At 64.0% G+C, this 57,671-nt stretch carries 41 protein-coding genes and 4 pseudogenes (2 of these 45 cut by a window edge); 16 read left to right on the top strand and 29 right to left on the bottom strand.

Annotated features, from left to right (window positions below):
- The 3 genes from P9217_RS17635 to P9217_RS17625 form a co-directional block, all read right to left on the bottom strand.
- A protein-coding gene (locus P9217_RS17635; protein ID WP_278087371.1) for an ABC transporter substrate-binding protein crosses the window boundary here: on the bottom strand, window positions 1-72 show its beginning. The gene continues 1,587 nt to the left of window position 1, outside the view; the window shows 72 of its 1,659 coding nt (coding positions 1-72); the start codon lies at window positions 70-72; the stop codon falls past the left edge of the window.
- A 269-nt stretch (window positions 73-341) separates the two neighbouring features.
- Window positions 342-8,261, bottom strand: coding sequence for a translocation/assembly module TamB domain-containing protein (locus tag P9217_RS17630; protein WP_278087412.1), 7,920 nt, complete (start codon window positions 8,259-8,261; stop codon window positions 342-344).
- Between the two features lie 2 nt (window positions 8,262-8,263).
- Entirely contained in the window at window positions 8,264-10,192 is a 1,929-nt protein-coding gene (locus P9217_RS17625; protein WP_278087370.1) for an autotransporter assembly complex family protein, read from the bottom strand.
- Window positions 10,193-10,470: 278 nt separating this feature from the next.
- Between P9217_RS17625 and P9217_RS17620 the strand changes: the two genes are divergently transcribed.
- From P9217_RS17620 to P9217_RS17575, 10 genes are all read left to right on the top strand, one after another.
- A complete protein-coding gene (locus P9217_RS17620) occupies window positions 10,471-15,951 on the top strand; it encodes an alpha-2-macroglobulin family protein (RefSeq protein WP_278087369.1) in 5,481 nt (1,826 codons plus the stop codon).
- A 163-nt stretch (window positions 15,952-16,114) separates the two neighbouring features.
- Window positions 16,115-18,205 carry a penicillin-binding protein 1C gene (pbpC, locus tag P9217_RS17615; protein WP_095824961.1) on the top strand — a complete coding sequence of 697 codons (2,091 nt, stop codon included), beginning with the start codon at window positions 16,115-16,117 and terminating at the stop codon, window positions 18,203-18,205.
- Window positions 18,198-18,974 carry a M15 family metallopeptidase gene (locus P9217_RS17610; RefSeq protein WP_336618902.1) on the top strand — a complete coding sequence of 259 codons (777 nt, stop codon included), beginning with the start codon at window positions 18,198-18,200 and terminating at the stop codon, window positions 18,972-18,974. The genes pbpC and P9217_RS17610 overlap by 8 nt, the downstream gene beginning before the upstream one ends.
- Before the next feature lie 200 nt (window positions 18,975-19,174).
- Complete coding sequence (locus P9217_RS17605) at window positions 19,175-20,203, top strand: sulfate ABC transporter substrate-binding protein (protein WP_127214004.1); 1,029 nt, start codon at window positions 19,175-19,177, stop codon at window positions 20,201-20,203.
- A 109-nt stretch (window positions 20,204-20,312) separates the two neighbouring features.
- A complete protein-coding gene (gene cysT / locus P9217_RS17600) occupies window positions 20,313-21,164 on the top strand; it encodes a sulfate ABC transporter permease subunit CysT (RefSeq protein ID WP_278088298.1) in 852 nt (283 codons plus the stop codon).
- Window positions 21,157-22,041, top strand: a complete 885-nt coding sequence (gene cysW / locus P9217_RS17595; RefSeq protein WP_278087368.1) for a sulfate ABC transporter permease subunit CysW — start codon at window positions 21,157-21,159, stop codon at window positions 22,039-22,041. The genes cysT and cysW overlap by 8 nt, the downstream gene beginning before the upstream one ends.
- Window positions 22,042-22,093: 52 nt before the next feature.
- The gene (locus P9217_RS17590; RefSeq protein ID WP_095831663.1) at window positions 22,094-23,134 is read left to right on the top strand and encodes a sulfate/molybdate ABC transporter ATP-binding protein; all 1,041 of its coding nucleotides are present in this window, start codon (window positions 22,094-22,096) and stop codon (window positions 23,132-23,134) included.
- Between the two features lie 201 nt (window positions 23,135-23,335).
- Window positions 23,336-24,325: a sulfate ABC transporter substrate-binding protein gene (locus P9217_RS17585; RefSeq protein WP_278087367.1), complete on the top strand. Its 990-nt coding sequence runs from the start codon at window positions 23,336-23,338 to the stop codon at window positions 24,323-24,325.
- A gap of 255 nt (window positions 24,326-24,580) precedes the next feature.
- Complete coding sequence (locus tag P9217_RS17580; protein ID WP_013530871.1) at window positions 24,581-25,030, top strand: Rrf2 family transcriptional regulator; 450 nt, start codon at window positions 24,581-24,583, stop codon at window positions 25,028-25,030.
- Between the two features lie 95 nt (window positions 25,031-25,125).
- Window positions 25,126-26,277, top strand: coding sequence for a hypothetical protein (locus tag P9217_RS17575; protein ID WP_067328911.1), 1,152 nt, complete (start codon window positions 25,126-25,128; stop codon window positions 26,275-26,277).
- Between the two features lie 83 nt (window positions 26,278-26,360).
- Here P9217_RS17575 and P9217_RS17570 read toward each other — a convergent pair whose 3' ends face one another.
- From P9217_RS17570 to P9217_RS17525, 10 genes are all read right to left on the bottom strand, one after another.
- A complete protein-coding gene (locus tag P9217_RS17570; protein WP_278087366.1) occupies window positions 26,361-26,843 on the bottom strand; it encodes a gluconokinase in 483 nt (160 codons plus the stop codon).
- Between the two features lie 80 nt (window positions 26,844-26,923).
- The gene (locus P9217_RS17565) at window positions 26,924-27,910 is read right to left on the bottom strand and encodes an ABC transporter permease (protein WP_095802329.1); all 987 of its coding nucleotides are present in this window, start codon (window positions 27,908-27,910) and stop codon (window positions 26,924-26,926) included.
- On the bottom strand, window positions 27,907-28,887 hold the full coding sequence (locus P9217_RS17560) for an ABC transporter permease (RefSeq protein ID WP_066990536.1): 981 nt from the start codon (window positions 28,885-28,887) through the stop codon (window positions 27,907-27,909). The genes P9217_RS17565 and P9217_RS17560 overlap by 4 nt, the downstream gene beginning before the upstream one ends.
- The gene (locus P9217_RS17555) at window positions 28,884-30,431 is read right to left on the bottom strand and encodes a sugar ABC transporter ATP-binding protein (RefSeq protein WP_095802328.1); all 1,548 of its coding nucleotides are present in this window, start codon (window positions 30,429-30,431) and stop codon (window positions 28,884-28,886) included. Before P9217_RS17555 ends, P9217_RS17560 begins: the two co-directional genes overlap by 4 nt.
- A gap of 75 nt (window positions 30,432-30,506) precedes the next feature.
- Window positions 30,507-31,631 (bottom strand): sugar ABC transporter substrate-binding protein, encoded by a 1,125-nt coding sequence (locus tag P9217_RS17550; protein ID WP_066990529.1) that lies wholly within the window; start codon window positions 31,629-31,631, stop codon window positions 30,507-30,509.
- Window positions 31,632-31,926: 295 nt separating this feature from the next.
- Complete coding sequence (locus P9217_RS17545; protein ID WP_067328901.1) at window positions 31,927-32,955, bottom strand: LacI family DNA-binding transcriptional regulator; 1,029 nt, start codon at window positions 32,953-32,955, stop codon at window positions 31,927-31,929.
- Between the two features lie 192 nt (window positions 32,956-33,147).
- The gene (locus tag P9217_RS17540; protein ID WP_066990523.1) at window positions 33,148-33,930 is read right to left on the bottom strand and encodes an ATP-binding cassette domain-containing protein; all 783 of its coding nucleotides are present in this window, start codon (window positions 33,928-33,930) and stop codon (window positions 33,148-33,150) included.
- Complete coding sequence (locus P9217_RS17535; RefSeq protein ID WP_278087365.1) at window positions 33,923-36,172, bottom strand: ABC transporter permease; 2,250 nt, start codon at window positions 36,170-36,172, stop codon at window positions 33,923-33,925. Before P9217_RS17535 ends, P9217_RS17540 begins: the two co-directional genes overlap by 8 nt.
- Window positions 36,173-36,252: 80 nt before the next feature.
- Window positions 36,253-37,335, bottom strand: coding sequence for a substrate-binding domain-containing protein (locus P9217_RS17530; RefSeq protein WP_095802325.1), 1,083 nt, complete (start codon window positions 37,333-37,335; stop codon window positions 36,253-36,255).
- 236 nt (window positions 37,336-37,571) lie between these two features.
- Window positions 37,572-38,804 (bottom strand): MFS transporter, encoded by a 1,233-nt coding sequence (locus tag P9217_RS17525; RefSeq protein WP_278087364.1) that lies wholly within the window; start codon window positions 38,802-38,804, stop codon window positions 37,572-37,574.
- A 193-nt stretch (window positions 38,805-38,997) separates the two neighbouring features.
- Between P9217_RS17525 and P9217_RS17520 the strand changes: the two genes are divergently transcribed.
- Entirely contained in the window at window positions 38,998-39,285 is a 288-nt protein-coding gene (locus P9217_RS17520) for a DUF3175 domain-containing protein (protein ID WP_066992279.1), read from the top strand.
- A gap of 46 nt (window positions 39,286-39,331) precedes the next feature.
- Here the strand turns inward: P9217_RS17520 and P9217_RS17515 are convergent, their stop codons facing one another.
- Together P9217_RS17515 and P9217_RS17510 are read right to left on the bottom strand one after the other, a co-directional pair.
- Window positions 39,332-40,108: a FadR/GntR family transcriptional regulator gene (locus P9217_RS17515; RefSeq protein ID WP_095779401.1), complete on the bottom strand. Its 777-nt coding sequence runs from the start codon at window positions 40,106-40,108 to the stop codon at window positions 39,332-39,334.
- A 101-nt stretch (window positions 40,109-40,209) separates the two neighbouring features.
- Window positions 40,210-41,106: an NAD(P)-dependent oxidoreductase gene (locus P9217_RS17510; protein ID WP_278087363.1), complete on the bottom strand. Its 897-nt coding sequence runs from the start codon at window positions 41,104-41,106 to the stop codon at window positions 40,210-40,212.
- Between P9217_RS17510 and P9217_RS17505 the strand changes: the two genes are divergently transcribed.
- Window positions 41,032-42,201 (top strand): NAD(P)-dependent oxidoreductase, encoded by a 1,170-nt coding sequence (locus P9217_RS17505; protein ID WP_336618901.1) that lies wholly within the window; start codon window positions 41,032-41,034, stop codon window positions 42,199-42,201. The two genes, P9217_RS17510 and P9217_RS17505, sit on opposite strands and share 75 nt — an antisense overlap.
- 18 nt (window positions 42,202-42,219) lie before the next feature.
- On the opposite strand, the gene P9217_RS17500 is transcribed toward P9217_RS17505, so the two are convergent.
- Together P9217_RS17500 and P9217_RS17495 are read right to left on the bottom strand one after the other, a co-directional pair.
- Window positions 42,220-42,987, bottom strand: a complete 768-nt coding sequence (locus tag P9217_RS17500) for a FadR/GntR family transcriptional regulator (protein ID WP_067328889.1) — start codon at window positions 42,985-42,987, stop codon at window positions 42,220-42,222.
- 170 nt (window positions 42,988-43,157) lie between these two features.
- A complete protein-coding gene (locus P9217_RS17495; RefSeq protein ID WP_066992270.1) occupies window positions 43,158-44,147 on the bottom strand; it encodes a sugar-binding protein in 990 nt (329 codons plus the stop codon).
- 451 nt (window positions 44,148-44,598) lie between these two features.
- Here P9217_RS17495 and P9217_RS17490 point away from each other — a divergent pair, with 451 nt between their 5' ends.
- Window positions 44,599-45,342, top strand: a complete 744-nt coding sequence (locus P9217_RS17490) for an ATP-binding cassette domain-containing protein (RefSeq protein ID WP_066992363.1) — start codon at window positions 44,599-44,601, stop codon at window positions 45,340-45,342.
- A 41-nt stretch (window positions 45,343-45,383) separates the two neighbouring features.
- On the top strand, window positions 45,384-46,382 hold the full coding sequence (locus P9217_RS17485; RefSeq protein WP_278087361.1) for an ABC transporter permease: 999 nt from the start codon (window positions 45,384-45,386) through the stop codon (window positions 46,380-46,382).
- A gap of 123 nt (window positions 46,383-46,505) precedes the next feature.
- Here P9217_RS17485 and P9217_RS17480 read toward each other — a convergent pair.
- A pseudogene (locus P9217_RS17480) lies at window positions 46,506-46,607 on the bottom strand (amidohydrolase); the annotation flags it as partial.
- A 5-nt stretch (window positions 46,608-46,612) separates the two neighbouring features.
- A pseudogene (locus P9217_RS17475) lies at window positions 46,613-46,945 on the bottom strand (MFS transporter); the annotation flags it as partial.
- Between the two features lie 3 nt (window positions 46,946-46,948).
- On the opposite strand from P9217_RS17475, the pseudogene P9217_RS17470 reads away from it, so the two are divergent.
- Together P9217_RS17470 and P9217_RS17465 are read left to right on the top strand one after the other, a co-directional pair.
- Window positions 46,949-48,131, top strand: a pseudogene (locus P9217_RS17470) (aromatic amino acid lyase); the annotation flags it as partial.
- Window positions 48,132-48,334: 203 nt separating this feature from the next.
- The gene (locus P9217_RS17465; RefSeq protein WP_278087360.1) at window positions 48,335-49,315 is read left to right on the top strand and encodes a glycosyltransferase; all 981 of its coding nucleotides are present in this window, start codon (window positions 48,335-48,337) and stop codon (window positions 49,313-49,315) included.
- A gap of 101 nt (window positions 49,316-49,416) precedes the next feature.
- On the opposite strand, the pseudogene P9217_RS30430 reads toward P9217_RS17465, so the two are convergent.
- The 10 genes and pseudogenes from P9217_RS30430 to P9217_RS17420 form a co-directional block, all read right to left on the bottom strand.
- Window positions 49,417-49,554: pseudogene (locus P9217_RS30430) on the bottom strand (3-methyl-2-oxobutanoate hydroxymethyltransferase); the annotation flags it as partial.
- 3 nt (window positions 49,555-49,557) lie between these two features.
- Window positions 49,558-49,872 carry a MocE family 2Fe-2S type ferredoxin gene (locus P9217_RS17460; protein ID WP_067328880.1) on the bottom strand — a complete coding sequence of 105 codons (315 nt, stop codon included), beginning with the start codon at window positions 49,870-49,872 and terminating at the stop codon, window positions 49,558-49,560.
- A 47-nt stretch (window positions 49,873-49,919) separates the two neighbouring features.
- Complete coding sequence (locus tag P9217_RS17455; RefSeq protein WP_278087410.1) at window positions 49,920-51,014, bottom strand: fatty acid desaturase family protein; 1,095 nt, start codon at window positions 51,012-51,014, stop codon at window positions 49,920-49,922.
- A 5-nt stretch (window positions 51,015-51,019) separates the two neighbouring features.
- Entirely contained in the window at window positions 51,020-51,934 is a 915-nt protein-coding gene (locus P9217_RS17450) for a sugar phosphate isomerase/epimerase (RefSeq protein WP_278087359.1), read from the bottom strand.
- Between the two features lie 26 nt (window positions 51,935-51,960).
- Window positions 51,961-53,073: a Gfo/Idh/MocA family oxidoreductase gene (locus P9217_RS17445; RefSeq protein ID WP_278054268.1), complete on the bottom strand. Its 1,113-nt coding sequence runs from the start codon at window positions 53,071-53,073 to the stop codon at window positions 51,961-51,963.
- A gap of 95 nt (window positions 53,074-53,168) precedes the next feature.
- Window positions 53,169-54,233, bottom strand: a complete 1,065-nt coding sequence (locus tag P9217_RS17440; protein WP_278087358.1) for an ABC transporter ATP-binding protein — start codon at window positions 54,231-54,233, stop codon at window positions 53,169-53,171.
- A complete protein-coding gene (locus tag P9217_RS17435; RefSeq protein ID WP_278087357.1) occupies window positions 54,233-55,021 on the bottom strand; it encodes an ABC transporter permease in 789 nt (262 codons plus the stop codon). Before P9217_RS17435 ends, P9217_RS17440 begins: the two co-directional genes overlap by 1 nt.
- Complete coding sequence (locus P9217_RS17430) at window positions 55,021-55,890, bottom strand: ABC transporter permease (protein WP_278087356.1); 870 nt, start codon at window positions 55,888-55,890, stop codon at window positions 55,021-55,023. Before P9217_RS17430 ends, P9217_RS17435 begins: the two co-directional genes overlap by 1 nt.
- A gap of 28 nt (window positions 55,891-55,918) precedes the next feature.
- Window positions 55,919-56,983 carry an ABC transporter substrate-binding protein gene (locus P9217_RS17425; protein WP_278087355.1) on the bottom strand — a complete coding sequence of 355 codons (1,065 nt, stop codon included), beginning with the start codon at window positions 56,981-56,983 and terminating at the stop codon, window positions 55,919-55,921.
- Between the two features lie 40 nt (window positions 56,984-57,023).
- Window positions 57,024-57,671: the 3' portion of a PfkB family carbohydrate kinase gene (locus tag P9217_RS17420; protein ID WP_278087354.1), read on the bottom strand. It continues 327 nt past the right edge of the window; only the last 648 of its 975 coding nucleotides appear in the window; its start codon lies beyond the right edge, outside the window; it ends in the stop codon at window positions 57,024-57,026.

Raw genomic sequence — 57,671 nt, 5'->3', positions numbered from 1 at the left:
CGACTTGGCCGCTTCGGCCATCGCCACGATGTGGTCCGGAACGCGATCACCGTTACTTTTGTAGATTGCCATGACTGACTCCCATTGTTTGGCTTTCTGCCTTTTAACATTCCGCATCCAGACCGTGATGTCAAAAGCCGGTTTGGAATTGGAACATGGTGGGGAATGTGCAACTTTGGAATGGGGCCGGTTGGCGTGATAGCGACAGCCTTGACGCAAATTTGTTAGTCCACAGCACATTTCCAAAAATTAACAGGGCAATCAAATCAAGACATTGCCGGCGGACAGGCCTCGTGCGCGCGCCAAAAGTCCTCTTCAGCCCGCCGGGGCGGGCAACACCGTCAATATTCGCGTTCGTAAAAGACGCCGCCCTTGGCTTCGCCCGCGTCGTTGGCCTCGCCGCGCAGCTTCACGCCCCTCCCGACATTGAGATCGATCGTCGCCTTGCCGGAGCCCGGTTTGTCGCCCTTCTGGATTGTCACATAGGTACGGTCGTTGAGGTACTTGCCGGCCGAAACCGCGGTGCCCCCCTTCTCGTCGGTCGTCACGTCGAGATCGTCGATGCCGATCGCGCTGCGTAGATTGTCCAGCAGCGAGGTCGTGCCGCCGGCCCCTGCCAATTGCGCGGCCGCGTCGGCAAGCTGGGCGATCTGCAGCGGCGAGAGATTGGACATCGAGCGGCCGAAGATCAGTTGCGCCAGCACCTCGTCCTCAGGCAGCGCCGGTGCGGAGGAGAAGTTGAACTTCGGGTTGGTCGCTTCGCCCGAAACGACGATGGTGACGGTGGCGCTGCTGGTCGTCGTGGTCGCGGTCAGGTTGAGGTAAGGCACAAGCGAACCCTGGAACCCGACTGTGCCCTCGGTGAAGGTCAGCCGCTTGGCAAGGATCGTCAGCCGGCCGCGTTGCAAGGTGAAGGTTCCGACGGCCTGCGGCGAGGATGCCGGGCCGGTCAGCTTCAGCGAGCCGCCTAGCTCGGCGTCGACGCCCCTGCCCTGGATGAAGATCTGATTCGGTGCGTTGACCGTCACGTCGAGGACAAGGCCGCTGCCGCTGCTGCCGCCGCTGCTGGATGTCGGCGGGTTCAGCGCTCTGTCCTGCGCGCGCACCGCGCGCGGCGGGTTCTTATGCTTCACATCCAACTCCGAGAGCGAGCCGGGCAGCTTGTCCGGCACGGTGATGACCGTCCTCGCCAGATTGATGGTGCCGGCGATCACCGGCGCCGACACGAGCGGCCCCTTGATGGTCAGGTCGCCGGCGAGGTTGGCGGTCACCACCCTGCCGTCGGTGTAGCGGGCGTCGGTGAGTTTTATCGACAGGTCGGCCGGAAAACCTTGCGCCGGCATGATGCCGACGGTGCCGCTCGCCGAAAGGCTGCCGCGCGTCGACAACGTGCCCGTCAGGCGATTGATCCTGGCGACGCCGCCGCCGATCGAGACGTCGGCCCCGATGTCGTTGACCGCCAGCCCGGAGCGCGCGTCTATGAGACGGGCGCCCGACGTCGTGACTTTGCCGCTGATCACCGGCGCGGATACAGGACCGCGCACCTGCACGTCGACATTGGCGGTTCCGTTGAGCGCCAGGCCTTGCACGGCGAGTTTCGAGGCAAGGAAGGAAAACGGCACCTTGCCTTTGAAATCGAGCGCCAGGGTCGGCCCGCCTGCCGTCGTCACCGTGCCGCCGCCCTTGAGACCAAGGCCCGCGCCGTCGCTGATGTTGGCGTCGAAGGCAAGCTTGCTGCCGGCAAAGGTTCCCGACGAGGATACGTTCATGCCGCCGAGGCCTGCGCCCCGCGTCTGCGAAGTCTGCACGCCCGAGGCATCGACATTGAAGGCGACCGTCGGAGTGGCCGGCGCGCCGGAGACCTTGACCGTGCCCGAGATCGAGCCTGCCGCATCGAGGCCAGGCGAGAAACTGTTTGCGAGCGAGACCGGCACCCTGGCCAGATTGGCGTTGATGTCGAGCGTCTGCGTGACCTTGCCCGTCACCGTCGCCGTACCGCCGCCGAGATTGAGCACCAGCCGGTCGAGCGTCGTCGCGCCGTTGGCGATGGTCACGGTCGAGGCCTGCGCGATCGCCGCCTTGATGCCTTGCACCGTCGCTTGGCCCGACGCGAGCTCGACGGTCGTCGTGCCGTTCGCCACTTTCACCCGGCCGGCCGCTTTCGCCGGAATGTTCTTCACGGTGGCGCCGCCGGAAAAGCCGGTCCAGTCCCCGTCACGCTTCAGGTCGACATCGATCCTGGTAACGGCAGTGCCGCCGGAGGTCACGCTGTCGGCGCGGATCTTGCCGGAGATGACAGGTGCTGCAAGGTAATTGGCGATCTGGGCGTCGATGGCGACTTTTTTGGCCGAGAGGTCGCCGCGCCGGATCGCCGCCGTCGTTGCCTTGACGGCGACGTTCGGTGCGTTGCCGGCCTTCGAGAAGGCGATCGTGCCGCGGACGTCGCCTTCCGCCTTTTCCAGCGCAAGCGCCGCCAGCGGCCCGATGTCAGGAAGATCGAGCGACACGGTGCCCACCGGCACGAAAGCTTCATCAAGCGCGAGGTCGCCGGAGATCTTGTTCGGACCGAGCGACAGCAGAAGCCCGTTGATCGCGCTCTTGCCATTGGCGGTGGCAAGCACCGCATTGCCCTGCAGCGGCTGTCCGGCGACATTGCCGGTCAGTTGCACATCGGCCGCCGGATTGGCGGCATCGGCCTTGCCTGTCGCGGTGAGCTTCAGTCCGGTGATCTCGCGCGCCGCCACGGACAGCCTGTCGCTGTTCACCGTCAGCGAGAGGTCGGGCGCCATAATCGGACCTTGCGCATTCAGGCCAAAAGCGATGGCGCCCTTGGCGTCTTTCGACAGCAGCGAAACGTCGCTCAACGCCCCCCTGATGTCGGCGGCAAGCTTGTTGTCGGCAAGGCTCGCCTGCCCGTCGGCGCTCAGCGCGCCCGAGTTGAGCTTCAAGCCGGAGACATTGACATTGCCGTTGGCGTCGCGTTTCAGCGCGGCGCTCAATTGCGCGCTCTCGCCCAACATGCCGCGCACCGCCGCCGGCAAGGCGGAAGAAGCGACATTGGCGTTCACATTGAGGTCGACGGCGCCGTCGCGCAGCGACATGCGGCCGGCGACCTGGCTGTTGAGCGCATCGCTCTTGAGCGAGCCGCTGTTGACGGCAACGGCGTCGCTCGTCAAACGGCCATTGACCTCGGCCGTAACCTTGCCGGCAACCAACGGCGCGATCATCGGATTGTCCAGGCCGATCCTGTCGATCGACACCGTCCCGGAGACCGGGCCTGCCCGCCCCTTGAGATCGAACGCATCCGAATGCAGCGCAACGGCAAGGCCGTCCACATTCACCTGGCTGGCGGCAACCGAAGGCAGGATGGCGGAAGCCTCGAGGCGGGCCTGCGTGCTTTGGCCGGCTATCTTTGCCGACAATGACTGGACCTCGATCTTGACCGGGCTTTCGGCGCTGCCGATCGTCAACGGCAGGCTGGGTCCGGATGACGTCAGATCGAGCGAAAAATCGCTGACGCCGTTCGGATTCAAGCTGCCGGCGGCGTTGCCGGAAATCTTGTCGCCCGAAAGCGTTGCATGGTCCAGGGCCAGGCCGCTCGCCAGACCGTAGCTGCCGGCGGCATCCAGATTGAGCGGCCCAAGTCCGGCCTGGCGGGTCTGGCTGGTCTCGGCGCCGGCAAGCTTGGCGTCGAACTCGATATCGGGATTGGCCGACGGCCCCGTAACATGTGCCGTGCCTTCCAGCGTTCCGGCAGCATCGAGGCCCGGCACGAAATCATTGGCGAGCGCCGCAGGCAGGCCGGCGAAATTGGCCGTCAGGTCGAGGATCTGGCCGGCGCTGCCGGAAATGGTCGCCGAGCCGCCGCCGAGATTGAGCGCAAGCTTCTCGACGCTGGCGACGCCGTTGGCGATTGCAAGGCGCGACGGCTCGGCGATCGCCGCCTTGATGCCGCGCAGGGTCGCTTCGCCGGACGCGATCTCGACGCTGGTCTTGCCGTCGGCGATCTTCACGCGCCCGGTCGCGGTGGCCGGAATGCCGGATGCCGTCGCGCCGCCGGAAAAATTGGTCCAGTCGCCGTCGCGCCTCAGGTCGATGCCGATACCGCTGACCACCGTCTTGCCGGAAGTGACGCTGTCGGCCTTGATCGTGCCCGATATTGCCGGTCCCTTGAGATAATTGGCGATCAGCGCATTGACGGTGATCGCTTTCGCCGCCACTTCGCCGCGCGCGATCGATGTGCTGGCCGCATTGATGGTGAGGTTCGGAGCCGCGCCATCCTTGGCGAAGGCGATCGTGCCGTTGATATCGCCGGTCGCCGTCTGGCCGCCTAGCGCCGCCAGCGGGCCGACATCGGGAACGGCCAGCGTCAGCGTGCCAACCGGCAGGAACTGGTCGTCGAGCGCGAGGTCGCCGGAGATCTTGTTCGGTCCCAGCGACAGCAGAAGCCCGTTGATCGCGCTCTTGCCATTGGCGGTGGCAAGCACCGCATTGCCCTGCAGCGGCTGTCCGGCGACATTGCCGGTCAGTTGCACATCGGCCGCCGGATTGGCGGCATCGGCCTTGCCTGTCGCGGTGAGCTTCAGTCCGGTGATCTCGCGCGCCGCCACGGACAGCCTGTCGCTGTTCACCGTCAGCGAGAGGTCGGGCGCCATAATCGGACCTTGCGCATTCAGGCCAAAAGCGATGGCGCCCTTGGCGTCTTTCGACAGCAGCGAAACGTCGCTCAACGCCCCCCTGATGTCGGCGGCAAGCTTGTTGTCGGCAAGGCTCGCCTGCCCGTCGGCGCTCAGCGCGCCCGAGTTGAGCTTCAAGCCGGAGACATTGACATTGCCGTTGGCGTCGCGTTTCAGCGCGGCGCTCAATTGCGCGCTCTCGCCCAACATGCCGCGCACCGCCGCCGGCAAGGCGGAAGAAGCGACATTGGCGTTCACATTGAGGTCGACGGCGCCGTCGCGCAGCGACATGCGGCCGGCGACCTGGCTGTTGAGCGCATCGCTCTTGAGCGAGCCGCTGTTGACGGCAACGGCGTCGCTCGTCAAACGGCCATTGACCTCGGCCGTAACCTTGCCGGCAACCAACGGCGCGATCATCGGATTGTCCAGGCCGATCCTGTCGATCGACACCGTCCCGGAGACCGGGCCTGCCCGCCCCTTGAGATCGAACGCATCCGAATGCAGCGCAACGGCAAGGCCGTCCACATTCACCTGGCTGGCGGCAACCGAAGGCAGGATGGCGGAAGCCTCGAGGCGGGCCTGCGTGCTTTGGCCGGCTATCTTTGCCGACAATGACTGGACCTCGATCTTGACCGGGCTTTCGGCGCTGCCGATCGTCAACGGCAGGCTGGGTCCGGATGACGTCAGATCGAGCGAAAAATCGCTGACGCCGTTCGGATTCAAGCTGCCGGCGGCGTTGCCGGAAATCTTGTCGCCCGAAAGCGTTGCATGGTCCAGGGCCAGGCCGCTCGCCAGACCGTAGCTGCCGGCGGCATCCAGATTGAGCGGCCCAAGTCCGGCCTGGCGGGTCTGGCTGGTCTCGGCGCCGGCAAGCTTGGCGTCGAACTCGATATCGGGATTGGCCGACGGCCCCGTAACATGTGCCGTGCCTTCCAGCGTTCCGGCAGCATCGAGGCCCGGCACGAAATCATTGGCGAGCGCCGCAGGCAGGCCGGCGAAATTGGCCGTCAGGTCGAGGATCTGGCCGGCGCTGCCGGAAATGGTCGCCGAGCCGCCGCCGAGATTGAGCGCAAGCTTCTCGACGCTGGCGACGCCGTTGGCGATTGCAAGGCGCGACGGCTCGGCGATCGCCGCCTTGATGCCGCGCAGGGTCGCTTCGCCGGACGCGATCTCGACGCTGGTCTTGCCGTCGGCGATCTTCACGCGCCCGGTCGCGGTGGCCGGAATGCCGGATGCCGTCGCGCCGCCGGAAAAATTGGTCCAGTCGCCGTCGCGCCTCAGGTCGATGCCGATACCGCTGACCACCGTCTTGCCGGAAGTGACGCTGTCGGCCTTGATCGTGCCCGATATTGCCGGTCCCTTGAGATAATTGGCGATCAGCGCATTGACGGTGATCGCTTTCGCCGCCACTTCGCCGCGCGCGATCGATGTGCTGGCCGCATTGATGGTGAGGTTCGGAGCCGCGCCATCCTTGGCGAAGGCGATCGTGCCGTTGATATCGCCGGTCGCCGTCTGGCCGCCTAGCGCCGCCAGCGGGCCGACATCGGGAACGGCCAGCGTCAGCGTGCCAACCGGCAGGAACTGGTCGTCGAGCGCGAGGTCGCCCGAAACCTTGTTGTCGCCCAGTGCAAGGCTGAGGCCCTTGATCGCGCGCTTGCCGGCAGCGGTCACCAACGACGCCTCGATGTCGAGCGGCTGCTCCTCGACGCTGCCCGTCAGCGAGATATCGGCCGAGGGGTTGGCGATGTCGGCTTTGCCCTTCGCCGAGAGCTTGATGTCCTTCACCGTGCGGCCGGCCGCCGTCAGGCTGGCGCTGTCGGCCGACACCGAGAAATCCGGCGCCCAGCGCGGACCGCTGGCGGTCAGCGCGAAATTGACCCCGCCGGCAAGCGGCGTGCCCGCCAGCGACGACAGCGCCGATACATCGCCCAGCGTTCCCTTGACGTTTGCCTTGATATCCGAGCCTTGCGCGCTGGCGGTGCCGCTGGCGCTGAGCGAGCCGGAGGTGAGTTCCAGCTCGTTGGCCGCGAAAGCGCCTTCCGGATCGCGGGTCGCGGTAGCCGAGAATTTCACCCGTTCGCCAAGCAGCGAGCTGATCTGCGGCGGCAGCGCCTTCGATACGGCGTCGGCGTTCATCTTCAGCGTCATCGACAGGTCGGCGAGCGAGACGCCGGCGGTCAGCGCGGCATTGAGCGCATCGCTGCGCAACGTGCCCTGGTCGACGGTGACGGTGTCGCGGCTGATCGAACCGGCGAGATCAGCGGCTAGCTTGCCCGTCACCAGCGGCGCCAGGGTCGCCACGTCGGTCTTCAGGCCGGCGGCCGCGAGCTTGACATTGACCGGCCCGGTGCGGGTCGCGACGTCGAAGCCGTCGGAATGGACCTGTCCCGTCACATTGTTGAGCTGCGTGCCGCCGACGGCGATCGAGGCCAACGAGGTGCCGATGTCGACTATCGGCGCCTTGCCGTCGCCAAAGGCGCGTGCGGTCGCCTTCTCGACCGCGACCAGGATCGGCACCGCGCTGGTGCCGACGTCGATGGTGACGGGCTTGTCCTTGGCGGAGAGCTCGACGGCAAGATCGCTGGCGCCCTTCGGGTCGACATTGCCGGTGGCCGTTCCGTGCACGGCGCCGCTCTCTACAATTGCGCGCTCGATATCGATCCCGCCTGTCGTGGTCGCCGTCCCGGCCACGTCGAAATTCGTCTTGCCGGCAAACAGCGACTTGAACTTCTCCGGCAGGAAGCGCTCGAATTCGCCGTCGCCTTTGGCCTCGACATAGTGGCCCTTGTCGCTCAACTGATGGCGGCCGGTGAGCTGGGCGACGATCTGACGATCGACAACGAACGTGCCGATGCCGTTCCAATTGGCGAGCGGCCCCGTGCCGGAGACGACGATATCAACGGGGGGCGCATCGGGGAGCTTGAGCAAATTGGCGATGATGCCGCCGGCCGGCTCCGACGCCTTGAGATCGAGGTCGAGCTTGTTGTCGGCCGGCGCGAAACGGACCTTGGCGTCGACATTGCCCTGCTTGCCGTCGCGGCGGGCGACTTTGAGCACCGTGTCGATCGCCAGCGGCGATGGATCGGCCTTGAGCGAACCCTTGGCGGCAAGTTCGGCAATCCCGCTGCCGGCGAGCTCTTGCCCGAGCGCGATCTCCGGCAGCTCGATCTCTTTGACGTCGATCGAGACCGGCAGACTGTTCGATGCGCCTTGCGACGGCTGTTGGCCGGCTCGTGGCAGCCGCGCCAACTCGATGCGCTCGGCTTCGATGCGATCGGCGCTGAAGTTGCGCGACAAAAGCGCCGTCGGCGACCAGTCGAGCGCCACCTTGCGCGCCACCAGCCAGGGCCCCGTGCGATCCTCCAGCACGACATGATCGAGCCTGAGCTGACCGGACCAGATGCCTTCGATACCGCTGACGGTGATCTTGCGGTCCTCGGTCGAGGCCAGCTTCGAGATCAGACCGGCGAGATTCTGACGGCCGCCTTCGGTGCCGGTCAGCACGGCGAGCGCGCCGATCGCCACCACCAGCAACAGGAGCAGCGTGTAGAGGCAGATACGAAGGATGCGCCAGAATATCCTCATCATCAGAACGCCTGACCGATGCCGGCATAGAGGCCGAAATGCGGATCGCCCGGATCGCGGTTGAGCGGCACGGCGGCGTCGATGCGCAGCGGCCCGAATGGCGTAAGATAGCGCAGACCGACGCCGGCGCCGACCTTGACGTCGGAGAAATCGGGGAAGGATTTGGTCGAGACCGTGCCGGCATCGACGAACGGAACGATGCCGATCGTGTCGGTGACGGCCATGCGCATCTCGACCGAGGTCTCGAACAGGGACAGGCCGCCGATCGGCTGGCCGTCGATGTCCTTCGGGCCGATACCTTGATAGGCATAGCCGCGCACCGAGCCGCCGCCGCCGGAATAGAAGCGCCTGTCGGCCGGAACATTCTGCAGCCCGGTGCCAACGATCGAGCCGAGCGTAGCGCGTTCGGCGAGGACGAATCTGCTCGCCGTATCGAGCGACTGGTAAGCCGAGCCTTCGCCCTTCAACTTGAGGAAGGTCGCGCCGTTCAGAATGTCGTAGCTCGGCTCGGCATAGGCGAGCGCCCGGAAACCCCTGGTCGGGTTGAGCTTGTTGTCGCGGCTGTCATAGACATATTGCAGCGGAATGCTGGCGATCAGATAGGTGTGCTTGCCGAAGGCGTCGGTGATCCTCGAGTAGTCGAGGTCGAATTCGGCCGAGACCCGCTGCCTCTTGTCGAGGTCGTAGGAGACTCCAACGTCGCCCTTGACCGAGAAATGGTCATAGGCGTCGGGGTGCTCCAACACGGTCTTGACGCCGGTGAAGAACTTCGATGTCGGCCCGAGCACCCCCGGCTTCTCGAACATGATGCCGGCATTGTAGTTGAGCGCGGAAATGCTGTTGCTGCCGATGCCGCTGATGGAGCCGTCGATGCGCAGCTTCTCCGCCTGGCCGAACAGGTTGCGGTGGCCCCAATAGCCTTCGAGCCCCAGTCCTTCCGTGTTCGAAAACGTGCCGCCGACGCCGAAAAAGCGCGGCTTGCGCTCGCTCACCTGGACGTCGATCGGAATGTTGCCTTGAGCGTCGAGGCTCTCGCCCTCCTTGATGGTCACGCTGTTGAAGACTTCGAGCCCGAGCAGCCGATCGCGGGCATCGTCAATCTCTTGCGGCGAATATTGCTGGCCCCGCTTTAGGTCGGTCATGTATTCGGTGAAGTCGCGATCGACCTTTTCGGTACCCTCGACGGTGGTGTCGCCATAGCCGGCGACCGGGCCGGCCGCGACCGTCAGTGTCACGTCGAGCGTTGAGGTGTCATGGTCTGCGACGATCTCGCGATCCGTCACCTTGGCTAGCGGTCTGCCCTCTTCCTTGAGCGCTCGCACGATCGCCGCTTCGGCCTTGAGCACGGCACCCGAACTGGCGTCGCCGCCCGCGATCAGGCCGAAATCGGCGCTCGCCAGGCCGGCCGCGTCGCCTTTCAGTCTGATGTCCCCGAGGGTGAATTTCGGCCCGGCGGCGATGCTGACGACCACCGGAATGGGCTGCGGCCCCTTGAATTCGGCGTCCGGCGGCAGTTCGTCGATGGACTTGCCCTCTATGGTGATGGTGACCACGCCCTCGTAGCGGGCGTCGGCATAAAGGGCGGCAACCAGTTGCTCGCGGTCGCTGCGCGCCTTGGCCATCAAGCCGAGCGACCCCGATACCGGGTGCTCCTCGTCATTTTTGAGCGCCGAGGCATCTTCCAGCTTCTTGACCAGATCCTTGTCGGCATCGGGAGCGTCAATGGTCACCGAATAACGCAGCGGATCGACGATGTCGGCATCCTCGTCCTTGGACGAGCCCCAAAGCTTGATGCCGAAAATCTCGAAAGCAGCCGCCGGCCGGGCTTCGCCGGCGAGCATGGCCGCGCAGACGAGCGCCAAAAGCAGGGCGCGCGGAAGCCCGCGCCCTGGCGCGATCCCTCCTGACATCTGCGTTTCATACGCCGGCATTACGCTAACCTAGACGACAAAACTAAAATTGGAATGAAGTTCTGAAACGCTCGTAAAGGGGCCACAATCCAATTGTCTGAAATAGACCGGGCTTGGAATTCACACCTTTTGCGCCTTCGCAAGAAAGCGTGAACCCTTGTCCCATGGAGGTTCTGTCGAAATACCGGCCTGTGGCCGGCATGGAAACCGTTGGCGGGTTGAAAACCTGCCGCGTTCGGCGTTGACAAGCCTGTTTGATGCTTGATCATGGCCGGACGCTGCAATGTCGGGAGGGTGATATGGCAATGCGCGCGGCTCGTGGTCTCTCTTTCCTCGTTCTTCTGTTCTTTGCCTTGAGCGGGGCCGCGCAAGCGGCCGAAGCCCGGCGAATCGTGACGACCGACAACTCCGACTATTTCGGTTTCGACCTCAGGTCCGACCAGAATGTCAGCCTCGACCAATGCAAGACCACATGCCTCGGCGATCCCGCCTGCCGCGCCTTCACCTACAACACGAAGGCCAAATGGTGCTTTCTCAAATCCGACTACAATCAGCTGAAACCCTTCAGCGGCGCAGTCGCCGGCAAAGTCGCAAACATCGATGGCGACCCCGATATCGGCGCGCCGCCTCCACTTGCTTTCTTCCCCAACTGGATGGCCGATCAGGCCCAGCAGTTCCGCAACAAGCTGACCGATCCGGCGTATGACAAGCCGACCGAAGGGCTGGCCGCACTTCAGGCTGCGGCCGAGCAGGCAGCGCTGACCGGCGACCATCGCCTGGCCATGCAGAAATACCAGGCGGCGCTGTCCGTCCTGCCCGACGACGGCGCGCTCTGGCTGGCGCTGGCGCGCGAGACGCTCGGCGTGCAGCCGGCTTCCAACACTTCCGAACCCTCGACCCTGCCGGCAAACGTCACCTCGGCCGCTTTCAACGCCTATAAGCTGGTGCGCACGGCAAAAACCCGCGCCGAGGCGCTGGCGCTGCTTGCCGCCGGCCTCGACAAGCGCGACCTTTTCCGGCCGGCCATTCAGGCCTATGAGGCGAGCCTTGCGCTGGTGAACTCGCCAGCCGTGCAGGCCGACTACGCCGACCTCAAAGCACGCAAGGGTTTCCGCGTGATCGACCATTCCGTCGATGCCGATTCCTCTTCGCCGCGCATCTGCGCCCAGTTCTCCGAGGACTTGGTGAAGACCGGCGTCGACTATTCGCAGTTCGTCACCGTCGACAATGCCGCTCCCAAGGCTGTCGAAGCCAAGGACAAGCAGATCTGCGTCGAAGGGCTTGAACATGGCCAGCACTATGACGTGACCTTCCGCGCCGGTCTGCCGGCCGCGATCGGCGAGTCGATTGCCGCTCCGGTCGTGCTGTCGATCTATGTCCAGGACCGCGCCCCGTCGGCCCGCTTCACTGGCGACAGCTTCGTGCTGCCGGCCGGCGCCCGCCGCGGCATTCCGGTCGTCACCGTCAACATGAGCGCCGCCAAGATGAAGCTCTACCGCATCGGCGACCGATCGCTGGCGCAGCTTCTGTCCGGCTACCAGTTCCCGCATCAGCTCGACGGCTATGACATTTCCACCATTTCCGACCAGATGGGCGAGCCGGTCTGGGAAGGCACGCTCGACATCGCCAACGACCTCAACAAGGAGGTCACCACCTCCTTTCCGGTCGACGAGGCGATCCCGCAGCGCAAGCCCGGCGTCTATGTGCTGACCGCCCAGCCGGTCGACGACAAAAGCGACGATTATGGTTCGCGCGCCACCCAGTGGTTCGTCGTTTCCGACATCGGTCTGTCCACCTATACCGGCCAGGACGGTCTCAACGTCTTTGCCCGCTCGCTGGGCTCTGCCAAGCCGATTGCCGGCGCCGAACTGACGCTGCTTGCCAAGAACAATGAAATCCTCGGCACGGCGACGTCCGACGCCGAGGGCCATGCCGTTTTCAACCCGGGCCTGACGCGCGGCGAAGGCGGCATGGTGCCGGCGGTGCTGATGGCCAAGCAGGGCGACAACGACTTCGTCTTCCTCGACATGGGCCGCGCCGGTTTCGATCTGTCGGACCGCGGCGTTGCCGGGCGTGCCGCGCCCGGCGCGCTCGACGTCTATGCCTGGACCGAGCGCGGCATCTACCGCGCCGGCGAAGACGTCCATGTCGCCGCCCTTGCGCGCGACGGCGCCGCCAAGGCGGTCGAGAACCTGCCGCTGACCTTCATCTTCACCCGACCCGATGGCGTCGAGAACCGCCGTATCGTCAGCGACGGCGCTTCCGCCGGCGCCCATGCCGTCGATCTGTCGCTCGAGCCTAACGCCATGCGCGGCACCTGGTCGGTGTCGATCTACACCGATCCCAAGCAGGCACCGGTCGCCAGCCATATGTTCCTGGTCGAAGACTTCGTGCCGGATCGCATCGAGTTCGACTTGACGGCCGACAAGAAGGAAATCGCGCAGGGCGAGACAGCCAATGTCAGCGTCGACGGCCGCTTCCTCTATGGCACGCCGGCCGCCGGCCTCGCGCTTGAAGGCGAGATGACGCTGTCGACCACGGACAGCTGGGATCGGTTCAAGGACTTCACCTTCGGTCTCGCCGACGAGCAGTCGGCCGAACCTTCGGTGACGCCTTTGGCCAACCTTCCCCTCGTCGGCGACGACGGCAAGGCGACCTTCCCGGTCTCGATCGACCAACTGCCCTCCACGACCAAGCTGATCAACGCCAAGGTCACAGTCCGCATGCGCGAAGCCGGCGGCCGTGCCGTCGAGCGCTCGCTCGACATCGCCGTCCATCCGGAAAAGGAGATGATCGGCATCCGCCCGGATTTCGAAGGCGGCGAGGTGCCGCAAGGCGGAACGGCGAAATTCAGCATCATCGCCGTCGATCCGAACGGCAAACGCGAGGAGCTGAAGGGCGCGCAGTGGTCGCTGGTCAAGGTCGAGCGCAATTACCAGTGGTACCGTTCGAACAATTCCTGGAACTATGAAGCGGTGAACCTCACCAAGGCCGTCGCCAACGGCCAGATCGACCTGAAAGCCGACGGCGAGGCGACCGTGTCGCTTCCTGTCGACTGGGGCCGCTACCGGCTCGAGGTCGAGACGGCCGACCCCGATGGCCCGGCGACCAGCTATGAGTTCGACGCCGGCTGGTACGTCGCCTCGACCACCACCGAAACACCGGACGGCCTGGAGATCGCTCTCGACAAGGACACTTATGCCGCTGGCGAGGTGGCCAAGCTCAAGGTGTCGCCGCATTTTGCCGGCGAACTCCTGGTCACCATCGGCGCCGAGAAGCTGTTGAAGACCGTCACCGCTTCGGTGCCGACCGGCGGCAGCACCGTCGACATCCCGGTCGGCAACGACTGGGGAGCCGGCGCCTATGTCACGGCGACTTTGTTCCGGCCCGGCGATGCGCAGGAATCGCGCATGCCGGCCCGCGCAATCGGCGTCAAATGGCTGACCGTCGATCCGGGTTCGAAAAAGCTCACTGTTGCGCTTACGCCGCCTGGAAAGACGGCCCCGCGCCAGCAGCTGTCGATCCCGGTCGCCGTCAGCGGCGCGCAAGCCGGCAGCAAGGCCTATGTGATGGTCGCCGCCGTCGATGTCGGCATCCTCAATCTCACCAACTACAAGGCGCCCGATCCGGAGGACTGGTTCTTCGGCCAGCGCATGCTGGGTCTGGAAATCCGCGACCTTTATGGCCGCCTGATCGACGGTTCGCTCGGCACCACCGGCAAATTGCGGACCGGCGGCGACGGCGCCAACATGCGGTCGCAGGGCAGCCCGCCGACCGAGAAGCTGGTCGCCTTCTTCTCCGGCCCGGTCGAGCTCGATGCCAACGGCAAGGCGCGGATCGATTTCGACATCCCGCAGTTCAACGGCACCGCGCGCGTCATGGCCGTCGCCTGGACCAAAGAGGCCGTCGGCCATGCTCAAACCGACGTCATCGTGCGCGATCCGGTGGTGATCACCGCCGGCCTGCCGCGCTTCCTGGCGCCTGGCGATGCCGCGACCATGCGTCTCGACATCGCCGACACCGACGGCCCTGCCGGCGACTACAAGCTGTCGGTCACCACGACCGGCGATCTCTCGACCGGCGACAAGCCCCTGCCCGAGAAGCTGACGCTTAGCCAGGGCAAGCGGCAAGCGCTCTCATTTCCGCTGATCGCGCAGACGGCGGGCGACGCTTCGATCACCGTCAAGCTCGCGCATAACGGCGGAACGGAGGTCGAGCAGACGCTCTACCTGCCGGTGCGCCCGGCGCAGCTCCCGGTCACCAACCGCATAGTAGTCGACCTGAAGCCCAATGGCGGAGCCTTGCGCGTCGACAAGGAGCTGCTCGCCGCAAGCGTGCTCGACGGTGCTTCGGTCAGCATCGGCGTCTCGCAGGCAGCCGCCTTCGACATCCCTTCGCTTTTGATGACGCTCGATCGCTACCCCTATGGCTGCGCCGAACAGACAACCAGCCGCGCCTTGCCGCTGCTCTATGTCAACGACATGGCCAAAAGCATCGGCATGGAGAGCGATCCGGACCTGCATGGGCGCATCCAAGATGCCGTCTACAAGGTGCTGAGCTACCAGGCATCAAGCGGCAGCTTCGGCCTCTGGGGCCCGGGGTCCGGCGATCTCTGGCTCGATGCTTATGTCACGGAGTTCCTGACCCGGGCACGCGAGCAGAAATACGACGTGCCGGCTCAGGCGATGAACCAGGCGCTGAACAACCTGCAGAACTCGCTTGGTTATGACCAGGACGTCCAGGATCGCGGCAGCGAGATCGCCTACGCGCTCTATGTGCTCGCCCGCAACAAGAAGGCCTCGATCGGCGATCTGCGCTACTATTCGGACACGCAGCTCGAGTCCTTCTCCAGCCCGATGGCTGTCGCCCAACTGGCCGCGAGCCTGGCGCTCTATGGCGACACCCAGCGTTCGGAGGCGACTTTCCAGACGGCCTTGCGGCTGGCGCAGGCAAGCACCGAATACGACTATTATCGCTCCGATTATGGCTCGCCCCTGCGTGACGGCGCGGCGATGCTTGCGCTGGCCGCGGAATCGAAGCCGGTGCCGAGCATCGTGCCGCAGCTGATCAGGCTGGTGGCGCGTGAACGCGCCGACGCCCGCTGGACGAGCACGCAGGACGAATCCTGGATGCTTCTTGCGGCAAGGGCGCTGAAGGAAGGCAACAATTCGATCACGCTTTCCGTCAACGGCGCGCCGCATACCGGCGGCTATTCCGATCGGGTTGCCGGCAACGACCTTGTCGACAGCCCGCTCGCCATCGCCAACACCGGCACGACGGCGCTGCAGGCGGTGGTCACCGCGGTGGCCGCACCCGTCGAGCCGCTGCCGGCCGGCGGCGACGGCTTCACCATCGATCGTACCTACTACAGGCTCGATGGCACCGAGGCCAACATCACCGAGGCCAGGCAGAACGAACGCTATGTGGTCGTGCTCAAGGTCTATGAGCAGAACAAATGGCCCTCGCGCCTGCTGATCACCGATCTGTTGCCGGCCGGCTTCGAGATCGACAATCCGAGCCTGGTGTCCAGCGCTCAGTTGTCGAACTTCTCCTGGCTGGCGCAGACCGACGCCGCGCATCTGGAGTTCCGGGACGACCGCTTCGTCGCCGCCTTCAATCCCAACGAAGGCGACGGCGACCGCAACATCACGCTGGCCTATGTCGTGCGCGCCGTGACGCCCGGCACCTATGCCCATCCCGCGGCGACGGTGGAGGACATGTACCGGCCGCAATATTCGGCCCGCACCGCCTCCGGCATGATGGAGGTCAAGGCGGAGTAAGTATTCCGACGCTGGCGATCACAAACATGGCGATAGCGCTGCCCCTCATCCGCCTGCCGGCACCCTCTTCCCGTGAAAGACGGGGAGAAGGGACAAGCTCCAGCGCTGACGCCCCCCTCTCCCCGTCTTTCACGGGAAGAGGGTCAGGGTGAGGGGCAGCACCATGCTCTCCAAAAGATTTTTGCGCCGCGCTGCCATAACGGCAGCTTCCTCCGCCGCCTGTCTCGCCTTTTCCGTCGCCGCTCTCTGGGAGCTCGACCGCGCCTTCCCGCCGCCGCTCCCGGCGGCGCTGACGGTCTCCACCGAAGTGCAGGACCGCGACGGCGAACTCTTGCGCGCCTTCGCTACGCCGGACGGCTACTGGCGGCTTGGGACCCGGCTCGACCAGGTCGACAAGCAGTTCGTCGACATGCTGGTCGCTTATGAAGACAAGCGCTTCTGGGACCACCGCGGCGTCGACATGCTGGCGCTTTGTCGCGCCGCCGGGCAGTTCGCCACCAGCGGCCACATCGTTTCCGGCGGCTCGACGCTCTCGATGCAGCTTGCCCGTCTGATCGAGCCGCGCGACAGCCGCAGCCTCGCCTCCAAGGCCAGGCAAATCCTGCGCGCCATCCAGATCGAGCGGCGTTTGTCCAAGCGCGAAATCCTCGAGCGCTACCTGACGCTGGCGCCCTATGGCGGCAACCTGGAAGGTGTGCGCGCCGCCTCGCTCGCCTATTTCGGCAAGGAGCCGAAGCGGCTGACCGTATCGGAAGCAGCACTTTTGGTCGCGCTGCCGCAGTTGCCGGAAAAGCGCCGGCCAGACCGCAATCTCGACATCGCGCATGCGGCGCGCGACCGCGTGCTCACCCGCATGGTCTCGGCCGGTCTGCTCAACGAACGAGAGGCAGCGCGCGCCGCGCTCGACGACGTCTCCGGCCTGCGCCGCAAGCTGCCGGCATTGGCCGCGCATGCGTCCTACGCCATGCTGCCCAAGGCTCAACCCGGCAAGCCGCTGCAACTCACCATCCGCCGCAGTGTTCAGCAAGGGCTGGAACAGGTGGCGAAAGAGGCCGCCAGGAAGCTCGGCCCAAAGCTTTCCGTCGCCATGGTGATGGCCGATGCCCGCACCGGCGACATTCTTGGCGAAGTCGGTTCAGCCGATTTCTTCGACGCCAGCCGATCCGGCTGGATCGACATGACCAAAGTAGTGCGCTCGCCCGGCTCGACGCTGAAGCCGTTCATCTATGGGCTTGCCTTCGAGCAAGGCCTGGTGGCGCAGGAGACGATCATCGAGGACAGCCCCGCCGACTTTGGCGGCTACCGGCCGAAGAATTTCGACATGGGCTACCAAGGCGACGTCAGCATCAGGCAGGCGCTGCAGCTGTCGCTCAACGTGCCGGCGATCCGGGTGCTGGACGCAGTTGGTCCCGCGCGGCTCACGGCGCGCTTCCGCCAGGCCGGCGTCAACCTGGTCCTGCCGCTCAACGAGGCGCCCGGGCTGGCGATCGGCCTCGGCGGCGCCGGCGTGACTTTGCGCGACCTGGTGCAGCTGTATACCGGCCTCGCCAATGGCGGCAAGATGCACACGCTGCATGACGGCACCGAGCCGGCCAATGCCGGGCGCGTCACCGCCACCATCCTCGACGACCAGGCCGCCTGGCAGATCGACGACATCCTGTCCGGCGTGAAGCCGCCCGAAGGTGCGGCCCAGCGCGGCATCGCCTACAAGACCGGCACATCTTACGGCTATCGCGATGCCTGGTCGGTTGGCTTCGACGGCCGCTATGTGCTTGGCGTCTGGGTCGGCCGTGCCGACGCCGGCCCGGTACCTGGCCTCTCCGGCTATGTTTCGGCCGCGCCCATTCTGTTCGAAGGCTTTGTCCGCTCGGGTTTGGCCAGCGTGCCGCTGCCCGGCCGGCCGCCGGGTCTTTTCAATCCCAAACGCGAAGAATTGCCGGTGACGCTCGCCCGCTTCGGCGCCGGCTCCGACGGGCTGGTGCAGGCAACGCCGACTGAACCGGCGCCCACCATCGTCTTCCCGCCGGACGGGGCTCGCGTCGACCTCGGCACCAATTCGGCGGACGCTTCGCCGCTTGTGCTGAAGCTGCAGGGCGGCCGCGCGCCCTTCCGCTGGCTTGCCAACGGCAAGCCGCTCGCCGGCATCGACCGCCGCCGCATCGCGACCTGGCAGCCCGACGGCACCGGCTATTCGACGCTCACCGTTATCGACGCCGCCGGCCGCGCGGCCAGCGTGAAGGTTTTCGTTGAATAGAAGCGGGCAAGCGATTCGGCGCGTTGCGCCTTTCAAGGATCGAAAGGCACTTCTCTCGAGGCTTATTGCGAAGCACACCCGTCCTTCAGCGGGAGCAGCTATAATCCTCCCGGCACTGGCTCTCCTGGCTGCCTTCTCCGCCCACGCCGCCCCCCTGCCCGCCGGATTCGTCCGGCTCGCCGATGTCGATCCGACCATTCGCCAGGACATCCGCTATGCCGGGCTGGGAAACTTCCTGCAGCGCGAGGTCGACGGCTACGAAGCGCCGGTCTGCATCCTGACCGCGCCGGCGGCGAAGGCGCTGTCCGGCGTCCAGAAAGCAATGACGGCCGAGGGCCTCACGCTGATCGTCTTCGACTGTTACCGCCCGGCACGCGCCGTCGCCGACATGGTCAGATGGACAAGGCAAGGCGGCCCGCCCGATCCGCAATGGTATCCGAAGGTCGAGCGCGGCGACCTCATCGCCGAGGGCTATGTCGGCGAACTGTCCAGCCACTCGCGGGGCTCGACCGTTGACCTCGCCGTCGCTGAGCTTGACAAGACAAGCCCGGCTCATTCCGCTTGCGGCGCGACTGACGCCCGCACGCTCGACTTCGGCACCGGATTCGACTGTTTCGATTCGGCGAGCGAGACGGCCCACCGCACGATGCTGCTTTCGGCCATGCGCGCCGCCGGCTTCCGCAACTATGCGCGGGAATGGTGGCATTTCACCCTCGCCGACGAGCCGTTCCCAAAGCAGCGCTTCGATTTTCCGGTGACCGCCGACTAGGGCACAGGACTTGCCCGGATCGCGGCCGGTTCTAATTAGGCCCGCTGACGAGGAACCACGCTGCTGGCAAGTGAGGAAGATATTTCCTCGACTGGCCGCCCCTCGGCGAAAAATTGCTGCAAGGAGATGAAAAAGGCAACATTGAGTGCATCTAATTTCTATAAATTCGCTAGAGTTCGGGCCGTTCAACGGAGGCGGAAATGACCAACCCTCATTTCGGGAAACTGCTCGGCGCGCTGGTCGCCACATCTGTCCAGTTCGGCTCGCTCGGTTTCGCATTTGCCGATACGACCATTCTGAATGTGTCCTACGACCCGACACGTGAGCTCTACAAAGCCTATGACGAGGCCTTCACCGCGCACTGGAAGGCGGAGACCGGAGAAACCGTTACCATCCAACAGTCGCATGGCGGATCCGGCGCCCAAGCGCGAGCCGTCATCGACGGTCTCGACGCCGATGTCGTGACGCTGGCGCTCGAGGGCGACATCAACGCCATTGCCGCGAAGACGAAAAAGATCAATCCGGACTGGCGCACGAAGTTCGAGAACAACTCGGCTCCCTACACCTCGACCATCATCTTCCTGGTGCGCAAGGGCAATCCCAAGGGCATCCATGACTGGAGCGATCTGGTGAAGGACGGCGTCCAGGTAATCACGCCGAACCCCAAGACCTCGGGCGGCGCGCGCTGGAACTACCTCGCCGCCTGGGCTTATGCCAATGCCAATGACGGCAATGACGAAGCCAAGACCAAGGAGTTCGTCGGCAAGCTCTATGCGAATGTCCCCGTCCTCGATACCGGTGCCCGCGGCTCGACGGTGACCTTTGCGCAGAAGGGGCTGGGCGACGTGCTGATCGCCTGGGAGAACGAAGCCTATCTCGCGCTCGATGAATTCGGCGCCGACAATTTCGACATCGTCTACCCGCCGACCTCGATCCTGGCCGAGCCGCCGGTCGCCGTCGTCGACGGCAATGTCGACGCCAAGGGCACCCGCAAGGTCGCCGAGGCTTATCTGAGCTGGCTCTATTCGAAGGAAGCCCAGACCATCATCGCCAAGAACCACTATCGTCCGGCCAAGCCCGACCTGGTGCCTGCCGAGGATCTCGCCAAGCTACCGGCAATCAAGCTCGTCACCATCGACGATCCGCAATTCGGCGGTTGGAAGAAGGCGCAGCCTTATCATTTCGGCGACGGTGGTATATTCGACCAGATTTACAAGCCCGCCCAATGAAGCATGGCGGCCATAGGCCGGATGAAACCTGATTGGGTCTATTGTACGAGTGCCCCAGCCGAGGCGAAGGGCACTCTGGTCTGAGTAAGAAGGGACGATCCAGAACAGCATGAACACAGCACCCGCCAAGGCGGGGTGGCGGTTCAGACAGCCGAGTGTCATTCCGGGCTTCGGATTGACGCTCGGCTTCTCGCTTGCCTACCTCACGCTCATCATCCTCATTCCGCTTTCGGGGCTGGTCTGGCGTTCGGCCGCGCTCGGCTGGACCGACTTCTGGGCGATCGCCGTCGACCGGCGCACTCTCAATGCGCTGAAGATCAGCTTCGGCACCGCCTTCCTGGCCGCCGCGGTCAACGTCGTCTTCGGCACCATCGTCGCCTGGGTGCTGGTCCGCTACCGCTTCCCCGGCCGACGCATCGCCGATGCGATGGTCGACCTGCCCTTCGCCTTGCCCACCGCAGTCGCCGGTATCGCGCTCACCACACTCTATGCGCCGAATGGCTGGATCGGCCAGCTTCTAATGCCGCTCGGCATAGAGGTCGCCTACACCCCGCTCGGCATCGTCATCGCCTTGGTGTTCATCGGCCTACCCTTCGTGGTGCGCACCGTCCAGCCAATCATGGAGGAGCTCGACAGGGAGGTCGAGGAAGCCGCCGCCACGCTTGGCGCCAACCGCTTCCAGACCATCACTCGTGTGCTCTTCCCGGGACTGGCGCCGGCCATCGTCACCGGCTTCTCGCTCGCCTTCGCGCGCGGTGTCGGCGAATACGGCTCGGTCATCTTCATCGCCGGCAACCTGCCCTTCAAGTCGGAGATCGCGCCGCTCCTCATCGTCATCCGGCTCGAGGAATACAATTACGAGGCGGCGACCGCGATCGCCGCGATCATGCTGGCGCTGTCCTTCGTGATGCTTTTGGTCGTCAACCTCGTCCAGACATGGAGCCGCAAGCGCTATGGCTGATCCCGAGATCAAATCCTACGAACCGCATCACGAAAGCCAGTCGGCCGCGGTGACCGAAAGCAGGCCGGTGCGCTGGGTGGCGATGGGAATAGCCTTCACCTTCCTCGCCGTCTTCCTGCTTCTGCCGCTGATCGTTGTCTTCCACGAGGCGCTTAGCAAAGGCATCGGCGCCTACACGGAGGCGCTTGCCAGCCCCGACACGCGCTCGGCGATCCGCCTGACGCTGCTGGTGGCGGCGATCTCGGTGCCGCTCAACCTCATTTTCGGCATCTCGGCTGCCTGGGCGATCGCCAAGTTCGAGTTCAAGGGCAAGGCCTTTCTGACCACCCTCATCGACCTGCCGTTCTCGGTGTCGCCCGTCATTTCCGGCCTGGTTTATGTGCTCCTCTTCGGGGCGCAAGGCCTGCTCGGCGCGTGGCTGAAGGCGCATGGCATCGTCATCCTGTTCGCCGTGCCGGGCATTGTGCTCGCAACCATCTTCGTCACTTTCCCCTTTGTCGCCCGCGAGCTGATCCCGCTGATGCAGGAACAGGGCAATGGCGACGAGGAGGCGGCCCTGTCACTCGGCGCCAATGGCTGGCAGGCCTTCTGGTATGTGACGCTGCCCAACGTCAAATGGGGCCTGCTCTACGGCGTGCTACTCTGCAACGCGCGCGCCATGGGCGAGTTCGGCGCCGTGTCGGTGGTCTCAGGTCACATTCGCGGCCTCACCAACACCATGCCGCTGCATGTGGAAATTCTCTACAATGAGTATAACGCCGTCGGGGCCTTCGCGGTCGCCTCGCTGCTTGCCGGCCTGGCTTTGGTGACGCTGGTCTTGAAAACACTTCTGGAGATGCGCTACGGCGCCGAGATTGCCGCGACACGCGGACATTAGATGCATGCCGCCCGAAACCGCGTAGCATGCATCAACTGATTGAGGGATCTGTATGGAAGTTCGCGTTGTCAACGTGCGCAAGGAGTTCGAGCGGTTTCCGGCGCTCCACGACGTTTCGCTCGACATCAGGTCGGGCGAGCTTATCGCGCTGCTCGGGCCATCCGGTTCCGGCAAGACGACGCTGCTCCGCCTGATCGCCGGCCTGGAGCGGCCCACCAAGGGCGCCATCTTCTTCGGCGAAGAGGATGCTTCGCAGAAGTCGATCCAGGAGCGCAATGTCGGCTTCGTGTTCCAGCATTACGCTCTGTTCCGACACATGACGGTTGCCGACAATATCGGCTTCGGCCTCAAGGTCCGGCACGGCGCCGCGCGTCCCTCGGCGCAGGAGATCCGCCGCCGCGCTTCGGAACTCCTCGACCTCGTCCAGCTGTCGGGGCTGGAAAAGCGCTATCCGGCGCAGCTTTCCGGCGGCCAGCGCCAGCGCGTCGCGCTCGCCCGCGCCATGGCCATCGAGCCCAAGGTGCTTTTGCTCGACGAGCCATTCGGCGCCCTTGACGCGCAGGTGCGCCGCGAGTTGCGCCGCTGGCTGCGCGAAATCCACGACGCCACCGGCCACACCACGGTCTTCGTTACCCACGACCAGGAGGAGGCGCTCGAACTCGCCGACCGCGTTGTCGTCATGAGCCAAGGTCGCATCGAGCAGGTCGGCTCGGCCGACGAGATCTACGACACGCCGAACTCGCCTTTCGTCTACAGCTTCATCGGCGAATCGAGCTCGCTGCCGGTCAAGGTTGACAATGGCGAGATCTGGCTGGCCGACCGGCCGGTCGGTCTGCAGGCGCCGCATGCGCAGTCGGGAGAGGCCCTGCTCTACTTTCGTCCGCACGATGTCGAGCTGCTCGACGGCTGCAGCGGCTGCATTGCCGGGACGGTCGCCGCCAGCCGCCGCGTCGCCGGCACAAGGCGGGTCGAGCTCGAGATCGGCGGCGAGCGTCAGCGCGTCGAGATCGAGCTGCCGGTCGACCATCCGGCGGCACAGAAGAGCCGGGTGGCTTTCAGGCCGAGGCGCTGGAAGCTTTTCCCGGCCTCCTGACCTATTTGCCGCCTGCCACGTCCAGGCGCCCCGTAGAGGAGCCGCGATGAATCAGGTTGGAAGAAAATCCTACCAAGCGGCTGTTCGGGCGGGAGATTTTCCCGCTGCTCGTGCGTCCCCCGGACCGCGTGCCTCGCGCAGCCAGGCTTTCCTTTTTATGGTCACACCATAGTTCTGATTGTCTGGAGGAGGACCGTTTTCATGAAGCGCTTATTGCTGGGTATTGCCACGCTTGCCGGCTTCGTCGTCCTCGCGTCCTCCCAAGCCTGGTCGGCCGACAAGCTGCTCAATGCCTCCTACGACGTCGGCCGCGAATTGTTTGCCGACATCAACAAGGCTTTCATCGCTGAGCATCCCGGCGTGACCGTCGATCAGTCCCACGCCGGAACCTCGGCGCAGGCTCGTGCCATCGCGGAAGGTTTGGCAGCCGACGTCGTCACCTTCAACCAGGTCACCGACGTCGATTTCCTGGTCAAGAGGGGTCTGATCTCCGCGGACTGGCAGAAGGATTTCCCAGACAACGCATCGCCTTTCTATTCGCTGCCGTCCTTCCTTGTTCGTGCCGGCAATCCCAAGCACATCAAGGACTGGAACGATCTGGTGCGTGACGACGTGCAGGTGATCTTCCCCAACCCGAAGACATCAGGCAATGCCCGCTATACCTATCTCGCTGCCACCGCTTACGCGAAGGAAGCCTTCAAGGGCGACGACGCCAAGGTGAAGGAGTTCATCGCCAAGCTGTTTGCCAACGTGCCGATCTTCGACACCGGCGGCCGCGCCGCCACCACCACCTTCGTGCAGCGCGAGATCGGCGACGTGCTGATCACCTTCGAATCCGAAACGCGCGGCATCCGCAGGGAATATGGCGACGACAAGTTCGAGCAGGTCACGCCTTCAGTCAGCCTGCTGGCCGAATTCCCGGTGGCGATCGTCGATAAGATCGCTGACGAGCACGGTAGCCGCGATCTCGCCAAGACCTATCTCGAATCCCTCTATTCGCCCGAGGGCCAGGACATTGCCGCCCGCAACGGCCTGCGGGCCCGCGACGCAGCAGTGGCCGCCAAATACAAAGCCGAGTTTCCCGACGTGCGCCTGTTGACGGTAGACGAGGTCTTCGGCGGCTGGGACAGGGTGCAGAAAGAGCATTTCGCGGCAGGCGGCTTGCTCGATCAGGCCTATGGCAGCCGGTAGCGCTTACAATCAAAAGGAGTGAAAAGCCGTCATCGCCGTCGGCATCGCCGGCTTTTTCAATCTGGAGCCGGCATCACTTTGCCGGCGAAATCGACGCGGCCAATGTGAAAAACATTACGAAGAATCAACGCGTTTGTGCCTAACCTGTGTCGATGAATTGTTGTGCCAAGCCGCGTAGCGCGGCCAAACTGTCATGATTTGCACACAAACAACCGCCAGATGCAGGCGCTTGGGGTTTGATAAACTGAATCGGGCATGCTGACCAAAAAAGGCAAATATGGCCTCAAGGCCCTCGTGCATCTTTCCGGCCTGCCGGCTGGCCAGCTTGCATTCGTCAACGACATAGCGGTCGCAAACAACATCCCGAAGAAGTTCCTGGACGCCATTCTGGGCGAATTGCGCAATGCCGGCTTCGTCCAGAGCCGCAAGGGCAAGGAAGGCGGCTATCGCCTCGCCAGGCCCGCTTCCGAGATCAAGATCGGCCATGTCGTGCGCGTGCTCGACGGGCCGCTGGCGCCGATCCCTTGCGCCAGCCGCACGCAATATCAGCGCTGCGAGGACTGCGACGAGGCGACGTGCCAGGTCCGCCACATGATGCTGGAAGTGCGCCAGGCGATCGCCGAGGTGCTCGACAACCGCAGCCTCGCCGCCATGCGCGACGCCGACAACGACGATTTCCCGGTCGAACTCACGTCGCAGATCTGACCGCTCAGCCGCGCCGTCTCGCCGTTGGTTGTCTGTCCGCGACAGACGCTGTAAATCGGCTGACGGATGGATCAAGGTTTGGGGGTATCTAACGCATGAGGCTGCCTCGGCTTGGCAAGTCCCGCAGGGCCAACCGGCAACCGTCATCCGCCAGCATCTATCATACCGAGATCATCGCCGACGTTGCAGTGCCGGAGCGCGGCGAGACCGTCCGCTTCTTCAGCCGCAAGCTCCTCCGCCCCGGCAAGTTGCGCAGCGTCTCCAACAAGGATCTGCGCGAAAGCCTGCTATCCATGTTCTATCTCGGGGTGGCGGCGGTGCTGCCGGTGGCCTGGTGGGCGCCGATCTGCGATTGGGTTTCGACGCTTCGACGCAAGCGTCATTTTCGCAAGGATTTCGCGCGGTATGACGTGGCGATCAAAGCGGTGCTTGGCGATGATGCCGACACGCGAAGCCTTTTTAGGGGACATCTCGCCGCCGCGCATCGCCGCCGTCTGATGCTTGCCGCTCATCTGGCGCCTGGCAGGCGCTGGTCGCCGGCGATCCGGCTGGAAGGCATCGACGGCTTGCGCGAGGCCTTGCAGCGCGGCCGCGGCGCCATCGTCTGGTGCGATCAGTTCGTCGCCCAGACCATCATGGGCAAGCGCGCCCTCTTCGAAGCCGGCATCGAAGCGCACCAGGTGAGCGTCAACTTCCACGGCTTTTCGGAAAGCAAATTCGGCCTGCATGTGATCAACAAGCCGCTGGTCGAGGTCGAAAACCGGTTTCTGAAGAGCCGCATCGTCTTTGAGCGCGCCGAAGCCTACCAGGTTACGGCGCGCATCCAGAAGACGCTGAAGGAGAACGGAGTCGTGCTGATGACCAACACCATCCACGCGGGATCTACCTTCACCGAGAGCGCCATGGGCGAGCGTGGCTGGACCCACCTCGCCTCGGCGCCGGCGAATTTTGCGGCGCGCGCCGGCGCTGCGCTGTTTGGCATGTCGACCCTGGAGACAGTGCCCTTTCGCGAATACCGGGCGATCGTCAGTCCCGAACTGAAGCCCAACGCTGTCCAGCCTGCATCCCGGCCGGCAAAGGACGTGGCGGCAAAGAACCTCGTTCTGCAAGCGGCCTATATCCTGCTCAAGCGCGACCGACTGCTGGAAGCGGTCAAACTGCATCCCGAGCAGATGATGGCCTGGTCCAGCGCCAACCGGCTCACCGGACAGCAGGATCAAGCCGCGATCGGCGCCGACGCCGCATAATGCATTTCCCCCAGACGCGCAGCGGTTTTGGGTCAACGACATGCATCAGAACGAAGACTGAAAAGTGCGTCGCCTGAACCTGGTCAGCTCAAGGGGCTTGAGCTCAGTGCTTGCTTAAGGATGGCCGCGACGCTCCGCGCGCCATCCGCCGTCACCGCCGGTTCGTCCGGCTCCGGTTCTTCCAGGGTCGCGAACTGGCTGTCGACCAGACTCGCCGGCATGAAATGGCCTTTGCGCCCCGACACCCGTCGCCGGGCAGTCTCGCGATCGATCTTCAGATAGAGGAAGACGATGCCCGGGCAAAAGCTGAGCAGCCGGTTCCGGTAGCTGCGCTTCAGCGCCGAACAGGCCGCCACCGGCTTGTGTCCCTCGCCGACCGAGGCTGCGATGCGCTCGCCGATGGCATCGAGCCAACCCTCGCGCAACGCATCCGTCAGCGGCTCGCCGCGCGCCATGCGCGCCACGTTTTTCGGCGGATGCAACCGGTCGCCCTCGATGAAGACCGCGCCCAGCGCCTCGGCCAGCGCTTCGCCCATCACCGTCTTGCCGCAGCCGGCGACCCCCATCACGACTATGGCCGGCGCTGACCGGATGTCGTTCAATGGAAACCTCCGACGGCTGTGACCTTACGATCCTTCATCCACAGTCAGCGGCTTGCCGGCGCACGGCCATAGAGCAAAAGCATGGCCACGATCACGACGCCGTAAATGATCTGCCGCCCCGCCTCCGGCATCTGCATGACCGACAGGATCGATTGCAGCAGCGTGATCAGGATCACGCCGGCGACGGTGCCAAGATATGAGCCGCGGCCGCCGAGGATCGAAGTGCCGCCCAGCACCACGGCGGCGATCGACGGCAACAGATAGGCGTCGCCCATCGACTGCGCCGCCTTCGATGCGTAGCCCGCGAGCAGGACGCCCCCGAAGGCCGAGAGCCCGCCGGAGACGGCAAAGGCAATCAGCACCACGCGGCGCGTGTCGATTCCGGAAAGATAGGCGGCGCGCTCACGGTTACCGATGCCGTAAACGACGCGGCCGAAGGAGGTGCGGGTCAGCACGAAAACCATTGCCGCCCCTATCAGCGCCCAGATGATCACCGCGTTCGGCACCCCCGGAATGGTGAAGCCGGTCGCAAGGTAGCGCATCGCCGCTGTCGCCGAATCCTGCGGCGAGAACCCGCCCGTATAGACCACCATCAGCCCTTGCGCGACGGCGTTGGTGGCTAGAGTGATGATCATCGAGGGAATGCGCAAATAAGCCACGCCGACGCCGTTGACGATGCCGATCGCGACCCCGCACAGGACGCCGAACGGGATGGCGAGCGCGACGCCGACCGGACCGTAGGCTGCAGCGGCACAGGCCATCATCGCGCCGGTCGCCACCGACCACGGCACGGAAAGGTCGATCTGGCCGAGCAGGATTACCAGCATCATGCCGGTGGCGATCACGCCGAGGAATGACGCGACCTTCAGCTGCTGCAGGAGATATTCCGGCGAGAGAAAACTGCGCGAATAGAGGCTACCTAGCAGAAGCAGGATAACGATGCAGGCAAAGGCGGTCGCCACCGCCGGATCGGCGCGGCGGATGAATTTCGGCATGCGGCTGGCGATGCCGCCAAGCGTCGTTTCGCTCACAGGAACCACTCCAGCCGGTTGCGCACCCGAAACAGCGCGAAGGCGCCGAGGCTGACCGCGATCAACAGGATGATGCCCTGGAACAGCGGCTGCCAGAGCGGGTCGAAATCGAAGACGAACAGCAGGTCGCCGATGGTGCGGAAGGCGAGCGCTCCGAAGATCGCGCCAATAGCGCTGCCTTTGCCCCCGAACAGCGAGACGCCGCCGAGCACAACTGCCGCGATCGAGAACAACGTGTAGGCATTGCCGCTCGCATAGGCAGCCTCGCCCGTATAGGTAAAGAAGGTGAGGAACAGGCCGCCAATCGCGGCAAGCAGCCCGGCCAGCGTATAGGCAAGGAACTTGCCCCTGCGGATCGGCACACCCGACATATAGGCTGCCGTTTCGGACGAGCCCGCAGCGTAAGCGGCGCGGCCGAGCTCGGAGCGGCGGAACGGCACCCACACGACAAGCACGACGACGAACAGCGCCATCAGGCTTGCCGGCACGACGCCGAAGAAGCGCCCTGTCAGGAAATCGGCGACGTCCTCGTTGACCGATCCGCCGGGAACCGGTCGCAAAAGCAGCGCGAGACCGAAATAGACGGCGCCCGTGGCTATCGTAGCGACGATCGGCTGCAGGCGCCCGTAGATCACGATGGCGCCGTTGATTGCCCCGCAGACGAGCCCGGTGCCAAGCACAGCCACCAATCCGAACGCCGTCTCGAGACCCGTGCCGATGACGAGCCAGGAAGCCATGCAATTGGTCAGCGTGAAGATCATGCCGACCGAGAGATCGATGCCGGCGGTGATCACAACCAGCGTTTGCGCCATCGCCACGAAGGCAAGCAGAACGCCCTTGTTCGCCGCCGTCTGCACGACATTGGCCGTGAAGCCGGCTGGATGATTGCCGCTGTAGATCGCGAACATGACGATGAAGATGGCGAACGCCAGCAGCGTTCCGCGCTGTTCGGCCAGCCAATAGCGCCAATCCTTCACGCGCCCTCTCCTTGTTCTGCCCGCCCGCTGCCGCCGTGGATATTCAGCGCGCTGGCGATCAGCGCGTGCTCGGTGATATCGGCGCCAACCAGCTCGCGCTTGATGGCGCCGTCATAAAGCACGAGCACGCGGTCGCAGCAGCCGATCAGCTCGTCATAGTCGGTCGAATAAAACAATATCGCGGCGCCGGCGTCGGCGAGCTTACGCATCAGCTGATAGAGCTCCTGCTTGGTGCCGACATCGATGCCGCGCGTCGGATCGTTGAGCAGAATGATGCGCGGCTGCCGCATCAGCCATTTGGCGATCACCACCTTCTGCTGGTTGCCGCCGGACAGCGCCCCGACAGGGATATCGAGCCCCGCCGTCTTGATGGCCAGTAATTCAACCATGTCATCGATCAGCCGCTGCTCGGCGGCACGGTCGATGACGCTGGCCTTGGACAGCCTGTCTAGTGCTGCGAAGGAAAGGTTCTCGCGCACCGTCATGGGCAGCATCAGCCCTTCCGTCTTGCGGTCTTCCGGGATCAGCGCCATGCCGATACGGTCATCGCTGGCGGCTGCCGGGCTGGCAATCGAAACCTTCTTGCCGTCGACCAGGATCTGCCCGGAAAGACCTCGCAGAACGCCGAAGAACGCCAGCAGCAGCTCACGCTGACCCTGCCCGTCGAGCCCGCCCAATCCTACGACCTCGCCGGCCGCAACCGAGAGCGAGATATTGTCCAGCCTATCGCTCCAGGACAGGTTGCGCGCCTCCAGCACAGGAGCCGCAACCGTCTGGGGCCTGGTCGGCTTCGGCGGAAAGATGTGGCTGTATTCTCGGCCGATCATCAGCTCGACGACTTCGTTGTCGCTCTTCGATCCAGCCCGATAGCTGGCAACATTGCGGCCGTTGCGAAACACCGTGCACTGGTCGGCAAGCTCGGAGATCTCGTTCATTCGGTGGGAGATATAGAGCAGCGCCAGCCCTTCCTGGCGCAACCGCTTCAGCACCTCGAAGACCTTCGCGACATCGGCGGCGGTCAGCGCCGACGTCGCTTCGTCGAGGATCAGGATGCGCGGCTTCCTGGCCAACGCCTTGGCGATCTCGACCATCTGTCGTCGCGAGAGCGGCAGGTCCTTGATCAGCGCCAGGGGGTGAATATCGGCGGCACCCGCGCGGGCAAGCGCCTGTTCCGCGAGGCGCCGTTGCGCCTTGCGGTCGATCATGCCGAAGCGTTTCGGCGGATCGGATATGACGATGTTGTCGGCGACGCTCAGCTCCGGAATGAGCGACAGCTCCTGAAAGATGCAGACGATGCCGGCCTGGTTTGCCGCGGCGGGCGAAGCAAATGTCACCTCGCGGCCGTCCAGGGTCATGGTACCTTCATCCGGCGCAACGACACCGGCCATGACCTTGATCAAAGTCGATTTGCCGGCGCCGTTCTCACCGAGAATGGCGTGGATACTGCCGGCCGTGACGGTGAGATCGGCCTTTTCCAGGGCGCGCACGCCGCCATAGCGCTTGGATATGCCTTCCATGCGGAAGAGCGGAGCCGCGCCGTTCATCAGCCCTCCCCAGGCCAGTTCGTGATTGGCATCAAGCGGCCGGCGTCGCGGCTTCCGCGACGCCGGTCCGTCAGACTATTTGTTTTCCTTGGTCTGGCCCATGATTTCCTGCGCGGTGAAATTGATGCCGCAGGTCGGGAAGGAATTGCCGACGAAGAAATTGTCGGACTGATCGGGGAAGTAGTCCTGCCCTGCCTTGAAGTTCGGATCCTCGACGATGGCCAAAGGCAGCTTGACCGACTGCGGCACGACATTGCCTTCGAGCGCGGCAATCGCCGTCTTGATGGCAACGGCAACCTGCGCCGGGCCGGTACCGGCCGACGAACATTTCAGCCCGTCCGCCGCATGCGCCGCGCAGAATTTGCGGAAGCCGTTTTCCGTCTCGCCGCCGAACGGCACGAACGGATGCTTGGCGTCGATCATAGCCTGCACGATGCCGGTATCGCCGCCTTGCCCTGTGATGCCGTCGAACGGTCCGCTGGTGGCGATCGCGTCGGCCGTGGCTTTCTGCGCCACGCCGTCGTCCCACTTGCCGACGACCTCGGTGACGTCCCATTTCTTGCCCGACGCGTTGAGAACCTCGTGAATGCCATTGTGCCGGTCGGTATCGACGGAGGTACCCGCGACGCCGCGCACCTCAAGCACTTTGCCGCCGTTCGGAACGTGCGAGACCAGCCATTTGCCCCACAATTCGCCGAGCCCCTTCTGGTCGACATTGACGTTGATGGCGTCCTTGGTGTCGAGGATGTTGTCGAAGGCAACCAGGATGACACCGGCTTCCTTGGCGCGCTTGATCACAGGCCCGAACGCGGTCGGGTTCTGGGCGTTGACGACGATCGCGTCGAAGCCGGAATCGATGAAGTTATTGATCGCCGAGATCTGCGCCGGCACATCCTCGCCGGTCGATACCACCTTGAATTCCTTCAGCTTCTTGGCGACGTCCGGCTGCGCGGCATAGGCTTTGGCCGTCTGGATCATCTGGATGCGCCAGGTATTGGCGATGTAGCCGTTCGCGAGCGCGATACGATAGGGCCCTTCCTTCTTCGGATATTTGAAGAATTGTGTGTCGGCCGCCCAGGGCGCGAAGCAGTCGGGCTCGGCCGAGGGCCCTTTGACGATTTCCGGATCGGCGATCGCCGACGAGCTCAGCATGACAAATGCAGTGGCGGCAACCACACCGCCAACAAGTGACTTGATCATCAGTATTCCTCCCAGTTGCAGTTCTGCTTGTTGATTAAGTCCTGGCGTTTTGGCCGGCACCTCCTGCCGCATCCAATCGCCTGCCGGCCGACCTTTGCCGCCCGCTGCCTCCTCTTGCCTCGCCTGAGGGCAATTCAGCAAACTATCATATTATACATAATAAACAAGTACGGACTGTTTGCTTATGTATAATAAACAGCGCCTCGCGTCTGCCATCTTATTGCTCGACGCAGAAGATGGTAGCGCTACCATGCAAGGTAGTAAACCGGCATTTGCACAGTCGTCTTTGCGTGTTTCAACGTGCGGTGCTCTCGCGGCGAATGAGCTCGAAACCGAGATCGACAACCCTCTGCTGGGGCCTCCGGCCCGCAATCGCCGCCAGCGCCATCGCCACTGCCTGCCGTCCGATTTCATAACGATGCGTGCGAACGCTGGTGACCGACGGGAACGCCGCCTGCATCATGTCGAGGTCGTTGAAGCCGACGATGCCGATGGCCTTCGGTACCGCGATGGCGGCGCGGCGACATTCGAACAAGACCCCCAGCGCGATATCGTCATTGTTGCAGAAGACGCCGTCGAGCGACGGCATCTTGGCCAGAGCATCGCGCAAAAGCTCGCGCCCGAGCGTCACGCTGGACAGTAGCGGCGTGGTGGTGACCAGGCGGGGATCGAACAGGCCGGCCGACTCCATGGCCGCGCGATAGCCGGCAAGGCGCCGCTGCGAGCGCGGGTCCATGCGCGCGCCGATGAAACCGATGCGCCGATAACCTGCCTCGATCAGGTGCTCGGTGGCAGCGCGGCCACCGTCGAAATGCGAGAAGCCGACCAGCATATCGACCGGATCGTGTCCGGTTTCCATCACTTGCACCACCGGGCAGCCGGCCGTCTCCAGCAGCTTTCGCGACTGCGGCGTCTGGTCGATGCCGGCGACGATAAGCGCCGCCGGGCGCTGCGAGGCGAACAGCTGCAGCAGCCGCTCCTCTTCCAGGCCCGAATAGTGGGTATTGCCCATCTGGATGCGGAAAGGGCTGTCCGAAAGACTGTCATAGATGCCGCGCACCACTTCGGCAAAGACATTGTTGGTGAGCGACGGCACCAGCACGCCGAAGACCTCCGCGCGCGCCGAAGCCAATGCGCGCGCATTGGGGTCCGGGATGTAACCGAGCTCGTCGACGGCGACCTGTATCTGCCGGCGCAGATCTTCCGAGACCCGCCCAGGCTCGCGCAGCGCACGCGACACGGTGATCGCGCCGACGCCCGCCTTGCGCGCCACGTCGGCGATGGTCGGGCGGCCGCCGCCGCGCCGCGAGCGCGGCCTTGTCACCGCCTTGTCCTTTTTGCACGAAAGGAGCGCAGCGGCGAGTTGACGATCAACAGTTTAGCCACAGCAACCATGTTTCGCAGCCCGTCCCATTCCGGTTGGGTCGCGCAGGCCATGGCCGTTGTCAAGCCGACGAATTTTGGTTCAGCCGACCCCCGGCAGAGGCGATAAACCCCGGGGTCAATGCCTCGGTGGTCAGACCGCCCTCGCTTGATCGGCCGTAAGCGCCTGCTCCCGCGTGCCGGAGACGATGATCTCAAGGACCTCGTGCTCGTCGGTGTTCCTGACATGACGGTCGCCGACATTCTCGCCGCGCTTGAGCACCATGACACGGTCGCCTACGGCGAAAATGTCGACCAGCCGATGCGAGATGATGATCTGGGCAACACCCTGCCTTTTCAGTTCCAGCATGGTCTCGAGGAGCCGCGCGGTCGCCATCACCGAGAGATTGGCGGTCGGTTCGTCGAGGATCACGACGCGTGGCTCGAACGAAATCGCGCGGGCAATCGCCACGGATTGCTGGCGACCGCCCGACAGGCTCTCGACCTTCTGGAAAACGGAGTTCACGTCCACCTTGAGCCGCTTCAGCACGCTATCGGCTTCCGCGTACATCTTGCGGCGATTGACGAAAGGGCCTTTGCGCGGCCAGCGGCCGAGAAAGATGTTCTGGCCGACATCCATGTTTCCGCAAAGAGCGAAATCCTGGTAGATCATCTCGATGCCCGCATCGCGGCTCTCATGCGGACTCTTGAAGTGCACCGGTTGACCGGCGACGAGGATTTCGCCGGCGTCGCGCTGATAGGCGCCGGTCAGGATCTTCATGAGCGTCGACTTGCCGGCCGAGTTGTCGCCGACCAGTCCAAGGATCTCTCCGGGATAGAGCACTAGATCGACTTTCCGAAGCGCCTGAACGGCACCGAAGGCTTTTTCGATGCTTCGCATTTCCACGATCGGTTGAGGCAACGCAGCATCAGGCATGAATGGTTTCCCGGGTTCGTGCGCCTCGCGCGAGGCGGGCTCGCAGGCGACCGAAGATATTGGCCTGGCGCACCCAGATGTCGATCAGCACCGCGACAATGAGGATGACGCCGATGAAGACATTGATCCAATGCTGCGGCATGCTGAAGCCCTGGACATTGAGCTGCAGGAGGGCCCTAACGAGTGTGATCACGGCTGCACCGGCCAGAGAACCCAGCATGGTGCCGTAGCCGCCGAAGATCGACCCGCCGCCGATTATCACCGACGCGATGGCGTCGAGTTCGCGGAACTGGCCTGCAACGGGGTTGAAGCTTCGGAAATAGGCGACGTTGATGATCCCGGCCATCGTCGCGCAGAACGCCGCCAGCATGAGCGAGATGAAGCGCGCCCGGTTGGTGTTGATGCCGGCATAGGCGGCGGCGCGGATGTTGCCGCCGGTTGCATAGACCTTTTGCCCGAACGGCGTGTAGGCGAGCACGACACCGGCAATCCCGGCGACGAAGATCATCCAGACCGTCTGCACGCTGACCACCTCGGCCAGTGTTCTGAGGATGCCATCCGGAAGCACGATGCTGAAGTAAAGGAGGATGTCATTCACCTTGCGGCCGAGCAAATTGTAGCCCTCCGGCCAGCCGGTAAGCTGCTGCCCGGCGACGAACCAGGCCGCGAGGCCGCGGGCGATGTAGAACATGCCAAGCGTTGCGATGAAGGCCGGCAGTTTCAAGCCAACGGCGACGACAGCGTTGACGAGGCCGGCAAGCATTCCCGCAAGGAGGCCCATCGCGACAGCGGTGACGGGGTCGGCGCCCAGGACCTTCAGGAAATAGGCCGCCGCGCTGCCGGCGAGCGCCAGGACGGCTCCGACGGAGAGGTCGATATCGCCGGCCGCGATGACGTAGGTAAGCCCGACCGTGATCAGCGCCAGTTCCGTATAGTTGAGCAGGATCGCGAAAGTGTTGGACAGGTTCCACCAGTAATCCGGCCTGAGGAAAAGGCCCGTGAGCCACAGCACCACTGTCACGATGACGGCGAGGGCATCGCGCCGGGCGAGGAACTTGCCGAACCCCGTTGCCGACAGTGCGATGTCGGTCGCCATCGCGCCCTTGGTCACCACGCCCTCGAGCGCGACCCCGCCGATCTCGAAGGCCGGGGGCGGCGGCCTGCCGCGCAGCCATGCCCAGAGGCGCGCCGCGACCTGGCGGCGGATGAGATAGGGTTCGATCAGCACGGCGATGACAAGCAGCAGTCCGAGGAAGACCGGAACCGCGCCCACTGGCAGGGAGTAGACGGCGTTGACCGTCACCTCCTCCTCGCCGATCTTGATGGTGCGCGTGATCGGCAAACCCTCGCGCAGCACCTTGTCGAGCAGAACGACCAGCATGGCGCCGAGGCAGGACCCGGCGACGCGGCCGCGACCGCCTAGAATGGAAGCGCCGCCGATGATCACCGCGGCGATGACGGTCAGTTCGCCGCTGACGCCGTAAAGCGGGGTCACGCCCTTGTCCTGAGCGGCCGACAGGAGGCCGGCAACGGCGGCACAGAGCGACGAGAGCAGATAGGCACGGATGCGCACCCAGTTCGTCGGTATGCCAGCATAGACTGCTGCCTGCTCGTTGCCGCCCGTCGCAAAGGTTTCGTAGCCCCAGCGAGTGTTGGCGAGCACGTAGGCGCCGATCACGGCAACGACCGCGAAGATTGCGATCTGGTTGTTGAAGCCGAAGACGTTCGTCTCGCCGAGATGGAAGAAGAGCGGGGCCTCCTTCGCTTTTCCTGGATAGTAGATCGCCTGACCGTGCGTCAGGGCGAGGACGAAGCCGCGGCCGATCAGAAGCGTGGTCAAGGTGGCGATGAACGCCGGCACTTTTAGGATGGTAACGAGCACGCCGTTGACGAGGCCGATCAACATCCCAAGAAGGACGCAGACGGTCACCGACATGACGATGCCGAGATCGGCGAAGCTTGGCGCGAACAGCCTCGCAAAAACGACGGCCACAAGGCCGTAGATGGAACCGACCGAAAGGTCGAGGTCCTTGTTGATGATGACGAAGGTCATTCCGACGGCGATGATGGCGACCCGCGAGGTATCGCGAAGCAGTGCATGGAACGCCTCCGGCGAGCCGAAAAACGCCGGATTGACGGCAGCCCCGCCGAGATAGATCAGCGCCAGCAGGGCAAGCAATCCCATTTCCCAGCCGCCGATGAGCTGGGGTGGAAGGCGACGAGCGAGAGCTTCAGCGGGCATTCTTTGATAAAAGGTTCCGAAGGCCAAAATGCGCGGGAGGACACCAGCCCTCCCGCGCCGGTTCAGTGTCGCTTTGACATTCAGTTCTCGAAACGCTTGCCGACCTTTCCAACGGTCTCCTGCGTCACGAGTTGGGCGCGCGTGTCGAGATTGGCGGCCGCGATGCCGCGATCGATCTGCAGATAGAGTTGCATGACCGGATAGAAGCCCTGCAGGAAGGGCTGCTGCCCGAGCGCGCCGGTCAGGTCGCCGCTCTTCAACGCGTCCTGCTGCGCCGGACCGAGGTCGAACCCATAGGCGCAGATCTTGCCGGTCTTTCCGGTTTGGGCGACGGCCTTGGCCAGCGCTGGCGTGAACACGTTGTTGCCGGCGAAGGCGCCGACAACGTCACCGCGCGACTCGAACAGCGTCACTATACCGTTCACCGGATCGTTCGGATTGGTGTCGATGCCGGTGTTCTCGGGACCTGCGTCGACCTTGAAGGCCTCGAGCTTGCCGGCGTCCTTCAGGCCTTTGACGATCGCGTTGAAGGCCGCGGTGACGCGATTGTTCACCTCGATGTTGCCCATCGCGGTCGATGACGGCAGAACGATCGAGCCCTTCTCGATACCCTTGTCCGCCAGGCACTTGACGAGTGCCTCGCCGGCGATCGCCGCGGCGGAGGCGTCCTGACCGGTGTGGCTGATGCCGCTGCGGTCGAGGATCGTGCCGTCGAAGGAATTGGTCGTTGCTACCGGTATGCCCTTGGCCGCGGCAGCCTTGACGATGTCGTTATAGGCGCCGACCTGGGGCGTTGTCATGATCAGCCCGTCGATCGTCGGATCCTGCACGATCTGATTCAGGATTTCGATCTCGCGGGCCGGGTCGTCGGTCGGAGATTCCGAGCCGAGCAGCAGTATCTTGGCGCCGATCAGATTGCCGGCGGCGGTTGCGCCGACATAGACCGGATCGAAGAAGCCGTTGCCGGCCGTATGTGTGACGATGGCGAAGGTGAGATGGCCATCGGCCGAATGGAAATCCTTGGTGGTGGGGGCTTCCTTTGCGGCTTCCTCGAAGCTGTAGCCGCCGACTGCTTTCTCGACGCCGCCGGACTGCGCGAAGGCGGAGGGCACGCCGAGCAACAACGCCGCGGCGGATGCCGCGAGCGGGAAAGTACGTCTCATGATTATCCTCCCTTGCATTCAACGGGCGGAAGCCGTTCGAGCGCATTTATTCAGGAGATTTTCCGACTGCTTCCTCCCACTTTCGCAATATTCCGCCCAAAGCCTTTCCAAGTAAATAGCCTGCTGCACCCAGTATTCGGGCGCGACGCCACACGAAAGAGCACGGACGAGTATCACCTGACCCCTACCTTTGCGCCGGTAGACAAGCTTGCAATGGCCAGGGTTGCCGGCGGAAATCAGGCCGGCGCTTCCGCGCCTCGCCTCGCCTTCCACATAAGCAGCAAAATCGCCGCGAGATTGACCAGGTTCCAGGCGATGCCGTTGAGGAAGGCGGCGGCATAGGAGCCGGTTAGATCGTAGATCCAGCCCGACATCCAGCCGCCGACGGCCATGCCGAAGATCGTCGCCATCAGGACGATGCCGACGCGCTGGCCGGCTTCCTTGGCCGGCATGTAGTCGCGCACGATGATCGCATAGCAGGGAACGATGCCGCCTTGCGAGAGGCCGAACACCAGCGACACTACATAGAGCGAAGCCAGCCCGTCGAAGGGAATATAGAACAGCAGTGACAGGCACTGCAGCGCCGAGCCGATGATCAAGGTTTTCACCGCGCCGATGCGATCGGCGAGGAAACCTGAGCCAATGCGGCTGACAACGCCCGCCGCCAGCATGATCGACAACATGTCGGCGCCGCGCGCGACGCCGTAGCCGAGATCCATGCAATAGGCGACGATATGCACTTGCGGCATCGACATCGCCATGCAGCAGCCGAAGCCGGCAATCACCAGCAGCATCTGCAACGCCGCCGGCGACAGCGAGATTGGCTGCGTCGGCCGGCTTCCCGGCGAGCCATGGGTAGCTTCGCGCGGCGCGCCGCGGCGCAGCATCAGCACCAGCGGCACCATGGTGGCGAGGCAGAAGATGCCGATCGCGGCATAGGTGAACCGCCAGCCTTCGCCTTGCATGACATAGGGCATCACCGTCGGCCAGACTGCTCCGGCAAGATAGCTGCCGGATGCGGCCGCGGTCACCGCGACGCCGCGGCGCCGGTTGAACCAGTGCGAGATGTCGGCGATCAACGGGCCGAAGATCGCCGATGTGCCGAGTCCGATCAGAAGCCCCTGGACAAGGGTGAACGCAAGGATCGAGCTGGTCAGCGAGGCGAGCAGGAAGCCCGCGCCGAGCGCAATCGCAGAGACGAGCGCCGGGATCCAGTAACCCATGCGGTCGATGGCGCGTCCGACCAGCATATTGCCGGCGGCGAAGCCGACCATGGTCGCGGTATAAGGCATTGAAGCCGCGGCCCTGTCGACGCCGAATTCGGCCTGCACGGCGGGCAGAACGACGACCACCGCCCACATGCCGGCGCCGCCGATCGTCGACAAAAGCATCGAGACGCCGAGCCGTATCCATGCATAGGCGCTGTCGATGCTGGGGCCATCTGCCCGGCTGGAGACGGTTGTCGTCACACCTTTCCTGTCCGCGCTTGTTGGTGATCGGGCGGTTTCCACGCCAAGTATCGGCGCATTCCCGGTGCCGAGCAGCGCCACAAGGGACAAATCCGTGGCTCCAGAAATCGGGAACCGGCCATGCCGCCCAGAGTTTTTGCCCCAAGAGAGCGTTGTGCCCAAGGGGAGTTGTGCCCCAGGAAGGAGGTTCGCCATGACCGCCAGGAAAAAATGGTCGGCCGAAGTGACCGCGCACAGCGATGCGCTGGATCTCGAGGAGCACATTTTCGAATCCGACGATGCCAAGAGGATCGCCACCTCGCTGAAGCGCTCGGCTGAGCACAGCCATCGCCGCAAGGCTGAGCCGTTCCGATCCGCGATGTCGATGCTGAATTTCTACATCAACCGCGCCGGCAGGAACCTGCCGGAGAAGCGCAAGCGAGTTCTGGAAAAGGCCAAGGACGAGTTGCGCGTCGCTTTCGGGCGCGAGAAGGAAGACTAAGGACTTGTCGAGGTCGGACCGGGCCTCACCCGGGTATCGGTAGGCCTTAGCGCGAGCGGATGACGTCGTCGGTATTCGCGAGCAGCTTGCGCACGGCGTTGCGCGCAGCATCCGGCCGCTGCAGCCGGATGTTCCTCTCGATCGCTTCGTGCAGTTTCTGGGCGTGCTGCAGGTCGTCCAGCTCGCGTGTCGTATAGGCGAAGAGATGATTGAAGGCGGATTCGATCAGGACGCCCAGGGGCACCAGGAGATCGTTGCCGGAGGCCCTGAGAATGGCCAGGTGGAAGCGGGTGTCGGCGCGCGTCCGCTCCTGCAAATTGGTCGCCTCGCCCATCTCGCGGCAGGCCTGGCTGATCTCGGCCATCTGCTCATCGGTGCGCCGCATTGCGGCAAAAGCCGTCGCCTCGGGCTCGATGATGTGGCGGAATTCCTGCACCGTCTTCAGGAAGACTTCACGGTCCGGCGACGTCGCGTACCAGGAGAGCACGTCGCGGTCGAGCAGGTTCCAGCGCTCCTTCGGCTCAACCCAGCTGCCGATTTTCGGACGTGATGCCAGAAGGCTCTTGGCCATCAGCATCTTGATCGCCTCGCGCACCGCCGAGCGGCTGACGTCGAAAGTCTCCGACCATTTGGCCTCGTTGGGCAGGATGGTGCCCGGCGGGTAGTCGCCGCGCACGATCCGAAGGCCGATTTCGCTGGCCAGCGAGGTGTGCACGCTGGCACCAGGGATGCGCGGCGCGTCCGGCCGGCGAACGCCAGCCATACGCTCGGCGGATGCCGCTTTCGTCGGCCTCTTTTCGTTGTTCGGCTTTGCGTCCCGCATACGCCCAGAAAGTCCGGTTTTCAGAAGCTGTCAAGCGCGGCAAGGCCGCCTTTGCCGCTAGACGCCGCGCTGTGCACAGCTCAACCTATGTTTGTCGGCCCTCACGCTGTTTTGACGTATTTGCGCCAGCTGTGTTCGGGGCGGAAGCCGAGCACGTCCCGCGCCTTGCGGTTGGACAGTAGCGTCTCGAATTCACCGAGCTCGGCTTTCACCGGCACGCCTGGATAGAAACGCTTCAGCAACTCGGCCGTCGGCAGATCGGACGAGGTCTCGTCATTGGCGGCGTTGAACACCTGATAGCCCAGCCCATCCTTCTCGATGGCGCGCAAGGCGATCTGGCCGAGATCGCGGGCGTCGATATAGCTCCAGGCAATGCGCTTGCGGAAACCGGGATCGGCAAACCATTTCGGGAACAGCGCATATTCATGCGGCTCGATGACGTTGCCGATGCGCAGCGCATAGATGTCGAAACCGCTGCGCAGCGCGAAGGCGCGCGCCGTCTTTTCGTTGACGAGCTTGGACAGGGCGTAGCTGTCCATCGGATCGACGTCATAGTCCTCGTCGAGCGGGAAATGGGTCGGGTTGCGCGGCTCGTTGGCGAAGACCAGGCCGTAGGTCGTCTCGCTGGAGGCGATGATCACCTTGCGGATGCCGAGTTTCACCGCCGCTTCGATGACGTTGTAGGTGCCCATCGCGTTGATGCGGAACACCTCGTTGTCCGGGGTGATCATGATCCGCGGGATGGCGGCAAAATGCACCACGGCGTCGACCGGCTGTGCGCGCAGCGATGGATCGAATTCATGCAGCCCGGCATAGCTCGACAGCGCGTTGAACACCTGGCCGCTGTCGGTAATGTCGGTGATCAGCGTGCGCACCTTCGGGTTGTCGAGCGGCTTGGTGTCGATGTTGAGCACCTGGCAGCCATGCTCGACCAGATACTGCACGACATGGCGGCCGGCCTTGCCGCTGCCGCCGGTGAACATGATGCGCTTCGTCATTTTGCTCTCCACATTTCTCAAGGATTGTGTGTATTGTCAGACAATATGGCATTCAGCAACGGCCTGCCAACCGCGATCCGCGAAAACCTTCTCCAGCAATGCTCGCCGGCCGGTCGCGCCGGCGCCGACCATCAGGAAAGACAGGGACGAAACGACATGACCACCACCGCTGCCCGCGAAAACATCGGTTTCATCGGCCTCGGCCTGATGGGGCATAGCATCGCCAAGAACATCGTCGACAAGGGCTATCCGCTCACCTTCCTCGGCCGCAAGAACCGTAAGCCGGCGGATGACCTGCTCGGCCGCGGCGCAAAGGAAGTGGCCACGTCCAAAGAAGTGGCAGCGGCCTCCGACATCGTCTTCATCTGCGTCACCGGCTCGCGTGAGGTCGAGGCGATCATCCGCGGCCCCGGCGGGCTGAAGGAAGGTCTGAAGCAAGGCTGCGTGGTCGTGGATTGCTCGACATCCGACCCCGTCTCCACCGTCGCGCTGGCAGCCGAACTCAGGGCGCTCGGCGTCGACTATGTCGACGCGCCGCTCAGTCGCACGCCGAAGGAGGCCTGGGAAGGCACGCTCGACGCCATGGTCGGCGCGCCCGACGCGGTGTTCGCACGGTTGAAGCCGGTGATCGAAACCTGGGCCGGCCGCATCGTCCATATCGGTGACACCGGCGACGGCCACCGCATGAAGCTGCTCAACAACTTCATCTCGCTCGGCTACGCGGCGATCTATTCGGAAGCCTTGGCGCTGGCGCAGAAGGTCGGCATCTCGCCGCCCCGCTTCGACAGCGTGATCCGCAACGGCCGCATGGATTGCGGCTTCTACCAGACCTTCATGCGCTGGACGCTGGAAGGCGACCGCGACGCCCACAAATTCTCCATCGCCAATGCCTTCAAGGATTTGACCTATCTGGAATCGATGGCCGGCGCTGCCGGCATCGCCAATCCGCTTGGCAACGCCACCAAGAATTCGTTCGCGACCGCCTTCGCGGCGGGGCCGGCCGAGCAGTATGTGCCGATGCTGGCCACCCATATCGGCAAGCTCAACGGCGTCGACCTGATGCCGTCGAAGGACGGCAAAAAGCAGACGATCTGAAAGCCGCGGCCAAGCCTGTCAGCGTCTCGAGAGCTCGATCACCTCGTCGGTATTGGCGAGAAGCCTGTGCACCGCGCTTCTCGCCGCGGCCGGGCGCTGCAGGCGGATGTTTCGCTCGATCGCCTCGTGCAGGGACTGGGCCCGCCGCTGGTCGCTGTGCTCGCGCGTGACGAAGATGAAGAGATGATCGAGCGCCGATTCGATCAGTACGCCTAGCGGCACCAGCAGCTCATTGCCCGAGGCGCGCAGGATGGCGAGATGGAACCGCGTATCGGCGCGCGTGCGCTCCTGGATATGCGCCGCCTCCCCCATTTCGCGGCACGCTTGGCTGATTTCGACCATCTGCTCGTCGGAGCGCCGCAGCGCCGCGAAGGCGGCCGCCTCAGGCTCGATGATATGGCGGAACTCCTGCACCGTTCTGAGAAACACCTCGCGGTCAGGCGAGGTCGCGTACCAGGCGAGCACGTCGCGGTCGAGCAGGTTCCAGCGCTCCCTCGGCTCGACCCAACTGCCGATCTTGGGGCGGGACGCGAGCAGGCTCTTGGCCATCAGCATCTTGATGGCCTCGCGCACCGCCGAGCGGCTGACATTGAAGGTTTCCGACCATTTGGCTTCGTTGGGCAGGACAGTTCCGGGCGGATAGTCGCCGCGCACGATCCTGAGGCCGATCTCGCCGGCGAGCGATGCGTGCACGCTGAGGCCGGCGATCCGCGTCGCCTCGGGTCGTCGTATCGTGGCCGGCTGTGCAGGCTCGGCTAAGCGCTTTCCAGACTTTTCCCGTGGCATCCGCCTTCCGGTGCCTCCTGTCGCGGGCTCCAAGACGCCCGCAAAAACTCTGCCGGATAAGAAAATTCTGGCGCAAAAACTCTTGGCTCCGCCGCCCCGGCAAGGCCGCGCCCATAGTCCTGGCGAAAGATGGAGGGGCGCCCTTCGAAGGGCGCCCCGGGGATCGAAGCCTACTTCTGGATGCAGGTGTCGACCGTATCCTTGGTGCATTCGTCGAGGCCGGTGAAGACCGGATCGTCAACCTTCTTGCCCTGGATGAGGTCGAGCATTACCGACGGCGCCTTGTAGCCCATTTCGAACGGCCGCTGGCCGACCAGTGCGGTCACAAGGCCCTCCCTGGCGATAGCCACCTCGTCGCCGATCGTGTCGGCGGCGCCGATGACGAACTCGTTCTTGGCGATCTTGTCGGCCATCGGCTTGAACAGGTCGCGATAGGGCTGCGGAGCGCCGAACAGCGGCCAGCCGCCCATGATGCCGAAAGCGTCGAGCTTCGGATTGGCGGCCAGGATGTCTGTCATCGCCTGCACGCCCTTGGCGCCGTCGTCATTGGTGAACACCGGGCAACCCGCCACTTCCGTCCAGCCGCCTTCGCCGGCGAGCGCCGGCAGGCCTTCCTTGCCCGACAGCGCATCGCGCATGCCCTGCGCGCGGCGCAGGATGTTGTCGGCGGCCGGATTGCCCTCGATCGTGCAGATCGTGCCGCCATTCGGCTTGGCCTTCTTGATGTATTCGCCGATCCGCTTGCCCATCAGATAGTTGTCGGTGCCGAGATAGGTCTTGCGAAGCGCGGCGTCTTCCTTGGCAAGATCGGCATCGACCGTCATGATCGGGATCGACGGATTGGCGCTCTTGATCGTCTGCGCGATCAGCGGCGCGTTGGACGGCGAGATCGCCATCGCGGCCGTGTCCGGCTTGCTCAGCATGTCCTGCACGATCTGGGCTTCGCCGGCCTCGTCCGAGGTCGATGCCGGGCCGGTGTAGAAGCATTCATATTCGGAGCTGGCGTTCTCCTTGTTCCACTTCTCGCAGCCCTGATGGATGGCTTCGAAGAAAGGGTTGTCGAGGCCCTTTACGACAATGACGAGCTGTTTCTTGGCCAAAGCCGGCCCGGCGCCCAGCGCCATTGCGGCGACGGCGGCGAGCAAAAGTGATTTCCTCATATCAGTCCTCCCTTGAAAACAGACGGACACGACGTGCCCGCCACACCGATCGGCCCGGATGCAAGCAACACGCGGAATAGGCTCGAAAGTTCGTGTCTCAAGCCGGGCCGACAAGCATTTGCCGATCCGTTCCAGCTCGAATGGGCGCCGGCCGGATCCTGAATCTCGCCCACCGCGTCACGCCGAGCAGCGATTTCGCGACGGAAAAATTCTTCCTCCAATGCTAGCTAATAACGGCTCGCTGCCAACGTCAATTGCTATTTGTCCTACAAAACCGATTTTTCAACGGGACTCGAAATTAATCGCCCGACAATTGATTGACGCCCATGGCCGCATTTGCCTAAATGAGTCTATCGCACCTGCTCGGGAGGAGTTGGAGGCGCGAGGCCCCTGCGGCGCCGGCAATTATGGCAAGGCAGTCGAGGGACGAAAACGGGGAGGCTTAAGGCTGGTGTCGGTTCTCGAACTCGCCAACATCTCGAAGCACTTCGGCGCCATCCAGGCGGTGAACGACGTCTCGTTCACGCTCGAGGCCGGCGAGGTCGTCGGCCTGATGGGCGACAACGGCGCCGGCAAGTCGACGCTGGTCAAGATGATCGCCGGCAATTTCCGCCCCAGTCACGGCACGATGCACATGGACGGCAAGGAGCTGATCCTGCACAAGCCGGCCGAGGCCCGCCAGCACGGCATCGAGATCGTCCATCAGGACCTGGCGCTTTGCAACAATCTGACGGCTGCCGCCAATGTCTATCTCGGCCGGGAACTGCGCCGCGGCATCGGCCCCTTCCGCATTCTCGACTACGCCGCGATGTACAAGCGCGCCGGCCAGCTCTTTGCCGAACTGAAATCCGAGACGCGGCCGCGCGACCTCGTCAAGCAGATGTCTGGCGGCCAGCGCCAGGCGGTGGCGATCGCCCGCACCATGCTGTCGCAAGCCAAGATCGTGCTGATGGACGAGCCGACGGCGGCGATCTCGGTGAGACAGGTCGCGGAGGTGCTGAACCTGATCCGCCATCTGCGTGACCAGGGCATCGCCGTGGTGCTGATCAGCCACCGCATGCCCGACGTCTTCGATGTCGCCGACCGCGTCATCGTCATGCGGCGCGGCAGGAAAGTCGCCGACAAGAAGATCGCCTCGAGCTCGCCCGAGGAAGTCACCGGGCTGATCACCGGCGCCATCGAACAGGTTGCGTAATCGCGTGGATCAGGCGTCCAACGCCTCAGGAAAGGTCGATAATGGCAGTCACCCTTGACCAGACGATCGCGCAGAAGCAGCACACATTCTTCTCACGGCTCTTTGCCAACCAGACCTTCTGGGTGGTGATCGCGGTTATCCTCGCCTGCCTGTTCCTGTCCTTCGCGACCGACGCTTTCGCCACGCAGAAGAACCTCTTCAACATCACCCGCAACATCACCTTCGTCGCCATCGTGGCGCTCGGCATGACCTTCGTCATCATCACCGGCGGCATCGACCTGTCGGTCGGCTCGGTGCTGTGCCTGTGCTCGATGGTGCTGGCCGTCACCATGCATGCCGGTTATTCGATCGAAATCGGCATCCTGGCCTCGATCATCACCGCTTTAGCCATCGGCGCCTTCAACGGGGTGCTCATCGCCTATCTCGGTTTCCCACCCTTCGTGGTGACGCTCGGCATGCTGTCGGTGGCGCGCAGCCTCGCCATGGTCGCCTCCAACAACACCGTCGTCTTCCAGTTCGGGCCGGACCACGACAAGCTGCTGGCGCTGGGCGGCGGCGCCTGGGTGTTCGGCATCGCCAATCCGGTGCTTTATATGATCCTTTTGGCGTTGATCACCGGCTTCATCCTGCGCTGGACCAAGTTCGGCCGGCATATCTTCGCCATCGGCGGCAATGAGCATGCGGCCACACTGACCGGTGTTCCGGTGCGCCAGATCAAGGTCGCAGTCTACATGATCTCGGCGCTCTCGGCCGGTCTCGCCGGCATCATCCAGACCGGCTGGCTCGGCGCCGTCACCACCAATCTCGGCAACGGCATGGAGCTGCAGGTGATTGCCGCGACCGTCATCGGCGGCGCCGACCTCGCCGGCGGCGTCGGCACCGCGTTCGGCGCCATCGTCGGCGCCGCCCTGATCGAGGTCATCCGCAACAGCCTCGGCCTGCTCGGCATCAACGCCTTTTGGCAAGGCACTTTCATCGGGGGCGCGATCATCCTGGCGGTGCTGTTCGACCGCATCCGTAATTTTAGGCGCAGCGATTAGAGAGCCAACCTTCCCTTCTCCCTTCTTGTGGAGAAGGGGAGACCCCTGCTCAGTCTGAAAATCCGCCCAGCTGGTCGGTGCGGAGCGGTCGTCATTCCTCCACGCCTTGACGGGGCCAGAGGCGATGAGCTCCGGGTCATTGCGATGCACAAAAGTGCCGAGCCCCGACAGTTTGCCGTAGAAGTTCGGTGCCGCCGCGGGCGTGCGCAGGCCGGCCTTCCAAGCCCATTTCAGTCCCGCCCGGTATGGCCTGAGACCTCTGCACCCGCATGGGCCGGAAGGACCAGAAAGCGCAGCGCTGCCACCAGCCCGATCAGGCCGATCACGAAAAAGGCGATCCTGAAGTCTATTAGGTTGGGCGCCGCGCCACTGCGCACGATCTGCGACAGGTTGAGGATCGCCGCGGCCACGGCCACGCCAAACAGCATCGCCACCTGCTGCAGCATGCTGGACAAAGTCGCGGCCGAGCTGCGCTGCGGCGCGCCGATATCCGCGAAGGCAAGCGTGTTGAGCGCCGTGAACTGCATCGAGCGCGTCAGACCGGCGACCAGCATCAACGCGACCCAGCCGGCGGCTCCGGCCTGTCGCCGCATGTCCTCACCGCGCTGGTCGATCTGCTCAACGCCGGCATCCATCCGGTGATGCCGTCGCTGGGCTCGATCGGCGCCGGCGACCTTGTGCTGATGACCGCGATAGCCCACACGCTGATCGGCGAAGGCCGATGCCGACTATCAGGGCAGGCGCATGCCTTCGGCAAAGGCGCTGATGATGGCGCGGCTTGCGCCAGTCAGCCTGGCACCGAAGGATGGTCTGTCGCTGATCAACGCTTCCGCGGTTTCTACCGGCGCCGGCGCGCTGGCGCTCGTCGACGCGCTGTCGGCACTCGAACAGCAGGAGCAGGCCGGCGCGCTCACCATGGAAGCGTTCGGGGCCAACCGCACCATCCTTGACCCGCGCCTGCATCTGGCGCGGCCGGCCGCCTGCCAGCAGGTAGCGGCAAAGGCGTTGCGCGACCTGCTCACCCGCGACGGGACGCCCGCGCCGACCACCCTTCAGGATCCGCTGTCGATCCGCTGCATGCCCTCGATCCACGGCGCGCTCATCCAGGCGATCGACCATGCCCGGCTCACGGTCGAGATCGAGCTCAACGCGTCCGCCGACAACCCGCTGGTGCTCGCCAACGACTCACTCGTGCTGTCGACCGGCAATTTCCACACCGCCTCGCTGTCGCTCGCCTTCGAGACGCTAGGTCTGGCGATTGCGCAATGCGCGGCGGCGTCGGCCGCGCGCTTCATCCAGCTCACCGGCTCAACCCGCCACGGCTTGCCGAAATATCTGTCGCCAATCGGCGGCGCGTCCGCCGGCTTCGTGCCGCTGCAGAAGACGGTGACGGCGATCCTGGCCGCCATCCGCCACAAGGCCAATCCGGTGATGCTCGACTTCCTGCCCGTGTCCGAAGGTGTTGAGGATCATGCGACGCAGACTCCCCTCGCCGTCGCCAAATGCGTCGAGATGATCGTACTGTGGCGGCGGCTGATCGCCCTGGAGCTTATGGCCGCCGCACAGGCCGTCGATCTTCGCGAAGGTCTGACACTTGCGCCGGCCACCAGCGCGATCCACGCGGCCGTCCGCGCCCATGTGCCGACGCTTAAGGAAGACCGGCCGCTCGGATCCCATGCCGATGCGCTCCATGCGGTGCTCGCCGACGGGTATTGGCTCCCTGCGGTGCACCAAATACTGCTCGACTAAACGAGATCAGGGCACCGCATCGTTGCGGACGATCGAGATCACCACCCGCCCAAGCCAACCCTCAGGCCAACTGGCCGCTCGCACCGAATCGGATGGCCGGGCTCCGCCGCTTATGGGCCCGCCGGACGGCGCCCTCGGCACCCTCTTGGGTTGCACGATGAGTTCGGATATGAAGAGCCAAGGGCATATAAGGGGTGGCTCAATTGCATCGTTCCTGCTTCGTCTTGGCGGCAGACGCAAAAAATTTCCCATACGCTGTTCTGGGCGCGCGGCGCATACTGGACGTATCTGCGCCTATCGACGGTTTCATCCTTCATATCGGCGCCGGAACTGAGGATTTGCCGGTCGCGGACCGATTGCTCGGGGCTGCCGTCAAGATCGTCGACGTGTCCGATCTCATGAAGGAATTCGATTTCGATCCCGGTCACCTCAGCGTAGCAACCTACATTCGCCTGCTTGCCGACAAGCTGGCGGTATTCGAGCCCTACGACAGGCTCGTCTATGTGGACACCGATGTTATCTTCAACCGGTCGATCACCGACTTGGCCGATGTTGAACTGAATGCCCCACTCTTGGCGGCCCATGACGAACAGACCTATTTCGATCCGAGCTGCGGTGAGTCTCTTGAGATGGAGCCCGGCTCATCGCATTTCAACGCCGGCATACTGGTGCTGAACATGCCAATGATCCGCGCCGAGGGGCTCTTGGAGCGGGCGCGCGAACTGGCGCTGCGGCGCGTACCGAAGCTCGATCAGGGAGCGCTCAACATAGCGTTTGCCGGACGCTGGCAAACGATGCATCCGCTCTGGAATCTGCAGACCAACTATTCCAGCCAGATACCCTTCAGTAGAGCCTTCGCGCGTCATTTCACCTTTGGAAAGCCGTGGTGGCCAAGCCCCGAAGGAGTGGAACTCGCCGCGATGGCGATCTATCGCAACCTGGCGAAAGATACGCCCTGGCTCGATCGGTTCAAGCGTCCGCTCTGGACGAGAGGTCTGCGCAAGCGATTGCTCCGCAAATTCGACGGCCTCTCCGGGATTATTCTCAATAAGGAAAAATACAGACGCCGTTTCCGCTTCAACGCCGAACGGTGCAGCGCCATCTTTGCCGCGCAGGCCGATCAGGGGATGATGGCCGCAACCTATCCGGAGGTCCTGATGGGCGTGGTCAAGGCACGGAAATAGGCGCCGATCTCTCGACGAGAGCTTACCGGCTCGGGCCGCGAGGCCGGCCCTATACCTGCCGCACTTGGCGGCGAACCAGGCAGACCCATCGCAGTGCCCGTTCAGGCTCTTGCGTCCACTTTCTTCATGAAACGCCTGAGCTCGTCTGGATCCATATGCACGATGTGCCGGTCTTCCGGATAGGCGCCGCTGTTGACGTCGCCGACATTTTCCGAGAACGCCGCGATGCGCTCCGCTTGCCTTCAGCCGATATCGATCATCACCTTGCCGGCCTCGACCTTGACCGGATAGGTTTTGAGGTTGACGCAGACCGGCGCGCCCTTGGCCTGGCCGGTCTTATAGTTGAAACGGCCATTATGCTTCGGGCATTCGATGATGTCGTCCATCACCAGCCCGTCGGCCAGGTGCGCCTTTTCATGCGTGCAGAAACCGTCGGTGGCGAAGAACTCGTCGTCAGGCGAGCGGTAGATCGCGAAGGTGCGGCCGCCATGGTCGAAGCGGATCACGTCCTCCTCGTCCACGTCGCCCACCGCGCACGCTTCGACCCACTCCGGCATCTTGTCCTCTCCTGATTGGGTTCGCGCAACTGCCGCGCGCCCCGACTTTATTCGGCAGCCGCAGCCGTTATGTCGAGATCGTGGAATTCGCCGCGATAGGGCTTGGCCGTCGGCGGCAATTCGCGCTTGAGGAAGTAGTCCTCGTATTTCAGCTGCCTGACCAGCACCGGCCAGACCTCGCGATAGGCATGCCACATCGACGGGTTCGGCTCCGGCAAATCGTGCTTGATCAACTCATGCAGCCTGGGCAGCGCATGATAGGGCACCATCGGGAACATGTGATGCTCCACATGGTAGTTCATGTTCCAGTAGATGAACCGGCTGATCGGGTTCATATAAACCGAGCGCGTGTTGAGCCGATGGTCGGTGACGTTGTCGGCCAGCCCGATATGCTGCAGCAGGCCGGTCGTCACCATGTGCCAGGTGCCGTAGAGCCGCGGCAAGCCGATCAGCACCAGCGGTATCCATGACCTAAGCGCGATCGCGACAGCGATCGTCGCGACGTATACCGCGATGTGCCAGCGCGCCGCGATCACCGCCTTGTGCTGCTCCATCTCCGGAATGTAGCTCTTCTCGTCGTCCGACAGCTTGCCGAAGGCCTGGCGCACCAGCGTGGGCAGCGAATAGCGGAAGTCGAGAATGCCCGTGAAGGCGAGCGCAGCTTTGATGAGGTCCGGGGGCCGCATAACGGCGATCTCGGCATCGCGGCCGACAATGATCGTGTCGGTGTGGTGACGGGCATGGCTCCAGCGCCACTGCACCGGGTTGCGCATCAGCATGAACGAGGCGATGTGATAAACGACATCGTTCATCCAGCGCGTGCGAAACGCGGTGCCGTGCCCGCATTCGTGCCAGCGCGAGTCGCTCGACGAGCCATAGAGCACGCCATAGACGAACATGAATGACACGACCCACCACGTGCCCCAGAACCAGACAATGCCGGCGGCTGAGCCCAGGATCGCCGAGATCCAGATGACGCTATCGCGGATCGCCGGCCCGTCGCAACGCTGCATCAGCTCCTTCATCACCTTCCGCGGCACGTCGGTGTGGTACCACTCGGCCGATGCAAGTCCGGTCTCTATCGCAAGCCGCGTGCTCTCGCCGACAAGGCTGTAGTCGCGCTTCGTACCGGTGGTCGTCATCGTCATTAAAGCCCGTTGGCGCGGAATTTCCCGTCGAGGAATTTCTTGGCGCGCGGCACGTCCTCCTCGTCGAGATGCTCGATGATTACCGGGATGTTCGGGTGCTTTTCGCTGAGACGCTTGAGATAGAGATCGTAATTCAGCACGCCGAGCCCCGGCGCCGGCAGTTCGATCTCGCCGACGCCGCGGAAGGTCAGCCCCTCATGCGCCTCCGCGTCGCCGATATCGGCATGCTTCTCCGTCTTGTCGCCGCCCGAACGCTTCACGTCCTTGGCATGCGCGATTTTGATCTTGTCCGTCAGCGTGTCGAACACCTGGTTCAGCACTTGATCCATGCGGTCGATGTTGTGCGCCTCGAAATAGTTCGTCGGGTCGATCAACAGGCCGAGGCCGGGATGATCGACCTGAGCGAACATCCTGACCGTCTCCTCGACCGAGCCGACAACGTTGTTGACGTAGGTTTCGAGCAGGAACACCGCGCCGTGCTCGTAGGCGGTCTGGGCAAGATCCGAGATCACCTTGCGGCACTCCTCAAAACCTTCCTCGGTCTTGTTCTTCGGATGATGCACCCAGTCGGATTCGGTGTTGTAGGTGCCGGTTTCCGAGATCACGTAAGGCGAGCCGAAATCGCGCGCGTTCCGGATGATCTCCTTCAGATAGGCAAGCCGCCGCTCGCGCTCGGCCCTGTCCGGGTGGATGATGTTCGTGTAGCCGGACACGCAGCAAACCGGCAGGTTGTGGTCGCGGAACGTATCGCGCACCCGCCTCGCCTTGTCCCTGGTGATCTGTCCGGCCGAGAGGTCGATATCCTTGAAATGCAGGTCGAGCTGCACGGTGTTGAAATCGAGCGCCCGGATGCGCCTGGCGACCTCCTCGAGCTCATACGGAAAATAGCCTGTGAAGATACCTGCCTGCATCATGAGGTGAAGTCCTCCCGATAAGCGATTCAATTGCCCCGTTTCTTAGTCGCCCGGTCGACAGGGATTTCGGACAGCCTGACGGTGCGGCCCTCTGCTATCGACCGGTAACCGGCCTCCACCAGCGCCATGGTGTTGACGTTGTCGGCAACGGAAAGCGCCGGCGGCGTGCCGGTCTTGAGCGCATATTGCAGCTGCTCCATGACGCCGATGAAGGCATGCGGAAACCACATCGTCTCCCAGCTCGGGCTGACCCATTTGCCGCCGGTCGTCTCTGTCGAGGCGTAGGTCAGCGTCGAGGCGACGCCCTTCGGCCAACCGATCGTGCCCTTGGCGACACCCTTGGTGCCATCGACGCGCCAGTCGATATGCTGGTCGTCGGAATAGCCTTCCTGACGCGGGCCGGACCAGACGTCCTCCAGCGACACCGCGAGCACGCCGGAGGGAAAGCGCAGCGTCGAAACGGTGATGCCGTCGGAATGTTCGAACTTGGTGCGCGGATCCCTGCGCGTCAGCGTCGTGATTTCGTCAGGGTCGCCGAACAGGAAGCGCAGCACGTCGAGGTGGTGCACACTCATATTGGCGAGCGTCAGCCGGTCATATCCGGCGAGGAAGGTTTGCCAGTGCGGGATGGCATGCATGTCGATCTCGGCGAAGACGATCTCGCCCAGCGCGCCGCTATCGATGATCTGCTTCAAGACGCGCATCGACTGGTCGTAGCGCATGTTCTGGTTGACCGAGAGGATCTTGCCGGAGGCCGCCGCCTCGTCGCGCAGCTTCACCGCTTCCTCGACCGAGAGCGCCAGCGGCTTCTGCGCCAGAATCGCCTTGATGTGCGGCTGGTTCAGTGCATGGCGGATCAGCGCGGGCTGCTGGTCCGGCGGGAAGGCAAGGTCGACGATCTCGACGCGGCTGTCTTCGATCAGCCGCTCCGGCGTATCGCAGACGGTCGGAATGCCCCAGCGGCCGGCGACCTTTTCGGCATTCGTCCTGGTTCGTGAGGCGATCGCCACCACCGGAAAGCCGGCTTGCGCGTAGGCGGCGAGATGGCACTCGGCCATGATCATGCCGGCGCCGATGCAGCCGATCCGGTACTCCTTGACTCGGACTTTCACGTCCGGCTCGAAATCCATGCTCGCCATCCATTCCTCCCGTCGAGGACTGGATTTAACGCCAGGATCAGGCGGTCAGCCAAGGGCCGCGCCATCATTTCCCATCAGGGACCGGTGGATCCGGCTTACGCGGCGATCAGCACCGTGCTCTCCGGCGACCAGCTGAGCATCACTTCTTGGCCTTCGGCCAGCCGCTCGGCGCCGGTGTTCTGGACAATGACCTTCACCGTCTGTCCATCGCGGTCGACGAAATAGGTGCTGTTGTTGCCGGCGAAGATGCGTTTTGAAACCTGGCCCCTGACCGTGTTGGCATATCCCGCCTCGGACGTTGCAGAGCCGGTTGAAATCTGGATGCGCTCGGGCCGCACGGCGCAGCTCGCCTTGGCGCCGGCCGAGAGAGACGCACCCGACGCAGCGGCGATTGCTGTACCGTCGGGCAGCCTGATGCCGTTGCCGGTCGCATCGCCGCGAAAGATGTTGGCGTCGCCGAGGAAGGTCGCGGCGAACTCGCTTTGCGGCCTGTCGTAGATCTCCTCGGGCGGCCCCTCCTGCACCAGTCGGCCGTCGCGCAATATGCCGATGCGGTCGCTCATCGTCAGCGCCTCTTCCTGGTCGTGGGTGACGAAGATGGTGGTGATGCCGATCTCGCGCTGGATGCGCTTCAGCTCGATCTGCATGTCAACGCGCAGCGCCTTGTCGAGCGCGCCGAGCGGCTCGTCGAGCAAAAGCACGCGCGGCTTGGTGACGATGGCGCGCGCCAGCGCCACACGCTGCCGCTGGCCGCCCGAGAGCTGGTGCGGCCGCCGGCCGCCGAGCTTGCCGAGTTGGACGAGATCCAGCGCCCGCTGCACTTCCGTAGCGACCGTCGCCTTCGGCTCGCCGCGCACCGAAAGGCCGAAAGCGACATTGTCGGCGACGCTCATATTGGGAAAGAGCGCGTAGTTCTGGAACACCATGCCGATGCGGCGCCTTTCCACCGGCACGCGCTCGACGCTTTCGCCGCCGATGGCAATGCGGCCCGCGTCGGGAAAGTCGAAGCCGGCGATCTGGCGCAGCAGCGTGGTCTTGCCGCTGCCCGAAGGCCCGAGCAGCGCGTAGAAGCCGCCGTCGGGAAAATCGATCGAGACGTCGTCCAGCGCCTTGTGCGCGCCAAAGCTGCGGGAGACGTTCGCTACCTGGACGCCGGCCATTATTTCTCTCCGCCGAATTTGAAGAAGCGCGCCGTGAGCAGCATCAGCGCCATGGACACGACGATGATGATCGTCGACACCGCATTGATCTCGGGCGTGAAGCCCTTGCGGATCGCGGCGTAGATTTCGACCGGCAGCGTCGTCTGGCCGGGCGTCGACAGGAAGTACGAGACCACGAACTGATCGAAGGAGACGGCGAAGGCGAACAGTCCGCCGGCGATCACGCCGGGCATGATCCAGGGCAGCGCCACGCGGTTGGTGACCTGCCACTGGTTGGCGCCAAGCGAGCGAGCAGCCTCCTCCAGCTCCGGCGCGAAGGTCTGCAGCCGGGCTGACACGACGACTATCACATAAGGCAGCGCCAGCGCGACGTGTCCGAGCAGGATCGCCATCAGCCCGCGGCCGATGCCGATGCCGAAGAAGAAGATCAGCATCGCCGTGCCGGTGATCAGCCACGGAATGGCGATCGGTGGGAAGAGCAGCGCCTGCAGGAGCTTCTTGCCGCGAAACTCGTAGCGATAGAGCGCCAGCGACGCCATCGAGCCGAGCACGGTCGAGATGACGGTGGTGATGACCGCGATCTCGATGCTGTTCCAGGTCGCCGCGATCAGCTGGTCGTTCTGCCAGAGCGAAGAATACCAGTCCGTCGTCCACTCGAACGGCAGCTGGTAGAAGGGCGATGCGTTGAACGACATCACCGCCATGATGATGATCGGCAGATAGAGAAAGGCGAGCAGCAGGACGATGTAGAAGCGGCCAAGCCATTCCAGGATGCGCGTCGTCGCCATCAGCCAGCCCTCCGCAACACCGGCGCCGCCAGCGCCAGGATGATCAGCACGACGGCGAGCAGGATGAAGGAGAGCGCCGCCCCCAGCGGCCAGTTGAAGACGGCGACGAACTGGTCCTCGATGACGGTGCCGTAGAAGGTTCCGGTGCGGCCGCCGAGGATGCGCGGCTCCATGAAGGAGCCAACGACCGGCACGAATATCAGCGCCGCACCCGCGATCAGGCCAGGCATCGACAGCGGGATGATCACCCGCCAAAGCACCTGCCGCCGCGAGGCGCCGAGCGAGCGCCCTGCCTCGATCAGCGAGTCGTCGATCGCCTGCAGGGTGAGGTAGCAGGTAAGCACCATGTAGGGCACGTAGGAGTGCACCAGGCCGATGATGACGGCAGGATAGGAATACATCAGGTCGATGTTGATCTTGAACGGCAGCACGGCGTTGAGCGCCGTGTCGAGGATGCCGCCCTCGCGCAGCACCATCGCCCAGGAGAAGATGCGTACCAGCCCGTTCGACCAGAAGGGCAGGATGACGAGCAGGAAGATCGCTTCGCGGCTTCGGCCCTTGAGCACCTTCGCCAGCACATACGCCGCCGGATAGCCGATGACCACGCACCACAGCGTGACCTCGAGCCCGAGCCGCAAGGAGGCGAACAGCAGTGTCGCGTAGAGGCTTTGCGAGAAGAAGGCGGCGTAGTTGCCGAGCGTGAAGGCCCATTCCTTCCCTGCCAGCGGTAGGTCTGTCATGAAGGAGAAGAACGCCATGGCCGACAGCGGCAGGAAGATCGCCACCGTCAGCCACAGATAGGCGGGAAGGAGAAGCGGCAAAGCGGGCTTCAGTCCGCGGCGCGAGCCGGTCGCGAGCTGCTCAGCCATGATGCCTCTCCTCCCCGAAAGACGCCAACTACTTCACGTTGACCTTCAGCTCCTGCCACAGCGCCAGGTATTTCTCGCGCTGTTCGTCGGTGACCGGCGCCTGGAACTGGATGCGCTTGGCGACCTCCGGGCTGCCCATGACCTTGCGGTTGAAGGCGTCCTCGGGGAGAGCCTCGACCGCCTTGGTGTTGGCCGAGACCGGCGCGCCGACCTTGGTGACCCATTCGACATAGAATTTGGGGTCGATCATGTAGTTGATGAAGGCTTCGGCGCCGGCGACGTTCTTCGAGCCGGCCGGAATCGAGAAGGCGTCGAGCCAGGCGACTGCGCCTTCCTGCGGGATGACCAGCGAGACCGGCAGCTTGAAATGCGTCTTGGCGCGATCGGCCGAGCCGCTCCAATAGGTGCCGATGTCGATCTGGTTGGAGGCGACCATCTGGTTCCAGTCGTTCTCCGAGCTCCAGAAGGTCTTGATCTGCGGCATCAGCGAGGTGAGCTTCGCCTTGACCGCCTCCAGGTCCTTGATGTCGTTGATGTTCTGCCCCGAAGCGATGGCGCCGAACTGCACCGCTTCGACGGCGTCGTCGCGGATGACGACACGGCCCTGATGCGCCGGATCCCACATCTCGGCGATGCTCGTCGGCGGCTTGTCGAAGGATTTTTCGTTGATGGCGAGCGCGGTCAGGCCCCAGACCCACGGCACGCCATAGACCTTGCCGTCATGGTTCAGCATCGGCGAGCCGGCCTTGTCCTTGGCGATGTCGGCATAGTTGGAGAGCTTCGATGTGTCGATCGGCTGGATCAGCTTGCCGGCCATCGCCTGGTCGTTGAAGGCGGCGTTGATCATGACGACGTCGTAGAGGCCGGGATTGGTCCTCAGCTTCGTCAGCATCTCTTGCTCGGAATTGAAGAAGTCGTTGACCACCTTGAAGCCGGTCGCCTTTTCGAAATTGGCGACGGCCCACGGCTCGTCGGCGCCGTAGCCCTTCCAGTTCAGCACATGCACTTCTTCGGCGGCCTGGGCGGCCAGCGTGAACGCGGAAACCAAGACGGCGGTCGCCGTCACAAAAGCAGTCAGTCTGGGCATGCGCATGTTTGTTTTCCTCTCATTGCTTGCCCGCTTTGCGGGCTTGTTAAGTTGTGGCCTCTTGCTCCTCGCCATGCGCGGTCACCGCTTGATCGTGAAGGGCGAGGAATTCCCGGATTTCTGTGTCCGTCGGCGCTGACGAGCCGCCATGACGCGTGACGGAAAGGGCCGCGGCGGAGTTCGCGTAGCGGGCCGCTTCGCAAGCCGACAGGCCGCGCGACAATGCGCTGACGAACGCGCCGATATGCGTGTCGCCGGCACCATTGGTGTCGACGGCGTTGACCGCGAAGCCGGGGATCGCGCGCGTGCCGCCTTCTGCCAGCCGCACCAGGCAGCCACGCGCGCCGGCCCGGATGACCACGCCTTGAGCCTTGGAGCAATGCGCCGCGAGCAAGCGGACGGCGACGGTCTGCGCGTCGCCGGCGCCGGCGATTTCGGCGGCCTCATCCGCGTTGCAGCTCAGCCAAGTGGTGCGCGCCAACACCCTGTCCAGGATCGGCCGCGGAATCTCCGCGATCACCGGCGTCGGGTCAAAGACGAATGGGATGTCCGCAGGCAGCGACTCGATCCAGCCGGCGAGCGCATCGCGGCTGCCGGGATAGCTCAGCGTGTAGCCGGAGGTGAAAATCCAATCGCCCGGAATGACTTGGACAGGCATCAACATGTCCGGCGTGAGCATGCTTTCGGCACCCGG

The sequence above is a fragment of the Mesorhizobium sp. WSM4989 genome, assembly GCF_029625795.1.
Classification (GTDB): domain Bacteria; phylum Pseudomonadota; class Alphaproteobacteria; order Rhizobiales; family Rhizobiaceae; genus Mesorhizobium.
The sequence above is the reverse complement of the archived record's forward strand: the minus strand, read 5'-3'. Positions and strand labels throughout refer to the sequence as shown.

Coding starts and splice junctions, on each gene's coding strand:
- P9217_RS17630 (WP_278087412.1), bottom strand. CDS start 8,261: ATGAGGATATTCTGGCGCATCCTTCGTATCTGCCTCTACACGCTGCTC.
- P9217_RS17625 (WP_278087370.1), bottom strand. CDS start 10,192: ATGCCGGCGTATGAAACGCAGATGTCAGGAGGGATCGCGCCAGGGCGC.
- P9217_RS17620 (WP_278087369.1), top strand. CDS start 10,471: ATGGCAATGCGCGCGGCTCGTGGTCTCTCTTTCCTCGTTCTTCTGTTC.
- pbpC (WP_095824961.1), top strand. CDS start 16,115: ATGCTCTCCAAAAGATTTTTGCGCCGCGCTGCCATAACGGCAGCTTCC.
- P9217_RS17605 (WP_127214004.1), top strand. CDS start 19,175: ATGACCAACCCTCATTTCGGGAAACTGCTCGGCGCGCTGGTCGCCACA.
- cysT (WP_278088298.1), top strand. CDS start 20,313: ATGAACACAGCACCCGCCAAGGCGGGGTGGCGGTTCAGACAGCCGAGT.
- cysW (WP_278087368.1), top strand. CDS start 21,157: ATGGCTGATCCCGAGATCAAATCCTACGAACCGCATCACGAAAGCCAG.
- P9217_RS17590 (WP_095831663.1), top strand. CDS start 22,094: ATGGAAGTTCGCGTTGTCAACGTGCGCAAGGAGTTCGAGCGGTTTCCG.
- P9217_RS17585 (WP_278087367.1), top strand. CDS start 23,336: ATGAAGCGCTTATTGCTGGGTATTGCCACGCTTGCCGGCTTCGTCGTC.
- P9217_RS17580 (WP_013530871.1), top strand. CDS start 24,581: ATGCTGACCAAAAAAGGCAAATATGGCCTCAAGGCCCTCGTGCATCTT.
- P9217_RS17575 (WP_067328911.1), top strand. CDS start 25,126: ATGAGGCTGCCTCGGCTTGGCAAGTCCCGCAGGGCCAACCGGCAACCG.
- P9217_RS17570 (WP_278087366.1), bottom strand. CDS start 26,843: ATGGGGGTCGCCGGCTGCGGCAAGACGGTGATGGGCGAAGCGCTGGCC.
- P9217_RS17555 (WP_095802328.1), bottom strand. CDS start 30,431: ATGAACGGCGCGGCTCCGCTCTTCCGCATGGAAGGCATATCCAAGCGC.
- P9217_RS17550 (WP_066990529.1), bottom strand. CDS start 31,631: ATGATCAAGTCACTTGTTGGCGGTGTGGTTGCCGCCACTGCATTTGTC.
- P9217_RS17540 (WP_066990523.1), bottom strand. CDS start 33,930: ATGCCTGATGCTGCGTTGCCTCAACCGATCGTGGAAATGCGAAGCATC.
- P9217_RS17535 (WP_278087365.1), bottom strand. CDS start 36,172: ATGCCCGCTGAAGCTCTCGCTCGTCGCCTTCCACCCCAGCTCATCGGC.
- P9217_RS17530 (WP_095802325.1), bottom strand. CDS start 37,335: ATGAGACGTACTTTCCCGCTCGCGGCATCCGCCGCGGCGTTGTTGCTC.
- P9217_RS17520 (WP_066992279.1), top strand. CDS start 38,998: ATGACCGCCAGGAAAAAATGGTCGGCCGAAGTGACCGCGCACAGCGAT.
- P9217_RS17515 (WP_095779401.1), bottom strand. CDS start 40,108: ATGCGGGACGCAAAGCCGAACAACGAAAAGAGGCCGACGAAAGCGGCA.
- P9217_RS17505 (WP_336618901.1), top strand. CDS start 41,032: ATGCTCGACCAGATACTGCACGACATGGCGGCCGGCCTTGCCGCTGCC.
- P9217_RS17510 (WP_278087363.1), bottom strand. CDS start 41,106: ATGACGAAGCGCATCATGTTCACCGGCGGCAGCGGCAAGGCCGGCCGC.
- P9217_RS17500 (WP_067328889.1), bottom strand. CDS start 42,987: ATGCCACGGGAAAAGTCTGGAAAGCGCTTAGCCGAGCCTGCACAGCCG.
- P9217_RS17495 (WP_066992270.1), bottom strand. CDS start 44,147: ATGAGGAAATCACTTTTGCTCGCCGCCGTCGCCGCAATGGCGCTGGGC.
- P9217_RS17485 (WP_278087361.1), top strand. CDS start 45,384: ATGGCAGTCACCCTTGACCAGACGATCGCGCAGAAGCAGCACACATTC.
- P9217_RS17460 (WP_067328880.1), bottom strand. CDS start 49,872: ATGCCGGAGTGGGTCGAAGCGTGCGCGGTGGGCGACGTGGACGAGGAG.
- P9217_RS17455 (WP_278087410.1), bottom strand. CDS start 51,014: ATGACGACCACCGGTACGAAGCGCGACTACAGCCTTGTCGGCGAGAGC.
- P9217_RS17450 (WP_278087359.1), bottom strand. CDS start 51,934: ATGATGCAGGCAGGTATCTTCACAGGCTATTTTCCGTATGAGCTCGAG.
- P9217_RS17445 (WP_278054268.1), bottom strand. CDS start 53,073: ATGGCGAGCATGGATTTCGAGCCGGACGTGAAAGTCCGAGTCAAGGAG.
- P9217_RS17440 (WP_278087358.1), bottom strand. CDS start 54,233: ATGGCCGGCGTCCAGGTAGCGAACGTCTCCCGCAGCTTTGGCGCGCAC.
- P9217_RS17435 (WP_278087357.1), bottom strand. CDS start 55,021: ATGGCGACGACGCGCATCCTGGAATGGCTTGGCCGCTTCTACATCGTC.
- P9217_RS17430 (WP_278087356.1), bottom strand. CDS start 55,890: ATGGCTGAGCAGCTCGCGACCGGCTCGCGCCGCGGACTGAAGCCCGCT.
- P9217_RS17425 (WP_278087355.1), bottom strand. CDS start 56,983: ATGCGCATGCCCAGACTGACTGCTTTTGTGACGGCGACCGCCGTCTTG.